52 protein-coding genes and 3 pseudogenes (2 of these 55 running past the window's edge) are annotated in these 56,163 nt (G+C 73.5%); 27 read left to right on the top strand and 28 right to left on the bottom strand.

Features of this window, described 5'->3' with window-relative positions; all coding sequences use genetic code 11:
- A pseudogene (locus tag OG335_RS18445) lies at positions 1 to 211 on the top strand (LLM class flavin-dependent oxidoreductase); its annotated part reaches 26 nt to the left of the window's first position; the annotation flags it as partial.
- Positions 212 to 311: 100 nt separating this feature from the next.
- Here OG335_RS18445 and OG335_RS18440 read toward each other — a convergent pair.
- From OG335_RS18440 to OG335_RS18430, 3 genes are all read right to left on the bottom strand, one after another.
- Positions 312 to 2,315, bottom strand: coding sequence for an N-6 DNA methylase (locus OG335_RS18440; protein ID WP_405012214.1), 2,004 nt, complete (start codon positions 2,313 to 2,315; stop codon positions 312 to 314).
- Complete coding sequence (locus OG335_RS18435; protein ID WP_405012213.1) at positions 2,303 to 2,938, bottom strand: restriction endonuclease subunit S; 636 nt, start codon at positions 2,936 to 2,938, stop codon at positions 2,303 to 2,305. The genes OG335_RS18440 and OG335_RS18435 overlap by 13 nt, the downstream gene beginning before the upstream one ends.
- A gap of 99 nt (positions 2,939 to 3,037) precedes the next feature.
- Positions 3,038 to 3,253: a hypothetical protein gene (locus tag OG335_RS18430; protein ID WP_405012212.1), complete on the bottom strand. Its 216-nt coding sequence runs from the start codon at positions 3,251 to 3,253 to the stop codon at positions 3,038 to 3,040.
- A 313-nt stretch (positions 3,254 to 3,566) separates the two neighbouring features.
- On the opposite strand from OG335_RS18430, the pseudogene OG335_RS18425 reads away from it, so the two are divergent.
- A pseudogene (locus tag OG335_RS18425) lies at positions 3,567 to 3,783 on the top strand (LLM class flavin-dependent oxidoreductase); the annotation flags it as partial.
- A gap of 83 nt (positions 3,784 to 3,866) precedes the next feature.
- Here the strand turns inward: OG335_RS18425 and OG335_RS18420 are convergent.
- Both OG335_RS18420 and OG335_RS18415 read right to left on the bottom strand, forming a co-directional pair.
- The gene (locus OG335_RS18420) at positions 3,867 to 4,196 is read right to left on the bottom strand and encodes a type II toxin-antitoxin system VapC family toxin (RefSeq protein ID WP_405012211.1); all 330 of its coding nucleotides are present in this window, start codon (positions 4,194 to 4,196) and stop codon (positions 3,867 to 3,869) included.
- A 20-nt stretch (positions 4,197 to 4,216) separates the two neighbouring features.
- Positions 4,217 to 4,498, bottom strand: coding sequence for a hypothetical protein (locus OG335_RS18415; RefSeq protein WP_405012210.1), 282 nt, complete (start codon positions 4,496 to 4,498; stop codon positions 4,217 to 4,219).
- A gap of 93 nt (positions 4,499 to 4,591) precedes the next feature.
- Here OG335_RS18415 and OG335_RS18410 point away from each other — a divergent pair.
- Positions 4,592 to 4,813, top strand: a pseudogene (locus OG335_RS18410) (LLM class flavin-dependent oxidoreductase); the annotation flags it as partial.
- A gap of 57 nt (positions 4,814 to 4,870) precedes the next feature.
- Here the strand turns inward: OG335_RS18410 and OG335_RS18405 are convergent.
- The 4 genes from OG335_RS18405 to OG335_RS18390 form a co-directional block, all read right to left on the bottom strand.
- Entirely contained in the window at positions 4,871 to 5,332 is a 462-nt protein-coding gene (locus OG335_RS18405; protein ID WP_405012209.1) for a hypothetical protein, read from the bottom strand.
- Complete coding sequence (locus OG335_RS18400; RefSeq protein ID WP_035847110.1) at positions 5,329 to 5,976, bottom strand: DUF433 domain-containing protein; 648 nt, start codon at positions 5,974 to 5,976, stop codon at positions 5,329 to 5,331. Before OG335_RS18400 ends, OG335_RS18405 begins: the two co-directional genes overlap by 4 nt.
- Before the next feature lie 76 nt (positions 5,977 to 6,052).
- Entirely contained in the window at positions 6,053 to 7,330 is a 1,278-nt protein-coding gene (locus tag OG335_RS18395) for a hypothetical protein (RefSeq protein ID WP_405012208.1), read from the bottom strand.
- Positions 7,327 to 7,641 (bottom strand): hypothetical protein, encoded by a 315-nt coding sequence (locus tag OG335_RS18390; RefSeq protein ID WP_405012207.1) that lies wholly within the window; start codon positions 7,639 to 7,641, stop codon positions 7,327 to 7,329. The genes OG335_RS18395 and OG335_RS18390 overlap by 4 nt, the downstream gene beginning before the upstream one ends.
- Positions 7,642 to 7,721: 80 nt before the next feature.
- Between OG335_RS18390 and OG335_RS18385 the strand changes: the two genes are divergently transcribed.
- The 11 genes from OG335_RS18385 (at position 7,722) to OG335_RS18335 (ending at position 18,642) form a co-directional block, all read left to right on the top strand.
- On the top strand, positions 7,722 to 8,609 hold the full coding sequence (locus tag OG335_RS18385; RefSeq protein WP_405012206.1) for an LLM class flavin-dependent oxidoreductase: 888 nt from the start codon (positions 7,722 to 7,724) through the stop codon (positions 8,607 to 8,609).
- Between the two features lie 148 nt (positions 8,610 to 8,757).
- Positions 8,758 to 9,507 carry a DUF6585 family protein gene (locus OG335_RS18380; RefSeq protein ID WP_405012205.1) on the top strand — a complete coding sequence of 250 codons (750 nt, stop codon included), beginning with the start codon at positions 8,758 to 8,760 and terminating at the stop codon, positions 9,505 to 9,507.
- A gap of 123 nt (positions 9,508 to 9,630) precedes the next feature.
- On the top strand, positions 9,631 to 10,881 hold the full coding sequence (locus OG335_RS18375) for a hypothetical protein (protein WP_405012204.1): 1,251 nt from the start codon (positions 9,631 to 9,633) through the stop codon (positions 10,879 to 10,881).
- Between the two features lie 214 nt (positions 10,882 to 11,095).
- Positions 11,096 to 12,019 (top strand): hypothetical protein, encoded by a 924-nt coding sequence (locus OG335_RS18370; RefSeq protein WP_405012203.1) that lies wholly within the window; start codon positions 11,096 to 11,098, stop codon positions 12,017 to 12,019.
- Between the two features lie 52 nt (positions 12,020 to 12,071).
- The gene (locus OG335_RS18365; RefSeq protein WP_405012202.1) at positions 12,072 to 12,953 is read left to right on the top strand and encodes a hypothetical protein; all 882 of its coding nucleotides are present in this window, start codon (positions 12,072 to 12,074) and stop codon (positions 12,951 to 12,953) included.
- Complete coding sequence (locus OG335_RS18360) at positions 12,950 to 13,897, top strand: hypothetical protein (protein WP_405012201.1); 948 nt, start codon at positions 12,950 to 12,952, stop codon at positions 13,895 to 13,897. Before OG335_RS18365 ends, OG335_RS18360 begins: the two co-directional genes overlap by 4 nt.
- Positions 13,894 to 14,943 carry a hypothetical protein gene (locus tag OG335_RS18355; RefSeq protein WP_405012200.1) on the top strand — a complete coding sequence of 350 codons (1,050 nt, stop codon included), beginning with the start codon at positions 13,894 to 13,896 and terminating at the stop codon, positions 14,941 to 14,943. The genes OG335_RS18360 and OG335_RS18355 overlap by 4 nt, the downstream gene beginning before the upstream one ends.
- A 122-nt stretch (positions 14,944 to 15,065) precedes the next feature.
- Positions 15,066 to 16,070: an ABC transporter ATP-binding protein gene (locus OG335_RS18350; protein ID WP_405012199.1), complete on the top strand. Its 1,005-nt coding sequence runs from the start codon at positions 15,066 to 15,068 to the stop codon at positions 16,068 to 16,070.
- A complete protein-coding gene (locus tag OG335_RS18345) occupies positions 16,054 to 16,959 on the top strand; it encodes an ABC transporter permease (RefSeq protein WP_405012198.1) in 906 nt (301 codons plus the stop codon). Before OG335_RS18350 ends, OG335_RS18345 begins: the two co-directional genes overlap by 17 nt.
- A gap of 9 nt (positions 16,960 to 16,968) precedes the next feature.
- The gene (locus OG335_RS18340) at positions 16,969 to 17,886 is read left to right on the top strand and encodes an ABC transporter ATP-binding protein (protein WP_405012197.1); all 918 of its coding nucleotides are present in this window, start codon (positions 16,969 to 16,971) and stop codon (positions 17,884 to 17,886) included.
- A 39-nt stretch (positions 17,887 to 17,925) separates the two neighbouring features.
- Complete coding sequence (locus tag OG335_RS18335) at positions 17,926 to 18,642, top strand: ABC transporter permease (RefSeq protein ID WP_405012196.1); 717 nt, start codon at positions 17,926 to 17,928, stop codon at positions 18,640 to 18,642.
- A gap of 56 nt (positions 18,643 to 18,698) precedes the next feature.
- Here the strand turns inward: OG335_RS18335 and OG335_RS18330 are convergent, their stop codons facing one another.
- Positions 18,699 to 19,940 (bottom strand): CynX/NimT family MFS transporter, encoded by a 1,242-nt coding sequence (locus OG335_RS18330; RefSeq protein ID WP_405012195.1) that lies wholly within the window; start codon positions 19,938 to 19,940, stop codon positions 18,699 to 18,701.
- 64 nt (positions 19,941 to 20,004) lie between these two features.
- Positions 20,005 to 20,736 (bottom strand): FadR/GntR family transcriptional regulator, encoded by a 732-nt coding sequence (locus OG335_RS18325; protein ID WP_405012194.1) that lies wholly within the window; start codon positions 20,734 to 20,736, stop codon positions 20,005 to 20,007.
- 304 nt (positions 20,737 to 21,040) lie between these two features.
- Here OG335_RS18325 and OG335_RS18320 point away from each other — a divergent pair, with 304 nt between their 5' ends.
- Positions 21,041 to 22,969 carry an LCP family protein gene (locus tag OG335_RS18320; RefSeq protein WP_405012193.1) on the top strand — a complete coding sequence of 643 codons (1,929 nt, stop codon included), beginning with the start codon at positions 21,041 to 21,043 and terminating at the stop codon, positions 22,967 to 22,969.
- A gap of 50 nt (positions 22,970 to 23,019) precedes the next feature.
- Here OG335_RS18320 and OG335_RS18315 read toward each other — a convergent pair whose 3' ends face one another.
- The 8 genes from OG335_RS18315 to OG335_RS18280 form a co-directional block, all read right to left on the bottom strand.
- Entirely contained in the window at positions 23,020 to 23,844 is an 825-nt protein-coding gene (locus OG335_RS18315; RefSeq protein ID WP_405012192.1) for an HAD family hydrolase, read from the bottom strand.
- Complete coding sequence (gene serS, locus OG335_RS18310) at positions 23,841 to 25,118, bottom strand: serine--tRNA ligase (RefSeq protein ID WP_405012191.1); 1,278 nt, start codon at positions 25,116 to 25,118, stop codon at positions 23,841 to 23,843. The genes OG335_RS18315 and serS overlap by 4 nt, the downstream gene beginning before the upstream one ends.
- Positions 25,119 to 25,811: 693 nt before the next feature.
- Positions 25,812 to 26,747: a prephenate dehydratase gene (gene pheA, locus OG335_RS18305; protein ID WP_405015443.1), complete on the bottom strand. Its 936-nt coding sequence runs from the start codon at positions 26,745 to 26,747 to the stop codon at positions 25,812 to 25,814.
- A gap of 141 nt (positions 26,748 to 26,888) precedes the next feature.
- Positions 26,889 to 28,931: a FixH family protein gene (locus OG335_RS18300; protein ID WP_405012190.1), complete on the bottom strand. Its 2,043-nt coding sequence runs from the start codon at positions 28,929 to 28,931 to the stop codon at positions 26,889 to 26,891.
- A 5-nt stretch (positions 28,932 to 28,936) separates the two neighbouring features.
- Entirely contained in the window at positions 28,937 to 29,410 is a 474-nt protein-coding gene (locus OG335_RS18295) for a copper chaperone PCu(A)C (RefSeq protein ID WP_405012189.1), read from the bottom strand.
- The gene (locus OG335_RS18290; protein ID WP_405012188.1) at positions 29,407 to 30,081 is read right to left on the bottom strand and encodes an SCO family protein; all 675 of its coding nucleotides are present in this window, start codon (positions 30,079 to 30,081) and stop codon (positions 29,407 to 29,409) included. The genes OG335_RS18295 and OG335_RS18290 overlap by 4 nt, the downstream gene beginning before the upstream one ends.
- A gap of 84 nt (positions 30,082 to 30,165) precedes the next feature.
- Entirely contained in the window at positions 30,166 to 30,900 is a 735-nt protein-coding gene (locus OG335_RS18285) for a YcnI family protein (protein WP_405012187.1), read from the bottom strand.
- 136 nt (positions 30,901 to 31,036) lie between these two features.
- Positions 31,037 to 31,843, bottom strand: a complete 807-nt coding sequence (locus tag OG335_RS18280; protein ID WP_405012186.1) for a hypothetical protein — start codon at positions 31,841 to 31,843, stop codon at positions 31,037 to 31,039.
- Between the two features lie 228 nt (positions 31,844 to 32,071).
- On the opposite strand from OG335_RS18280, the gene OG335_RS18275 reads away from it, so the two are divergent.
- Positions 32,072 to 32,728, top strand: coding sequence for an ATP-binding protein (locus tag OG335_RS18275; RefSeq protein ID WP_405012185.1), 657 nt, complete (start codon positions 32,072 to 32,074; stop codon positions 32,726 to 32,728).
- A gap of 69 nt (positions 32,729 to 32,797) precedes the next feature.
- Here the strand turns inward: OG335_RS18275 and OG335_RS18270 are convergent, their stop codons facing one another.
- The 5 genes from OG335_RS18270 to OG335_RS18250 all read right to left on the bottom strand — a co-directional run bounded on the left by OG335_RS18270 (position 32,798) and on the right by OG335_RS18250 (position 40,717).
- Complete coding sequence (locus tag OG335_RS18270) at positions 32,798 to 34,615, bottom strand: hypothetical protein (RefSeq protein WP_405012184.1); 1,818 nt, start codon at positions 34,613 to 34,615, stop codon at positions 32,798 to 32,800.
- Between the two features lie 40 nt (positions 34,616 to 34,655).
- Positions 34,656 to 36,707, bottom strand: a complete 2,052-nt coding sequence (locus tag OG335_RS18265; RefSeq protein ID WP_405012183.1) for a vWA domain-containing protein — start codon at positions 36,705 to 36,707, stop codon at positions 34,656 to 34,658.
- Positions 36,704 to 38,011: a hypothetical protein gene (locus tag OG335_RS18260; RefSeq protein WP_405012182.1), complete on the bottom strand. Its 1,308-nt coding sequence runs from the start codon at positions 38,009 to 38,011 to the stop codon at positions 36,704 to 36,706. The genes OG335_RS18265 and OG335_RS18260 overlap by 4 nt, the downstream gene beginning before the upstream one ends.
- On the bottom strand, positions 38,008 to 39,516 hold the full coding sequence (locus tag OG335_RS18255; protein ID WP_405012181.1) for a hypothetical protein: 1,509 nt from the start codon (positions 39,514 to 39,516) through the stop codon (positions 38,008 to 38,010). Before OG335_RS18255 ends, OG335_RS18260 begins: the two co-directional genes overlap by 4 nt.
- Positions 39,517 to 39,619: 103 nt before the next feature.
- Positions 39,620 to 40,717 carry an FHA domain-containing protein gene (locus OG335_RS18250; RefSeq protein ID WP_405012180.1) on the bottom strand — a complete coding sequence of 366 codons (1,098 nt, stop codon included), beginning with the start codon at positions 40,715 to 40,717 and terminating at the stop codon, positions 39,620 to 39,622.
- A 207-nt stretch (positions 40,718 to 40,924) separates the two neighbouring features.
- On the opposite strand from OG335_RS18250, the gene OG335_RS18245 reads away from it, so the two are divergent.
- The 4 genes from OG335_RS18245 to OG335_RS18230 all read left to right on the top strand — a co-directional run bounded on the left by OG335_RS18245 (position 40,925) and on the right by OG335_RS18230 (position 44,158).
- Entirely contained in the window at positions 40,925 to 41,161 is a 237-nt protein-coding gene (locus tag OG335_RS18245; protein WP_405012179.1) for a hypothetical protein, read from the top strand.
- 10 nt (positions 41,162 to 41,171) lie between these two features.
- Positions 41,172 to 42,452: an amidase gene (locus tag OG335_RS18240; protein WP_405012178.1), complete on the top strand. Its 1,281-nt coding sequence runs from the start codon at positions 41,172 to 41,174 to the stop codon at positions 42,450 to 42,452.
- Between the two features lie 42 nt (positions 42,453 to 42,494).
- Positions 42,495 to 43,118 carry a TetR/AcrR family transcriptional regulator gene (locus OG335_RS18235; RefSeq protein ID WP_405012177.1) on the top strand — a complete coding sequence of 208 codons (624 nt, stop codon included), beginning with the start codon at positions 42,495 to 42,497 and terminating at the stop codon, positions 43,116 to 43,118.
- Positions 43,119 to 43,222: 104 nt separating this feature from the next.
- Positions 43,223 to 44,158 (top strand): alpha/beta hydrolase, encoded by a 936-nt coding sequence (locus OG335_RS18230; RefSeq protein ID WP_405012176.1) that lies wholly within the window; start codon positions 43,223 to 43,225, stop codon positions 44,156 to 44,158.
- Positions 44,159 to 44,244: 86 nt separating this feature from the next.
- On the opposite strand, the gene OG335_RS18225 is transcribed toward OG335_RS18230, so the two are convergent.
- Positions 44,245 to 44,481 (bottom strand): DUF5302 domain-containing protein, encoded by a 237-nt coding sequence (locus OG335_RS18225; protein ID WP_405012175.1) that lies wholly within the window; start codon positions 44,479 to 44,481, stop codon positions 44,245 to 44,247.
- A gap of 338 nt (positions 44,482 to 44,819) precedes the next feature.
- Here OG335_RS18225 and OG335_RS18220 point away from each other — a divergent pair, with 338 nt between their 5' ends.
- On the top strand, positions 44,820 to 45,644 hold the full coding sequence (locus OG335_RS18220; RefSeq protein ID WP_405012174.1) for an integrase: 825 nt from the start codon (positions 44,820 to 44,822) through the stop codon (positions 45,642 to 45,644).
- A gap of 19 nt (positions 45,645 to 45,663) precedes the next feature.
- Here the strand turns inward: OG335_RS18220 and OG335_RS18215 are convergent, their stop codons facing one another.
- Together OG335_RS18215 and OG335_RS18210 are read right to left on the bottom strand one after the other, a co-directional pair.
- The gene (locus OG335_RS18215; RefSeq protein ID WP_405012173.1) at positions 45,664 to 46,614 is read right to left on the bottom strand and encodes a pirin family protein; all 951 of its coding nucleotides are present in this window, start codon (positions 46,612 to 46,614) and stop codon (positions 45,664 to 45,666) included.
- A 121-nt stretch (positions 46,615 to 46,735) separates the two neighbouring features.
- Positions 46,736 to 47,227, bottom strand: a complete 492-nt coding sequence (locus tag OG335_RS18210) for an SseB family protein (protein WP_405012172.1) — start codon at positions 47,225 to 47,227, stop codon at positions 46,736 to 46,738.
- A gap of 215 nt (positions 47,228 to 47,442) precedes the next feature.
- On the opposite strand from OG335_RS18210, the gene OG335_RS18205 reads away from it, so the two are divergent.
- Both OG335_RS18205 and OG335_RS18200 read left to right on the top strand, forming a co-directional pair.
- On the top strand, positions 47,443 to 49,272 hold the full coding sequence (locus OG335_RS18205) for an acyl-CoA dehydrogenase (protein ID WP_405012171.1): 1,830 nt from the start codon (positions 47,443 to 47,445) through the stop codon (positions 49,270 to 49,272).
- A 349-nt stretch (positions 49,273 to 49,621) separates the two neighbouring features.
- Entirely contained in the window at positions 49,622 to 50,926 is a 1,305-nt protein-coding gene (locus OG335_RS18200) for a M18 family aminopeptidase (RefSeq protein ID WP_405012170.1), read from the top strand.
- 111 nt (positions 50,927 to 51,037) lie between these two features.
- On the opposite strand, the gene OG335_RS18195 is transcribed toward OG335_RS18200, so the two are convergent.
- On the bottom strand, positions 51,038 to 52,852 hold the full coding sequence (locus OG335_RS18195) for an NHL domain-containing thioredoxin family protein (protein WP_405012169.1): 1,815 nt from the start codon (positions 52,850 to 52,852) through the stop codon (positions 51,038 to 51,040).
- Between the two features lie 168 nt (positions 52,853 to 53,020).
- Here OG335_RS18195 and OG335_RS18190 point away from each other — a divergent pair, with 168 nt between their 5' ends.
- From OG335_RS18190 to OG335_RS18175, 4 genes are all read left to right on the top strand, one after another.
- Positions 53,021 to 54,196 carry a hypothetical protein gene (locus tag OG335_RS18190; protein ID WP_405012168.1) on the top strand — a complete coding sequence of 392 codons (1,176 nt, stop codon included), beginning with the start codon at positions 53,021 to 53,023 and terminating at the stop codon, positions 54,194 to 54,196.
- Positions 54,197 to 54,288: 92 nt separating this feature from the next.
- Positions 54,289 to 54,873 (top strand): cysteine hydrolase family protein, encoded by a 585-nt coding sequence (locus OG335_RS18185; RefSeq protein ID WP_405012167.1) that lies wholly within the window; start codon positions 54,289 to 54,291, stop codon positions 54,871 to 54,873.
- Complete coding sequence (locus tag OG335_RS18180) at positions 54,870 to 55,784, top strand: GlxA family transcriptional regulator (RefSeq protein WP_405012166.1); 915 nt, start codon at positions 54,870 to 54,872, stop codon at positions 55,782 to 55,784. Before OG335_RS18185 ends, OG335_RS18180 begins: the two co-directional genes overlap by 4 nt.
- A 172-nt stretch (positions 55,785 to 55,956) precedes the next feature.
- Positions 55,957 to 56,163, top strand: partial view of an LURP-one-related/scramblase family protein gene (locus OG335_RS18175; protein WP_405012165.1) — the 5' portion only. It continues 279 nt past the right edge of the window; the window shows 207 of its 486 coding nt (coding positions 1-207); it begins with the start codon at positions 55,957 to 55,959; its stop codon lies beyond the right edge, outside the window.

The raw sequence follows: 56,163 nt of genomic DNA, 5'->3' as shown, positions 1-56,163 counted from the left end.
CATCCACCGGTGGAGCGAGGGGCAGAAGATCTGGCGGCGGGCCGAGGACCTCGGCTTCCACGCGGCCTACACCTATGACCACCTGTCCTGGCGGACGTTCCGGGACGCGCCGTGGTTCGGGGCGGTCCCCACGCTGACGGCGGCCGCGACGGCCACCGAGCGGATCCGGCTGGGGACGCTCGTGACGTCGGTCAAGCCTCGTTCACCTATCGGGTTCTGACCAGGGCAGACTCCGAGGCTGGCGAGGGGATTTTTCCACCGTCAGTACGGTTCCCACTGGAATCCATGCGTTGGTATGGCGCGGGACAAGGTTAGGTGTAACCGAGCTCCCTCAGACGGAACCTGAGCCTGGCTGCTGCGGCTTCATTCTGCCTCTCCAGATCAACGAGGGAGGTCGCGTATCGATCGCCCCATGAGCGGTAGAGATCAACCAGCCCCTGTCGTTCTGCAGCCACAAGCTGTTCCACTCGTGAGCGGAGATCCTCACCGAGAACCTCAAGTACTTGTTCGCGCGCCAGAGCATCGGTGAAATCCGAAGCTCCGCCGTCTGCGACGGCCCACCGGTCGATCACGCCGAGAAATCCCCGGTGATCCAAGCTCCTCAGGTCGTCCTGCCTACCGGCCCACCAGGCAGCGAAGATACCGGTCAGCTGATACTGGTCCAAGATCTCCAATGGCAGAAGACGCTCACGGAACGAGGCCATCAGACGGGAGCGGAGCATGAAGAGTCGCCTTGTGCCCGCCAGGTCAGCGATTCGTGCTCCTGCCTCCTCCCACCACCAGTGGCAGTGACCGACAAACCGCTGCTCGCTGGGAGCCGCGAGGTCATGGATGCGCTCGGCAGCCGCCTCGTACCCGTCGGCTGGAAAGCTGAAGTAGTCGAGGTCCTTCTGCACGAAGAGGTCGGCAGGGGCGATCCCGAAAGCACTGAACCTGTGCCCTTCCTCCTCGACCTCCTGTCTGGGGACGCCACCGAACAGGGCGGCACGGACGTCTAGCATCGGCGCAGCAGGCGGAGTGGCATCGACATAGCGTCGGATGCTGAGATTGAAGTCATTGTCCGCGATCTCGTGCCGTGTGACAGCCCGCGAGAAGCCTGGGATGTCCGCCCGTTCCCGGAAGGCACCCACGATCTTCTCGACGTTTTGAGGCTCCAGCCGGTTCTGCGTCCGCCCGGTTACCACTTCGCGCTCGGCGTTGATGAACAGCACGTTGTCGCGCTCATCTGCCGGCGTTTCGCCATCGCCTCGCAGAACCAGGATGCATGCGGGGATGGATGTTCCATAGAAGACATTCGGCCCAATGCCGATCACCGCTTCAAGTCGGCCGTCATCGACGATCCCCCGGCGAATCTCTGCCTCCGCACCTCCCCGGAACAGCACACCATACGGAGTGACCACTGCCCCCATGCCGTCTGGACGCAGCACGGAAAGTACGTGTTGGACAGTCATCAAGTCGGATTTTTTGCCCTGCTCTGGCGTCCAGCCGTACTTCATTCTCTCCGGATGATGCACATCCTTTTTGATGTAGTTCATCGAGAATGGAGGGTTGGCCAGCACGCGGTCGAAGTGTCTGAGCTGCTCGTTGCCCAGAATGTGGAGCGGCTCGGCCAAGGTGTCACCGCGGAGCACCGAGGCGTCCGCGATACCGTGCAGCAGAAGATTCAGGCGGGCAGTGGACCATGTCGCCACGTTCACTTCCTGCCCGAAGAGGCTCAGGTCGGCGCTATCTCCATCGTGCTCCTCGACATACTCTTTGGCCTGGATGAGCATTCCACCCGAGCCCAAGAACGGGTCATATACAGACATGCCTTCTTTGGGGCGTGCCATTTCTACCATCAGTCGAACAACCGACCGAGGCGTGTAGAACTCCGTGCCCTTCTTTCCGGCCTGATCGGCGAACCAGCCCAGGACTTCGTCGTACGCGCGGCCGACCACATCGCTGAACTCAAGATCGTCGTCACCCAGCGGAATTCGATCGAAATGATCGATCAGCGCTTTCAGCTCCGCGCGACCCAGCCTTCTGTCAAAGTCGACGGTCTCAAACACTCCGCCGAGCGCATCTGGATTGTCCCGCTCCAGCTCCCAGAGTGCTTCGTTGAGTGCATGTCCTGGTGCCTTGGTTCCATAATGGATGATGTGCTGCCAACACGCCCGGTCGGATACATGGAGGATACCGGGCTGGTCCGAAACGCGCTTGAGGAGCAGAATTCCGGAGACAATGTCGACGTACTCCGACACGTCCACTCTACGGCGCAGGATGTCGGCTGCCCCGATAAGTTCCTGTGTCAGTCGAGTGACAGTCATGAGCGCCATGTGTCCCCAGTCCCCTGGATCAGTTCTCCGAAGATGGCCGGCCGTAGTGCATCCAGCTGGTCGGCCATCTGCCGCTGGATTTTGATCTGGGCGTCGATATCCCTGAGAACTTCGGCGACCGCGTACTGGCGGTCCAGTGATGGCACAGCGACCAAAAATTCCCTCAGGATCGCCGAGTTGAGCGAGGGTACCGTACCTGGCAGGGCCTGGCTCAGCATGAGTCGTTGCACCGGCGGGTGTGACAGATACGCCACCAGATATGCAGGCGCAATGCGATCACGCATGGGCCTGATGCGCAGGCAGGACGATCCATAGAGCCATCCGGCATGCGCCTTCTCGATGAGCGCTAGGCGCCCGAGGGTCCCTTGGCGAACAATCAGGACATCGCCTTCCCGCAGAGCGAACCGGGCAAGCCTGTGCGCTTCGCTCTGCGGCACCCGCCGCAGCCGGCGGGTGTCCACCGTGTGGTCATCGGCCAGGTCCGGTGGTGAGAGCACCGGCACCCCGTTGGGCCCGTCGTTGAGGCTGTCCAGCAGCGACCCGGAGGGGCCGGCTGTCATCTCGCAGAGACTCCCGAGCGGAATCTGTTCAGCGTGAGCCTGGGATGTGTTATCTACTCGCACAACTCCTCCACCCTTCGCCTCGGCATACCAAGCCTCGCTCTGCTGTGAGTGGGGGGAGCTGTTCGCGTCTAGCTCCCCCCACCTACCATCCCCTGCCGGTCAGGCAGTACGCAGCCAGGCCCGCATCGCGGTCCGCACCAGCTCTTCCGCCGCGACGGTCAGCAGGGCGGTGGCGACGGCAACCAGTGCGGCCGTGCCATGTCCCGTGAACGACGCGCACGCCACCGCCAGCACGATGATCCCAAGGAGAACGAGCACGGTCCTCCTGGCCCGGGGCGGCAGCGACCATGCATGATGGACGTTGATGATCCTCATCGGGTTGTCCTTCCTGTCCCGCGCACTGCGTGGGAACGGTATAGCCGCACCGCCCTGTCGGGCCTGCAAACCATGCGGGGTGGTGCGGCGGTTATTGGTCAGGCGGTCTTGCCTGCGGTACCGGACCGAAGCGACACACCTCTTCAACCCCGCCACCACGCACACAGCCCGAGCACGCCCGAACTTCGATACTCGAATAGTACACATCGAAGGTTCGCGAAGCTAGCTTCGCAATGAGTGTCGCCGCTGAGTAGGCGACACCTGGCGCCTGGGGCGCCGACGTGGCGGTGGAGGGAGCTGGGATCGACGGCATGTGACTGAGCACGGTGGGGTCCTCCCCATCCACCGGTGGGGCGAGGGGCAGAAGTTCCGACGGCGGGCCGATGACCTCGGCTTTCATGCGGTCTGTACCTACGACAACCTGTCCTGGCGGAGCTGCCGGGGCGAGCCCTGACTCGGGGGCGGTCCCCGCGTCGACCGCTGCCGCGACGGCGACCGAGCGGATCCGGCTCGGCACCCTCGTCACCTCGGTCAAGCCTTGTTCAGCCATCACGGCCCGACCTGCGGCAACGTGGTACAGGGCCGAGAGGGACGCGAGGACGCGGGGGACGCGTCAGATCGGCTCGACCGCGATGCGCGGCCGGCACAGTCGGCGCCGGTCGTCGACATCGCTGGTCACGACGGTCACGTCGCCATGTTCCAGGTGGGCGGTGGCGGCGAGCATGGCGTCGACGGCGTACTTGCGGCCGTGAAGTACCTCGGCTGCGAACAACTTGCTCGCAGTGCGTGCGACCTCTTCTGTGATGGGCCGCACCTTGACCAGGGAGACAGCGTGGTGGAACGCCGCTTGTGGCACTTTGGGATCGCGCGCCTCCACCAGCGTGGCCGCGCTCGTCACGATCAGGAGGTCCAGCGTACGGGCGACATCCAGCCACACGGTCATATCGCGATGCCGTGTGCCGCTCACGCGGCGTCGGCCGCAGGCACATCTCCGCGGAGAGCGGTGTGGTGCGCACGGATGCGCTCGGCCCTGACTGCCACTTCGGCCTGATCAACGGGGCTGTGCTCGGCTTCGGCCGCAGCGATGTACTCGTCGACGGCTTCGCGCTGGAGCTGCCTCTGCGCGGCCTCTTCGATGTACGACGAGACCCCCTGCTTGCCAGCGCGGGCGCGGATCGCCTCCAGAGTCTCGGTACGCAGGGAGACGTTGGTGACACGGGTCTTGCCGGGGCGGGGAGCGTCCATGTCACATGTGTAGTACACCCTGTGTGAACAGTAGTGGCCGTCTCCCGCCGCCGTTCCTGGAGCAGCGGGCATCCCTCCCGTAGGGTCGGAGCCATGCGTCTGAGCACGGTGATCCTCCCCATCCACCGGTGGAGCGAGGGGCAGAAGATCTGGCGGCGGGCCGAGGACCTCGGCTTCCACGCGGCCTACACCTACGACCACCTGTCCTGGCGGACGTTCCGGGACGCGCCGTGGTTCGGGGCGGTCCCCACGCTGACGGCGGCCGCGACGGCCACCGAGCGGATCCGGCTGGGGACGCTCGTGACGTCGGTCAATCCTTTTTGACCCATCACGTTCTGACCTGCGATGTTCCGCCGGTTCACCCTGATGCCACTACCCCTGTGAGTCGGTGGGCCAGAACTTGGGCGGGGCGCTGGCAGGATCGACGATCCGCAAGCGGCTCTGCTGGGACGGGTCGACCGCATTCAGCGAGATCAGGCGCTGGCTGTCCGCCTGGCCGAGTTCGGCCAAGGCATGGGGCAGGCCGGCGCACACAGTGGCGGTAGCTGCACCGAGACCCACCAACCCGCCGTGCTTGTGATTCTGGCGGTACTCGATGCGATGCAGGCTCGACTCTGCGATGGCGACTACTTCGAGCGGGCGGCTCAGTTGCTTCGTGTCATTCGTGACAACGATCTGAAAGCCGTCCGCTGCCGCACGCGCATAGAGGTCGACGTCCCTGGTTCCCGCCCAGCCGCTGAGTTCGGCTACGTGCTCGACGACGTGGTGCTTCAGAAGGAGCCGCACGATCCGCGCCATGGGAAGCGGCACATTCTCGTCGAGCAGCAGCTTCAAGACGCCGCCTGCCGGATTTCCGCATCCTCGTAACTGTCGACATAGTCGGCGAAGTCCGCAGCGTCGCGTGCTGCCTCTGCTGTGACGCCCGGGTAGTAGTCGCCGATCTGCTCAGGTGGCACGCCGTCCCGTAGGAGAGCGGCGACCTCTGTCGCCGGGATGCGTGTCCCTTCGACGACGGGCTCGCCGCCTCGCACGGCAGGGTCGATAGACACGTGCGGCCGGGGTTCAAGGAGGTCCGGGATGCGTCGACCCCCACGATAGAAGGGTGCGAGCACGTCCACCATGTCGTGGATGACGACATTGCCCTTGCTCCGCACGAGGTCCACTGCGTGGTCGGGGTCTGCCAGGTAGATCGTGTCACCGCCCGCGACCAGCCGGTAGGCCGAGAGGTGTTCCCGTTCGTCGAGGCCCTCGCGTAGCGTGCTCAGTGCCCGCCTGATCTTCTGGAGAGACGCCTCCTCGCGAAGACGGACACAGGCTCGGAGAGCGACCACGTCGCGAAAGGAGTAGAGGATCGGACGGGACGCCGAGATCTCCGGCACCAGGACAGCGCCGCGCTCGCCGGTGGCCCGCCGCCAGTGCGACAGCTGCCGCAGAGTTGCACCGGACAACGCGGCAGCCAGTTTGGGCTCGTACGACATGCGGCACCTCCTCGGCTCCAGACGACGATCCGACGCTACTTCATCGTCCCGTACGGGCATCAGGCTCGCCAGCATTTCACCCGGATGAGGCCGCCGAGACGCGCCGCGCCCTCGTGAGCTTTCGCCGTCGGTTGCCGGCCGTGAGCTCGCTCAGTCGCTCGCCGATCACGGATACGCCCGGTCGGGGCTCCTGCGCGTAGTACCAGGGCTTGCGCCGGCGCAGCAGTTCCTCACCGTGCTCGGCCCAGGTGAATCCGGGCTTCCGCAGCAGCTTCCGGAACACCGCGTCGACCGTCTCCGGGTAGGCGGCGGCCAGGCGGCGGATCGGCAGCGGCGCGATCGACTCCTCGCGCAGGTATGCGCGCAGCGCGTCCTGGTAATGCCTGCGGCCGGCGAGGGTCGGGTCTGCGAAGAGATCCCGCAGCATCCCGTAGTCAGCGTAGAAGTTGAGTCCGTCGACCTCGTCGTAGATGACGCCGATGGTGTCCGAGTCCGCGAGGGCCTGCGGCAGTTCGAAGGCCGGGAAGGCCAGGCCGGGCAGCTGCCTGCCCCGGGCCCGGTCGGGCCGCTCGGCGGCGGTGGCCTCCTGCCGGTGCCGGTAGTAGGCGTTGAGCCGGTCCTCGGCTTCGGCAGGGTGGAGGACCAGTTCGTCGCTGCCGCAAAACTGGATGAACGCGGCCCGGTCCTCCCGCATCGACTCCCATCCCTGCACGATCTTCTCGGGGTTGCGGAAGACCAGTTCAGGGTGGCTGGTGGCCAGCTGGAGTGCTGCCCGGGCGATCTCGCCGGCGCTGGATTTCGGGTAGGACGACATCGCACCTGAGATCAGCCACGCCCCCTCGGCCGAGTGGACGGGCACCAGGCAGGCGAGGAGAAATCCTCCGGCGGACACTCCGCGAAAGGCCGCCCGCCCGACGTTCGAGTACGTTCGGTACTCCAGGTCGTCGACCAGGTTCAGCAGGACGACGGCGTCCCCGTCCTTGCGCTGGATCTCGAAGATGCCTTCGATGGGGGCACGCCAGCCGAGCAGCATCGCCCGATCGGCTTCGGTCAGGTCCCGCCGCCCGGCGACGAACCGGTCCACCACGGTCGAACCGTCCGGCAAGCGGTACCGCAGGATGAAATGGTCGGTGATCCGGATTGCCTCACCCTCATCCAGCAGCCGCTCAGGGCCCGCGCCCTCCAGCAGGAGGGGAGTCAACCACCGGTCGAAGCGCGCGCTCCGCGCGAAGGCGACGAGTTCGCCCTTCAGCTCGGAACATCGCTCGATCAGGCCTCGCAACGACGCCTCGTCCTCGCTCCGTACAGCAGCAGTCATGCGAGCCCTCTCGGTCTTGAAGGTGCCGACGCTCACTGCGCCCAGTAGTAGCGATATGCCTCGACCCACTCCGCTCCGGCCGGAGCCGGGTCCGGCAGTGGAAGGTCCAGCAGCCCGATCGTCTGCCGGAATCCGTCACGGGTGCACAGGGCGACGATCCTTCCGTCCCGCGACAGGTCGACGCCGCCCACGGTCACCTCGACGCCCAGCACCAAAGTGCCGAACGGCACCGCCAGGTTCTCCTCGACGGCGGTGAACAGAGCCGACACCTGCTCGTGCTCGTCGTAGGTGTCGACCGTCGCCACATCGACCAACGCGGCCAGTTCTCGCCTGCTCAACGTGCCCATGGCGCCACGCTAGCCGACCTGCCCGTGCCGTCTCACGGGCGGTTCGAAGCACCGCCGATTTGCGCGCGTATCGTCGCTGCATGCGCTTGAGTACCGTTATCCTCCCCATCCACCGGTGGAGCGAGGGGCAGAAAGTCTGGCGGCGGGCCGAGGACCTCGGCTTCCACGCCGCCTACACCTACGACCACCTCTCCTGGCGGAGCTTCCGCGAGGAGCCCTGGTTCGGGGCCGTTCCCACGCTGACGGCCGCCGCGACCGCCACCGAGCGGATCCGCCTCGGCACTCTCGTCACCTCGCCGAACTTCCGTCATCCCGTGACGCTCGCGAAGGAGCTCATCACGGTCGACGACGTCTCCGGCGGGCGGCTGACGGTCGGGATCGGCGCGGGCGGGGTCGGGTTCGACGCGACGGCGATGGGCCAGGACGCGTGGTCGCCGAAGGAGCGGGCCGACCGGTTCGGGGAGTTCCTGCCGCTGCTGGACAAGCTGCTGACGCAGGACTCCACCACCGAGCAGGGTGAGCACTACGCGGCGGTCGAGGCGCGGAACGTCCCCGGGTGCGTGCAGCGGCCGCGGGTGCCGTTCTACGTGGCGGCGACCGGGCCGCGCGGGCTGCGGCTGGCGGCCGAGCACGGGCAGGGCTGGGTGACGTACGGCGACCCGCGGGGTCCGGCGGACGTGCCCGTGGAGCAGGCGCCGGCCGTGATCGCGGCGCAGATGGCCAAGCTCACCGCGGCCTGCGAGGCGCAGGGCCGGGACGTGGCCGAGCTGGAGAAGGTGTTGCTGCAGGGTTCGACCGCGGAGCGGCCGCTCTCCTCGCTCGACGCGTTCGTCGACTGGGCCGGGCGGTACCGGGACCTCGGGATCACCGAGGTGGTGATCCACTGGCCCGTGCCGGACTCGGTCTTCGAGAACGACCTCGCCGTCTTCGAGCGGATCGCGACGGAGGGCCTGGCCCAGCTGGGCTGAGCGGCGGCGGGCGGGTGCCGGGTGCCGGGTGCGGGGTGCCGGGTGCCGGTGGTGACCGGTCGGCGTCGGGGCGATCGGCCTGTCATATGATCCGGCAGCCGATCGACCGCCCGCCGGGGGTTCCGGGCCCTGCCGAAAGAGACGAACCATGGCTGCACCTGCCGTTTCCCCTGTCGCCCCGCCCGTTCCGGAGGCCGTCGCGGCCGCCGCAGCGGCCGCACGGCTCGGGGAGCACCGGGAGACGTTCCTGCCCAAGCGGCACGGCGTGGCGCGGATGGCCGGGCTGGTGCTGTTCACCCTGCTCGGCCTGGCGTGCTTCGTCCTCCCCGGCCTGGTCTTCGTCCGGATCCTCCTGCAGACCCCCAACGTCTCGCGCAAGCAGGCGGCCAAGCGACTGCACTACTTCGAGCACGGCATGGTCGTGGCCGACCACACCGGGCCGGTCGGCGTGTTCCGCTGGGACTCGATGGCCGTGCTGCAGGAGATCACCCAGCGCTACGCCAACGGCATCTACGTCGGCACGACGTACGTCTACACGCTCTACAAGCAGGACGGCACCCCCCTCAAGCTGACCGGCTTCTACGCCGAGCCGGAGCGCTGGGGATCGATCCTGCAGCAGGAGATCACGGCGTGGCAGCTGACCGGCGTCGTCGCCGCGCTGCAGCGCGGCGAGACCGTGCGGTTCGGCGACCTCGCGGTCACCGGGGGCGGGATCGCCACCAAGAAGCGCGGCGCGGTCGCGTGGAACGAGATCCAGAGCGTCGAGATCAAGAACGGCACCGTCTTCGTCGGCCGGGCCGGCAAGCTCATGGCCTGGTCGAACACCCCGGTCGCGAAGATCCCCAACTTCTTCCTCTTCCTCGCCACCGTCGACCACATCCGCAGCACACCCCGCTGAGTCACGGACGGCCGGACTCCGATCGCCCACCACCTACCCCCCGGCCACCACCGTCCGCGGCACCCCCTACGCTTCGGTCTTCGCGTCGCGGGTGCCGCGGCGGTCGATGGGGAGGGGCAGCACATGAGCAGCAGCGGAGGCGGGCCGATGCCCGGGTACGGGCCGGGGGCGGGTCCGGTGCCGCCGTGGGCGTACGTGCCGCAGGTGCCCAAGCCCGGGGTGGTGCCCCTGGCGCCGCTGACCGTCGGCAACATCGTCTCCGGGGTGTTCACCGCCCTGCAGCGCTACACCGCCGCGCTGTTCGTGCCGCTGGCGTGGGTGGCCCTGGGATCCGCGGCTGCCCTCAGCGTGTACGCCGCCGTGGCCGTCTCCCTGCTGCACGACGTGGCCGACGACATCGACGCCGGTAGCGGGCTCACCGACGAGCACCGGGTCCTGCTGACCGGTGCGGCGGTCGGCGGAGCCCTGCTGCTGATCGTCGCCCTGACGGCGGCCCACGTGGTCGCCACCGCCACCTCCACCGCGGTGCTGCGTCACGCCGTGATCGGCCGGAAGGCCTCGGCACGGCAGATCTGGGCGGAGTCGCGCCCGGTCATCGGACGGATCGTCGCGTCCGTCTTCCTGGTGAGCGCGATCGTGGCCGGCATCATGCTGGTCTCCGCCCTCCCGGCGCTGCTGCTCGGCATCGCCACCGGCGGCACCCCGCTGACCGTGATCGCGATGCTCCTGATGGTGCCCGGCTGGCTGTTCGCGACGTACGTCCAGGTGCGGCTGGTGCTGGAGGTGCCGGTCGTCGTCCTGGAGGACATGTCGGCGACCGCGGCGCTCCGGCGGGCATGGCGGCTCAACGAGGGCGCCTGGTGGCGGAGCCTCGGTATCCCGTACCTCGTCAATCTGATCGGCTCGGCCGTCGCCCAGTTCGCACTGGTGCCCTTCGTCGTCGTGGGCGTGATCGTGCTGATCTCCTCGTCGCACACGCCCGACACGTACGGGGCGGAGAGCGTCCCGAGCGTGGCCGGGATCGCGGGCTTCGCCGTCTGCATGGCCGTCGGCTCGCTCGTGACGATGATGGTCACGGCGCCGCTGACCCCGCTCACCAACGGCCTGCTGTACATCGACCGCCGTATCCGCCGGGAGAGCCTCGACGTCGCGCTGGCCGCCGCGGCCGGCATCGCGCCGTGGCCGCCCACGGCCGGCCCGCCCGCCGCTGCCGCCACCCCGCCCGCGGACGCTCCGGTGCCCGCGCCGTCGGTCCCCGCGCAGCCGTCCGCCGCACCGTCACCGGACGTGACGTCAGACGCGCCCGCCGATGCCGCGTCGGACCGTCCTGCGGACGCCGATCCCGCGCCCGGCGCCGGACCCGCCGCGGGCTGAGACCGCGGCTGCCCGCGGCGCCGTTGCGGTTCGATCACGACGTGTCCGACTTGGGCGGGCGTCGTGTGGATTGTCCTGAACAACTGTGTTGATGGCCGGAACTGATCGCTCTCATAATTCTCGTACGTGCGATCAGACCTGGATCGACGGCGAGCGGGGGTGACCCGTCCCGGTCCGCACGGACGACATCCGTTCGCCTTCCAGGGGGAGTCACTTGTCCGCGCCCGAGAACGCGCCGCCCGAGTCCGCCGAGGTCGCAGTGCCTGCCGAGCCGTCGGCCGTCGACACCGCCCTCGCGGCGGCGGCCGACCGGCCCGGGACCGCCCCGGACGCGGACGCCGCCCCGGCACCCGTCGCGGCACCCGCCCCGGCACCCGTCGCTGGGCTCCGCGGTCTGCCGCGGGCGCTGCGGGTCACCCTCGTGGCGGTCGGGCTGCTCGCCGTGACCGCGACCAGCGCCACCGTCACCGTGGCGGTCGGCCGGCCGGACGGCACGCCGCAGGCCGCCGCCCCGGCCGTCGCGGGCAGCGCCTCGCCCCTGTCCTCGGCCTCCGCCCCGCCGTCCGCGGCGCCCTCGTCGGCCGCCCCCGTGCCCACGCCGACGCCCACGCCGGCCAGCACCGTGCACGGCACCGTCCACGGCTCCACGCACGGCGGCGACATCCGTTTCTTCCTGCTCCCGATGCCCGGGGGCGCCGAGCCGTACGGCTCCGCCGACGGCACCAAGCTGAGCACCGGCGACGTGGCGGACGAGTTCGGCAACTCCGACGAGATGCCGGAGATCCTCCGCTCGTACGGCTACAAGAACGACGCCGCCGAGCGCCGCTACCGCACCGCCGACGGCAGCCAGGAGGTGCACGTGCGCCTGCTGCGCTTCTCCAGCCGCTCGAACGCGCAGGAGTTCGCATCCGGCATGACCTTCGGGTCGGGCGAATCCTTCCGCATCGCCGGGGACGGCAACGCCCGGGGCATCATGCTCAAGCCCGAGCAGGAGGCCTGGACCGGCGAGATGACCGGCGTCTCCTTCTCCGGCGACATCGAGTACGAGGTCACCGTGCTGGTCAAGGGCACCCCCGACAAGGCGCTGCTGGTCGACGCCATGAAGCGCCAGCGCGAACGGCTGGCCTCCGGTGGCTGAGCCCACGCCGGACCACGAGCCGGCCCCTTCCCTCCCCGACCTGGAGCACCCCGTGACCGCCGTTCCCGAGGAGCCCTCGGCGCCCGTCGAGGCCGCGCCGCCGACGCTGCCCTCCGTGCCACCGGCGCCGTCGGACCCGCCCGCCGCGCCGCCCGTCGGCGACGCGAACGGCACCGGCAGCACTGACGACACCGGCAGCACCGAGCAGGTGCCCGAGGACTCCGTGCAGGCCCCGGCCGTCCGGAAGCCGCGGACGGCGCGGTTGCTCGTCGCCGCCCTGCTGCTGGGGCCGCTGCTGGGCGGCGGCATCGGGTACGCCGTCCAGGCCGCCCGTCCCGCGACCCCGCTGCCGCCGCTCGGCGTCGGCCCGCTGCACTACCCGGCCGAACCGCTCGACGCGGCGGCCGGCGCCGCCGCGCAGGGGAAGCCGATCAACATCGACGGCGACCTGCGCAAGCTGCTGGTCGACCGGCCGGCCGACGCGAAGGCGCTCGACCTCGACGGCGGCACCGGGTGGCTGACCGCGGGCGAGCGAGCGGCGCTGTTCGGCGACTCCGAGAAGGAGTTCAAGAACCTGCTGCGGAACCACTTCCGGCGTGACGCGGTGCTGGACTACCAGCGCGGCGACCTCGAATACCGCATCGAACTGATGCAGTTCGGTGAGGACGACAGCAGCTCGGCCTCCGTCGAATGGTCGCTCGACGCCCGCTCCGACAACGACGCGGGCGGGACGATCGACGGCACGTCACGCGGGGTCTACGTGACGTACAAGCAGCCGCAGCACTACAACGAGAGCACCCAGCAGTACTACTCCGCAAGGGCCAGCGCCATCCGCGGCAACGTCCTCATGCAGATCAAGATCTTCTCGCCGAAGCCGTTCGATGCCAACGAGATCAAGGACCTGTCGAAGCGTCAGTGGGAGCGTCTGAAGTGAGCGACAGCATGATGAAGAAGGCCGAGCCCGGCATGCCGCCCGCTCCTGAGGCGGCGCCCGAGCCCTCCGCCGGTCTCCCCGTCGACCTTCCCGCCGGCTCCGAGCCCGTCGCCCCCGAGCTCACTGCTGCCGCGGAGCTCCCCGCCGGCCCCGACACCGCCCCCGTCGTCGACGGCCCCGTCGTGCCGCGCGCCGCCCGGCCCGGCCCGGCCGCGCGGGCCGCCGCCGCGGTGGTGGCCGCGGCGCTGCTGGGCGTGGGCATCGGGTTCGGCGTCCTCCAGGTGCGCTACGACGACGAGCCCGTGGCCGCGGCCGCTCCCGCCGCGCCGTCCGCCGGTGCGACCGGTGCGACCGGTGCCGGCCCGTCGTACGGCGCGAAGGCGAACGGCACCCACTTCGGGTCGATGCGCGACCTGCTGGTGCCGCTGCCGGCCGGTTACCGGCCCGGCCCGGACTCCGGTGCGTACGGCAACGACACCGAACTGTCGGAGGCCCAGCGCAAGGCGTGGGTCGAGGACGAGGTGCGGGGCCTGCCCTCGAAGCTCCAGGACGCGCTCCGCAAGGACTGGCAGCAGTACCCGCTCAAGGGCGGCGGTGTCCGCAGCTTCACCGCGAACGACTCCGACGCCGTGACGGCGACCGTCTGGCTGCTGCAGTACCACCAGGAGGCGGTGAAGGCCGACGACGCGTGGGTGTCGGCGCTGGGTTCGGACACCGGGCTCTTCCGGCTCGGTCCGCAGGTGCCCGGCCACTCCGAGGCGCACTGCTACCTGCCGGCGCTCGACCCCGGTGCCGAGATCGACAGCATGCACTGCTCCGCCGCCGTCGGCGATCTGCGGGTGGTCTTCAACAGCGAGGGTGTCGTGCCGCTGCCCAAGGACCGCCTCGTCACCCTGTTCGCCCAGCAGCTCGACCGGCTGGCCCTTCCCGGAGCGTCCGCATGACCGACACCACTGGCACCACAGACACCACCGGCACCACCGATTCCACGGCCGCTCCCGCCGCTCCCGCGGTTGCCCCGGCTCCCCCCGCGGCCCCGCCCGTACCGGTGCTGCCGGGCGGACCCGCCGGCGCGGCGTTCCCCGACGTCTGGGCCGTTCCGCCGGAGCTGGTGGAGGCGTCCGCCGGCCGCGGCGATCGCCTCGCGCTGCTGCGCCGGCCGGCCGTGCTGCGCCGCGGCGCGGCGGCGCTCGTCCTGCTGCTGGCGGCCGCGGGAACGGCGCTGGCCGTGACCGCGCCGGACCGCACCGACATCCCGGGGCTGGCCACGCCGGCCGACGGCCGGTACGTGTTCCCGCCGCTGTCGCTGCCCGCCCTGCCGTCCGGCCGTCCGGACCCCGGGCAGGCGGCCTCCTCCGGGCGGCACTACGCCGACCTGCGCGGCCTGCTGCTGCCGGCGCCCGCGGGGGCCTCGGTGGAGCTGACGGCCGGTGCCTCGGCCGCCCCGTCGGCCGTCCCGTCGGCCGCCGCTTCGGCGGCGCCCGCGGCGTCCGCGTCCGCCGCGGCGGGCGGCTCGGCCGTCCCTTCGGCGGCCGCCGCACCGTACGCCGCCGTGCCGTGGGTGCCGTGCACCGACTACTCGGTGGGCAACGGCATCCGTGACAAGCTCGACGCCACGCTGGCGGAGTACGCCTGCCGGGCCGCCACCCGCCGGACGTGGACGGCTGCCGACGGCACCCGCACCGACATCTGGCTGTTCCGGTTCGGTTCGCGGAGCGAGGCGTCCGGCCTGTTCGGCCAGCTCAACTTCTCGGCGCCGAGGGACGTGCCGGCGCTGCGCTACAGCGACATCGACGTCGACGCGTCGCTGAACTCCGGGGTGCTGATCGCGCGGGCCTCGGACACGAAGGCGGGCGGCGAGCCGGTCGCCCGGGCGTCGTACCTGCAGTACGGGGACGTGATCGCCTCCGTCGTGATGACCAACGCGCACGGGGTGCCCGTGCAGGCCTACCGGCAGGTCACCCTGTTGCAGGCCCAGCTGCTCGGCTGACGGACCGGCGGCGGAGGGCGCACCCCCTAGGGGATGCGTCCTCCGCGTCATCCCGAAGGATCAGCACAGGCTCGTCATCCCAGCTCATTCCCGTGGGCGCCCGCCACCACTACGTTGAGGGCGTGTCCACAGTCATCGCAACGGACGGCCTCACGAAGAGGTTCCCGCGGGTCACCGCCCTGGACCAGCTGACCGTAGAGGTGCAGCCCGGGGTGGTCGGCCTGGTGGGCGCCAACGGAGCGGGCAAGTCCACACTGATCAAGATCCTCCTCGGGCTGGCGCCCGCGACCTCCGGCACCGGGCGGGTGCTCGGCCTCGACATCGCGACCCAGGGTGCCGAGATCCGTGAACGGGTCGGCTACATGCCCGAGCACGACTGCCTGCCGCCCGACGTGTCCGCGACGGAGTTCGTGGTGCACATGGCCCGGATGAGCGGCCTGCCGGCCGCCGCCGCCCGTGAGCGCACCGCCGACATCCTGCGCCACGTCGGCCTGTACGAGGAGCGCTACCGCCCGATGGGCGGCTACTCGACGGGCATGAAGCAGCGGGTGAAGCTGGCCCAGGCGCTCGCGCACGACCCGCAGCTGGTGCTGCTGGACGAGCCGACCAACGGCCTCGACCCGGCCGGCCGCGACGAGATGCTCGCCCTGATCCGCCGGATCCACTCGGACTTCGGCATCTCGGTGCTCGTCACCACGCACCTGCTCGGCGAGCTGGAGCGCACCTGCGACCACCTCGTCGTCATCGACGGCGGACGGCTGCTGCGCTCGTCCTCCACCGCCTCCTTCACCGAGGCCACCCGCATGCTCGCGGTCGAGGTCACCGACCATCCGCAGGACGCCGTGCCCGAGCCGGGCGCCGCGGTCGCCGCGCGGCTGACCGCCGCAGGGCTGACGGTGCGTCCCGACGGCTCGCACGTGCTGCTCGTCGAGATCGGCGACGAGGACACGTACGACCTCGTCCGCGACGCCGTGGCCGACCTCGGCCTGGGGCTGGTGCGCCTGGAGCAGCGCCGCCACCGGGTCGCCGAGATCTTCACCGAGCAGGCCGCGGGCGACCGCGCGACGAGCGGCCTGCCGCACCCCACCCAGCCGACGGGAGGTTCCGCCGATGCCGCCGTCTCCTGACGCCCGCACCGACGCCGACACCGGTGTCATCCACAACATCGGCTACCGCGGCTACGAGGGCCCCCGGCTCGGGCGCGCCTACGCGACCCGTTCGCTGTACGTGCAGAGCCTGCGCGCCGCGTTCGGCCTGGGCCGGTCCGGCAAGTCCAAGGTGCTGCCGATGGCGATGTTCGGCCTGCCGGTGGTGATCGCGGCCGTGATGGTCGCCATCCAGATCTTCACCGGCGTGAAGAAGCCGATCGTCGACTACGCCGACTTCATCCAGAACACCGGCACGCTGGTCTGGATCTTCCTGGCGGCGCAGGCGCCGGTGCTGTTCTCGCGGGACCTCCGCCACCACACGGTGCCGCTGTACTTCTCCCGCCCGATCACCCGGGCCGACTACGTGCGGGCGAAGTTCGCCGCGCTGGCCAGTGCACTCTTCATCGTGATGGCCGTGCCGCTGCTGGTCCTCTACCTGGGCGCGCTGCTCGGCCGGCTGCCCTTCGGCCACCACACCGCGCACTTCCTGATCGGGCTGGCCGCCGCGGTGCTGTACGCGGTGCTGGAGGCGGCGATCGCGATGCTGATCGCCGCGAGCACGCCGCGCCGGGGCTTCGGCGTGGCGTCGATCATGGGCGTCCTGGTGGTCAGCAGCATCGTCGCCGGCATCGTGTACGGCATCGCGGGCGGCGAGTTCGAGTCGCCGCCGGAGAGCGCCAACTGGGCCGCGATGCTCGCCCCGGGCATGCTCGTGGCCGGCTTCGTCAACCAGGTGTTCGGCCTGGTCGTGCACCCGAACGTGGTGCACGCCCCCGGCGCCGGGGCGGCGCTGCTGTTCGCCGCCGAGATCGTGCTGCTGACCGTCGCCTGCTACTGGTTCACCGACCGCCGCTACCGGAAGATCTGAGAGCTCGCCATGGCCGTCATCACCATCGACCGGGTCTCCCGCTGGTTCGGCAACGTCGTCGCCGTCAACGACGTCTCCATGCAGATCGGCCCCGGCGTCACCGGCCTGCTCGGCCCGAACGGCGCCGGCAAGTCGACTCTGATCCACATGATGAGCGGCTTCCTGCCGCCCTCCGCCGGCCAGGTCGCGCTGGACGGCGTACCGATCTGGCGCAACCAGGAGGCGTACCGGGCCATCGGCCTGGTGCCCGAGCGGGAGTCGATGTACGACTACCTGACGGGCTGGGAGTTCGTGCTCGCCAACGCCGAGCTGCACGGCCTCGCCGAACCGGCCGCGGCCGCCCGGCGGGCCCTGGCCCTGGTCGAGATGGAGTACGCCCAGGACCGGCGGACCGGTACGTACTCCAAGGGCATGAAGCAGCGGGTCAAGATGGCGTCCGCGCTCGTCCACGACCCGGCCGTGCTGCTGCTCGACGAGCCCTTCAACGGCATGGACCCGCGCCAGCGGCTCCAGCTGATGGAGCTGCTGCGCCGCTTCGGCGCCGAGGGCCGCACGGTGCTCTTCTCCTCGCACATCCTGGAGGAGGTCGAGCAGCTGGCCCGACACATCGAGGTCGTCGTGGCCGGCCGCCACGCGGCGTCCGGCGACTTCCGGCGGATCCGCCGGCTGATGACCAACCGCCCGCACCGCTACCTCGTGCGCTCCAGCGACGACCGCGGCCTCGCCGCCGCGCTGATCGCCGACGGCTCCACGACGGGCATCGAGTTCGACGCCGCGGAGCGCGCGCTGCGCATCCAGGCGGTGGACTTCCAGGGCTTCACCACCCTGCTGCCGCGGGTCGCGAAGGACGCCGGCATCCGGCTGTACACCGTCTCCCCGGCCGACGAGTCGCTGGAGAGCGTCTTCTCCTACCTCGTCGCCTCCTGACCCACCCCCCGAACCACCGCCCGAAGGAAGGCCGAACCCGTGAACGTGACCGTCGCCAGGCTGACCGCGCGCGGCCTGCTGGGGCGCCGCCGCGGCATCCTGCTGCTGGTCGTGCCCGCGCTGCTGCTGCTCATCGCCGTCATCGCCCGGCTGACCGCCGACGACCCGCGGGGGCTGGGCGCCACCGTGATCGGCGGGCTCGGTGCCGGCACGCTGCTGCCGATCCTCGCGCTCGTCGTGGGCACCGGGGTGATCGCCACCGAGATCGAGGACGGCTCGATCGTCTACCTGCTGGCCAAGCCGCTGCCGCGCTGGCAGATCGTCACCACCAAGCTGTCGGTGGCGGTCGCGGCGACCTGGCTGCTCTCGGGTGTGCCGATCCTGCTGGCCGGGCTGATCCTCTACGGCACCGAGGACGGCGTCGCCGTCGGCTACACCGTCGGGGCGCTGGTCGCCGGCGCCGCGTACAGCGCGCTGTTCCTGCTGCTCGGCGTCGTCACCCGGCACGCCGTGGTGGCGGGCCTCGGCTACGCGCTGGTGTGGGAGAGCCTGGTCGGCAACTTCGTGCCCGGTGCCCGCACGCTCAGCGTCCAGCAGTGGGGCCTGTCGGTGGCGAGGTCCCTCGCGGCGGAGGGTGCCGTCACCGCCGACGTCTCGCTCTCGGTCGCCGTACCGCTCCTGCTGGTGGTCGCCGTGGCGGCCACCGCGCTGGCGGCGTTCCGGCTGGGCGGGCTCACGCTCGCCGGCGAGGAGTAGCCGCCACCGCCCGGGCCCGAGGCACACCGCCCGGGCCCCCGGTGCGGCGCGCCGCGTCAGACCGTACGGTCGCGGCCCGCGCCCCAGCCCGCCGCGGCCGCCGCCAGGGCCAGCACCAGCAGCAGGGCGAGCGGGAGGTCCCAGCCGCCGGTCAGCTGGTGCAGTGCCCCGGCGCCCACCGGGCCGGCCGCCGCGAGCAGGTAGCCGACCGACTGCGACATGCCGCTCAGCCGGGCCGCGCCCGCGGGGCTGCCGGTGCGCAGCACGATGAAGGCGAGCGCGAGTCCGAGCGATCCGCCCTGGGCCACGCCGAGGACGGTGGCCGCCGCCCAGGCGCCACCGACCGGGGCGAGCAGCAGCACCGCGATGCCGGTGGCGTTCAGGACGGCCATGGTCGCGGCGAGGGCCCGCTGCCGGCCCATCCGCCCGGCCAGGAGCGGCACGAGGAAGGCGCCGGCCACCTGCACGAGGTTGGAGAACGCGAAGACCAGGCCGGCCTCGCCGCGGTCCATGCCGTGGTCGGCGAGCACCGTGGGCATCCAGGCGACCAGGCTGTAGACCAGCAGCGACGAGATGCCCATGAACGCGCTGATCTGCCACGCCAGCGGGGAGCGCCACGGGCTCCCGCCGGCCGCCGCGCCGGTGGCCCCGTCCGCCGCCGGGACGGCCGGGGGCCGCGGACGCCGGGCGTGCAGCAGTTGCGGCAGCCACGCGAGGGCGGCCACCAGCGTGAGCAGCGACCAGGCGCCCAGCGAGGCCCGCCAGCCGCCGCCGAGCGCGTGCTCCAGCGGCACGGACACGCCCGCCGCGAGGGTGGCGCCGACCAGCATGGTGGTGGAGTACACGCCGGTCATGGTGGCGGCGCGGTCCGGGAACTCCCGCTTGACCAGGGACGGCATGGAGACGTTCAGGACGGCGATCGCCACGCCGATCACCACGCAGCCGGCGTAGAGCGCGGCCGCCGAGGGCAGCACGCGCACCAGCACGCCCGCGCCGAGGGTCAGCACCGCGCCGAGCACCACCCGCTCCGCGCCGAACCGGCGGGTCAGCCTCGGGGTGAGGGGTGCCCCGACGCCCTGGAACAGCACGGGCACGGTGGTGATGAGGCCGCTCGCGGTGGCGGAGAGTCCGAGCGTGCGCTGGATCTCGCCGACGAGCGGGGAGATCGCCGCCAGGCAGGCCCGCATGTTGAGGGCGACCAGCAGGATCCCGGCGAGCATCAGCGCGGGGTGGCCGAGGGAGGTGCGCGTACGGACGGCCGTGACGGCGGGGGACTGCGGGGTGCGGGTGACCGCCATGACGGGAGGGGCTTCTTTCCGGACGGTGCGTGCGGGGAGGGGGGAGGAGCGGGCGGTGCCCGCGTCACTTCCGGGCCGCGACGGCGGCGATCAGCTGCTCGACGGCGGCGGTCGGCCCGGCCAGCAGGGCGCGGCAGGCCGCCTCGGCGCGGTCGGGGTCGCCGCTCTCGACGGCGTCGACCAGGGCTTCGTGGGTCGCGAGGACGACCTCGGGCATGCCGTGGTCGCCGAAGGCGGTGTGCATCGCCTCGCGGACCGAGGCGCCGAAGTAGCGGTACAGCTCGGCGAGCGCCGGGTTGTGGGCGGCCTCGACGACGGCGGTGTGGAACTCCAGGTCGTGTTCGACCGTGGCCTCGCGTCCGGCCCGCTCGGGGTGGGCGGCCATGATCTCGGCCTCGCGGGCGAGCGCCGCCCGCATCCGGGCGATGTCGTGCGGGGTGTGCCGGACGGCGGCGAGCCGCGCGGCCTCCGCCTCCAGGGCGGCGCGGACCTCCAGGACGTCGCGGACGTCGGAGCGCTGCACGCCGCGCAGCACGGCGGCCGGGTCGCTGGTGGAGCGGACGAAGGTGCCCTCGCCCTGGCGGGAGACGAGCATGCCGGCGTGGACGAGCACCCGGATCGCCTCGCGCACGGTGTTGCGTCCCACGTGCAGCCGCTCGGCGAGCTCGTGCTCGGTGGGGATGCGCTCCCCCACCTGCCAGGTGCCGGCGCCGAGCTGTTCGCGCAGCTGGTCGATGGTCTCGTCGACCAGGGAGCGGCGCCCGGCGGCGTGCAGTCCGTCGGTCCGGCCGGCCATGGGCGCTCCCTTCGCGTGCTCGTGGTCCCCTGCGCCGTGACGCGGGTGGCCCGATGGTGGGCTTGCCCGGTCATCCTACAACTACCCTCATCCTACAATGTCCGGACGCGTGAGCCGGTGCCCGTCGGCTCGGCGCGGGAGCGCTCCCGGCCGTCGCCGGAGATTGTCCGATCGTGCAACCAGCGGCCCGGGCCGTGACTCTTCAATGATGCCTTTATATGCTCCGCAGAAGCTCACGCGGCAGGACCCCACCGGGGTGCGTTGCTGAGGCTCGTGTTGGGCTGTGCCGGTGGAAGGTGTACGAATGTCAGGCCAGAGGGCGGGAGCGTCGGATCACGACGCCGGCTGGTGGCAGAACGACGCCTCCTTCCAGGACGGCTACGGCAACGGCGGCCAGGGCTACGGCCGGGACGGCCGGCCGAACGCCGGGCACCGCGCCGACGGCCATGACGCGTACGGCGGCCACGGCCTCCGCCAGGGCCACGGCGGAGGCGGCGGAGGCCGCCGCAACGACGGCTACGCCGAGCCCGCCCGCCGCGACGACGGCTACCGCGACGACGGCTACCGGGACGACGGCTACCGCGGCCGCCGTGGGGACGACGCCTACGCGCCGTACGGCGAGGAAGCCGTGCCGCGCCCCCGCCGCGCCGCCCCGGACGAGTCCGCACTGCCCCGGCAGGGCGGCCGGGCCGACGCCCGCCGCGGCCGTCCCGCCCCGGGCGACGACGACGGCAGCGGTGTCGGCCGCGCCGACGCCCGCCGGGCACGGCAGCGCCCCCGCAGCCGCAAGAAGATCGTCGTGTGGGTGGCCGTCGCCACGCTCGGCCTGATCACCGCGGCCGGCGGCGCGCTCTACCTGAAGCTCGGCGGCAACATCCAGTCCTTCGACGGCGACGGCGTCAGCAAGAACCGCCCGGACGCCGCGACGCCGGACGCCGACGGCCACACCCCGATCAACGTCCTGCTGATCGGCTCCGACACGCGCAGCGGCGACAACAAGAGCCTGGGCGGCGGCGAGGACGGCGGCGCCCGCTCGGACACGACGATCCTGCTGCACGTCTACGCCGACCACAAGCACGCGGTCGGCGTCTCCTTCCCCCGCGACGCGCTGGTCGACGTACCGCCGTGCAAGCTGCCCGACGGCTCGTGGACGAAGAAGAAGACCGACGTCATGTTCAACAGCGCCTTCTCGGTCGGCAACACCGAGACGGGCAACCCGGCCTGTACCCAGAACACCGTGGAGGCGCTGACGAACATACGCGTCGACCACACGATGGTCGTCAACTTCGAGGGCTTCTCCGCGATGACCAGCGCCGTCGGCGGCGTCAACGTCTGCCTGCCGAACGCGATCTACGAGGGCGACCTCAACCCCAACCTGGGCAAGAAGGGCAAGCAGCTCTACCCCAAGGGCGAGCAGAAGGTCGAGGGCAAGGCGGCGCTCGACTACGTACGGCTGCGGCACGGCATCGGCGACGGCTCCGACGTCGGCCGGATGAAACGCCAGCAGGCCTTCATGGCCTCCCTCATCAAGAGCGTCAAGAGCAAGGGCATGGACCCGACCACGCTGCTCCCGCTCGCCGACGCCGCCACGAAGTCGATGATCGTCGACCCGGGGCTAGACTCCCCGACCAAGCTGATCTCCTTCGCCATGCAGATGAAGAACATCGACCTGCACAACATCAAGTTCCTCACGACGCCGTGGAAGTTCGCCGGCTCGCGGATCGACCTCGTCCACCCGGACGTCGACGCCCTCTGGGCGGCCCTCAAGGCCGACCGCACCCTCGACGGCCAGGACGCGAGCGCCGGCGCCGACGCGAGCCCCGGCGCCGCGGCGAGCCCCACCCCGACCGTGCCGGCCACGGTCGACGGCACCGGCATCAAGGTCGGCGTCTACAACGGCACCCTCACCAGCGGCCTGACCACCAAGGCCGCGTCGACCCTCACCGGCTCCGACTTCACCGTCACCGGCCGGGGCAACGCCGCCACGCAGAACCACGCGACCACGCTCGTCCAGTACGGCCCCGGCCAGAAGGCCTCCGCCGAGAAGGTCGCCCAGCTCTTCCCGGGCGCGACCCTCCAGTCCTCCACCAAGGCGGGCATCAGCCTCGTCCTCGGCAAGGACTACGCCTCCGGCAGCACCGCCGCCGCCGTCCCGACCGCCCTGCCGTCCAGCATCGCCGGCGACGCGCGGTCCGCGGACGACGACCCCTGCTCGAACGTCTCCTACGGCTGAGAAGCCGGAGTCCCCGGCCCACCGGGCCGGGGACTCCGGACGGCGGCCGGTCAGACCAGGCCGAAGACCCGCTCCAGCACCAGGGCCACGCCGTCCTCGTCGTTGCCCGCCGTCACCTCGTCGGCGACGGCGCGGAGCCGCTCGTGGGCGCCCGCCATCGCGACGCCGTACGCGGCCCAGGCGAACATCGGGAGGTCGTTCGGCATGTCGCCGAACGCGATCGCCTCGGTGCGCTTGACCCCGAGCCGCAGCGACGCCACCGCGAGGCCGGTCGCCTTGGACAGCCCGGGCGGCAGCAGCTCGACGACGCCGGGCCCCGCCATCACGACACCGACCAGGTCGCCGGCCGCGCGCAGTGCGGCGTCCGCCAGCTCGTCGTCGGTCAGCACCGGGTGCTGGACGTACAGCTTCGCGAGCGGGCCGGACAGCAGCTCGTCCGCGCCGACCCGGACGATCGGCAGCTCGCTGCCGATCTGCAGGCGGAAACCCGGCCCGGCCAGCACCCGGCCGTCCAGCCCGTCCTGGTTGGCGGCCACGGCCAGCGGGCCGGTCTCGGCCTCGATCTTGGCCAGCGCCGTCGCGGCGACCCGCCGGTCGAGCGTGAGCGAGGTCAGCAGCCGGTGCGCACCGGCGTCGTACACCTGCGCGCCCTGGCCGCAGACCGCTATGCCGGTGTAGCCGATCTCGTCGAAGACCGGGCGCGCCCAGGCGGCCGACCGCCCGGTGACGACGATGTGCTGCGCCCCGGCGGCGACCACCCCGGCGAGGGCCGCACGGGTGCGGTCGGAGACCGTCTCGGCCGAGGTCAGCAGGGTGCCGTCGAGGTCGGTGGCGACCAGCCGGAACGGCAGGCCGCCACCGGGGGAGGCGCTCACTTGGCGACGGGCTCGATCACCGAGCGGCCGCCGAGGAACGGGCGCAGCGCCTGCGGCACCACGACGGAGCCGTCCGCCTGCTGGTGGTTCTCCAGGATCGCCACGATGGTGCGCGGTACGGCGACCAGGGTGCCGTTCAGCGTCGCCAGCGGGCGCACCTTGCCCTCCTCGCGGACCCGGATGGAGAGCCGGCGCGACTGGTACTCGGTGGTGTTGGAGGTCGACGTGACCTCGCGGTACTTGCCCTGGGTGGGGATCCACGCCTCGATGTCGAACTTGCGCGCGGCCGAGGAGCCGAGGTCGCCGGAGGCGACGTCGATGACCCGGTACGGCAGCTCCAGCGCGTTGAGGAAGTCCTTCTCCCACTGGAGCAGGCGGCGGTGCTCGGCCTCGGCCTCCTCCGGCGTGGTGAAGACGAACATCTCCACCTTCTCGAACTGGTGCACCCGGATGATGCCGCGGGTGTCCTTGCCGTAGGTGCCCGCCTCGCGGCGGAAGCAGGAGGAGAAGCCCGCGTAGCGCAGCGGCAGCTGGTCGCCGTCGAGGATCTCGTCCATGTGGTACGCCGCCAGCGGCACCTCGCTGGTGCCGACGAGGTAGCGCTCCTCCTCGGCGAGGTAGTACACGTTCTCGGCGGCCTGGCCGAGGAAGCCGGTGCCGTCCATGGCGGCCGGGCGGACGAGGGCCGGGGTGATCATCGCGGTGAAGCCGGCCGCGGTGGCCTGCGCCATCGCCATGTTGACGAGGGCGAGCTCCAGCAGCGCGCCGACGCCGGTCAGGTAGTAGGAGCGGGCGCCGGCGACCTTGGCGCCGCGCTCGGTGTCGATCGCGCCGAGGATGCGGCCGAGCTCGACGTGGTCGCGGGGCTCGAAGCCCTCCGCGGCGAAGTCGCGCGGGGTGCCGATCTCCTCCAGCGTGACGAAGTCCTCCTCGCCGCCGACCGGTGCGGCCGGGTCGATGAGGTTGGCGAGCGAGCGCAGCAGCCGGTCGGCCTCGTCCTTGGCCTCGCTCTGCGCGGCGTCGGCGGCCTTCACCTCGGCGGCGAGCTCCTTGGTGCGCAGGAGCAGGGCGGCCTTCTCGTCGCCCTGGGCCTTGGCGACCTGCTTGCCGAGGGTCCTCTGTTCGTTGCGGAGCTCGTCGAAGCGACTGCCCGAGGACCGGCGCCGTTCGTCGGCGGAGAGGAGGGCGTCGACGAGGTCGACGTCCTCACCACGGACGCGCTGCGAGGCGCGCACTCGGTCGGGGTCCTCACGGAGCAGGCGAAGGTCAATCACGGGGCCAGCCTACCGGGGAGCGGGGCCCGGACCGGAACCGGATTCCCCTGGATTCGGCAGCGGATCCGGCGGGGGGATCCGCGGGGGCCGGACTGACGGTCCGTCGTTTTCCATCCGGTATTCACCGCATTGAGACCGGGCGGCAAGATCGGACGGTTATGGAACTTCTTGTCCGGTAGTGTCCGATAGTGTCCGGGATCGACGGGTGCGGGCGGCGCGGAAGCCGTGCTGCGGCCCGTCGGGGAGCCTTCCCGGCCCGGGCCGCCGCACGGTGCGGCGGGCCGGAGAGACCCTGGGGATAACCCCGCCCCCGCCTGTGGATAACCCCGGGGGAAAAGGGCGCCCGTCCTGCTTGTCCACAGGCATCGCCCGGATCCTGTGGACGACCGGAAAGCGAAGAGCGGTGAGGCGAATCGCAAGAGAATTGAGGTTTTAAACCCGGATGGGCCTTCCCGGGTGAGGGAATTCGCTCACTCGCACAGGTGATTCGATGGCAGAAGGGTGACTCTGGTCCGATTAGTCACCTCTGTGGGTGAGTGCGATGATCCGACCCGTCTTGCCAGTGGCTATACCGCTTTGTCGACTCGGGCCGCTCCTTGTGGATAACCTCCGCGGCACCGAAGCCTGTGGACGAAGCCCCGGCCCTGTGGATGAACGGGCGGCCCCACGGCCGCCCGTCCCCACCGGAAGCGGTCAGATCTCCCCGCGGCCGTCCAGGCAGCGGGACAGCCAGTCCGCCGCCTCCGAGAAGTCCGCATCGGTCGTGCCGGGCCGCACCGACCGCTGCGGTCCGGCGTCCGCCCGCGGGTACGAGCCGAGGAATCGCACCTGCGGGCAGATCCGCTTCAGGCCCATCAGCGCCTCGCTCACCCGGCGCTCGCTGAGGTGCCCCTCGCAGTCGATCAGGAAGCAGTAGTTGCCCATGCCCTCGCCGGTCGGCCGCGACTCGATGCGCATCAGGTTGATGCCGCGCACCGCGAACTCCTGCAGCAGCTCCAGCAGCGCACCCGGGTGGTCGTCCGGCAGCCAGACCACCATCGAGGTCTTGTCCAGCCCGGTCGGCGACGACACCCGGCCCGGCCGGCCGACCAGCAGGAAGCGGGTCGTGGCGTTCGCGGCGTCGTGGATGTCGAGCACCAGCGGCTCCAGCCCGTACAGCGGCGCCGCGAACTCGCCCGCGAACGCGCCGTCGAACCGGCCCTCCTGCACGAGCCGGGCGCCGTCCGCGTTGGACGCCGCCGCCTCCCACTGGGCCTCCGGGAGGTTGGCCGCCAGCCACCGGCGCACCTGCGGCTGGGCCACCGGGTGGCTCGTCACGGTCTTCACGTCCGCCAGCGTGGTGCCGGGACGCACCAGCAGCGCGAAGGTGATCGGCAGCAGCACCTCGCGGTAGACCATCAGCGGCGCGCCGGAGGCCAGCTCGTCGCTGGTCGCCGTGACCGCGCCCTCCACCGAGTTCTCCACCGGCACGAACGCGCCCGCGGCCTCGCCGGCCCGCACCGCGTCCAGCGCCGCCGGCACGGACGCCAGCGGCACGAGCTCGCGGGTCGCCGCCTCCGGCAGGGTGCGCAGGGCGGCCTCGGTGAACGTGCCTTCCGGCCCGAGATAGGTGTAGCGGGTCGCCGACATGCCGCCTCCGTACGCAAGGGTGGTGCTGAGCAGGACTCGGCCTGCCACGATAGTCACTCCCGGCGCCCGGCCGGGCGCCGTCCCGCCTGCTGGTCCTCCGCCCCCGGCCCGCCGCCCGCGCACCGGGCCGGGGGAGCGGGGTCAGCCGACCTTCAGCTGCTCCGTCGCCGTGGACTGGTCGATGTCGGAGGAGCGCACCGTCACCGACACCACCCAGTCTCCGGCCAATGGGAGTTGCGCGGTACCCGTCCAGCGTCCCGGGCCCTGCGCGGCGAGCGTCACCGGCAGCGGGCCGAGGTCGCGGTCGGGCAGGGTGAAGGCGAGCTGCACCTCCGGCACCGTCGCCGGTGCACCCGTGCTGTCGTCGAGCTTCAGCGTCACCTGGTTGGGGCCGGTGGCGACCGGGTTGACCGTCACCGTCGCGGTGCCCTTGGCGTTGGGGGTGCTGCCGCCGGTGTCGTAGGGCAGCTTCAGTTCCGCGGTGCGGCCCGGCACGGTGCTCGCCCCGGGCGCGGCCGGTGTCCGCGCGGTGGCGGCGACGGCCTCCGCGACCCGCCCGGGCGGCGCGTTGGTCAGCATCGTGGTGACGACCAGCACGGCGACCGCCACCACGCTCTCCACCAGCACGGTGCGGCGCAGCCCGGCCCGTGCCGGACCGCCGTCCCGCCCGCGCCGCTCGCCGGCGGCGGCCCGGGCGGCCTGCTGCCGCCGGAGCTGCGCGCGCCGCACGGGGTCGTCCCCGGCCCCGTCGCCGCCGGAGCCCTTCGCGGAGCCCTTCGCAGAGCCCTTCGCGGAGACCGCCGTGGAGCCGTTCGCGGCGGTCTCCGCCGCCGTTTCCGCCGCCGTTTCCGCGACGGCGTCCGCAGTGGTCCCCGCCGGGGCGGCCCGGAGCCGGGCGACCCACGCACGGGAGATCCACGCCAGCCCGACCATCGCGGCCACGCAGCCGACCTTGATCAGCAGCAGCCGCCCGTACTCGGTGTCGACCAGGGCGCTCCAGCTGCCGAGGCCGCGCCAGGCCTGGTAGACGCCGGTGGCGGTGAGCACCGTGACGGCGGCCAGCGCCAGCTTGGAGAACCGCTCGACGGCCGCCGTCGGCACCCCGTGCCGCAGCCCCACGAGCAGGGTGGCCAGGCCGCCGAGCCAGACCGCCGTCGCCAGCAGGTGCAGGGCGGCGGTCGGCAGGGCCAGCGGCACCTGGATGCCCACCGAGGAGTGGTCGGCGCCGACCCAGGTCGCGGTCAGGGCGACGGCCAGCACCCCTCCGGCGACCCCCAGTCCGATGCGGGCGTCACGCAGCGGGCGTTCGGCGGCGCGGCGCTCCAGCGCGCGCAGCTCGTCCTCCTCGCCGCCCGCGGGGGCGGTGCCCGCTCCGGTGTCCGCCGGGTCCTCCTCGGGCTCCTCCTGGCCGAGCCGGCCGACCAGCAGCGACAGGAAGACGCCGCCCGCGGCGAGGAGCAGCAGCCGGGCGGCGAGCGCGGTGCCGATCCGCTCGTCGAGGGTGGCGCGCACCAGCGTCAGGTCGAAGGCCTGCCCGAGGCCGGTGCCCCGCTCGTACGGGCCGCGCAGCAGCAGCACCGCCACGGTGGAGACCAGCAGGGCGATCCAGCCGGTCATCAGCAGCCGCTGCACGGTGTGCACGGCCGCGCCCCGTGGCCAGCAGGCCAGCACGAAGACGGCGGAGCCGACCAGCAGCGCGAACGCGGCGTACGCGACCGTGCGGGCGGTGCCGTACGCCGCGGCGACCACGGCGTCGGGCTCGGCACCCTGCACGGCGGAGGCGGAGACGCTGGTGGCGGAGGGGGCGCCGACGGAGAAGGTGAACGCGCCGCCGACGGGGTGGGAGTCCTCCGAGACGGCCCGCCAGGCGACGGTGTAGGTGCCGTTGCCCAGACCGGCGCGGAGGGTGACCCGGGCGGTGGCGTCCTTGCCGTCGGCGTGGGCGGCGTCGCCGTTGTCCACCGGCTGCCCGGCGGGGTCGAGCACCCGCACCGAGTCGGTGGTGAGCGAGACGCCCTCGCTGAAGGTGAGGGTGACGGCGGCGGGAGCGGTGGCGGTCACCGCGCCCTGGGCCGGGTCGGTGGCGACCAGGGCGGCGTGCGCGGCGGCGGTGCTGGCACCGCCCAGCAGCACGGCCGCGGCCGCGGCGAGGACGGCGAGCAGCGCGGCGGCTCTCCTCAGCATGGGTGTCAGCTCCCGGGCCGGTAGGTGAGCGGCTTGACCGGCACGGTGACCGTGATGGTGCCGCTCCTGGCGAAGGTGAGGTCGAGTTCGAGTACGTCGCCGACGGCGGGCTGCTTCTGCCATCCCATGATCATGAGGTGGTTGCCGCCGCGGGCCAGTTCCAGCTCGCCGTGCGCGGGCACCGGCAGGCTCTCGACCGAGGTCATGGTGGTGGTGCCGGAGGTGTGCATGGTGACCGAGCCGGCGTTCGGGCTGGTCACGGCGACGAGCCGGTCGCCCGACCCGCCGTCGTTGCGGACGGTCAGGTAGCCCGCCCCCATGCCGCCCGGCAGGGCGGGTAGCGGGACGTAGCTGTCGCTGACGCGCAGCACCGCGTCGTCCCCGGAGCCGGACCCGCAGGAGACGAGTATCAGGCCGCCGGTCAGCGCGGTGGCCAGCCCGGCGCCGACCAGGGCGGAGCGGCGGAACCCGAGGCTCACGCCGCCACCCCCCGGGCGAGCAGCGGCAGGTCGTGGGTGTACGTCGCGACGGAGCTGTCTCCGAGGTAGAGCACGTGCGCCTTGTCGTCGGAGGGCAGGAAGGCCAGCACCTGGGCGCCGTGCGCGGAGGTGACCGTGCCGTCCGCGTTGACGACCGGGTCCTGCACGGCGACGCCCACGCCGAGCGCGGCGGTCTTCACCCTGGCGAGGTCGCCGGTGAGGCCGATGAAGCCGGTGCCCATGGAGTCGAGCCAGGTGCGGAGCACCTTGGGGGTGTCGCGCTCGGGGTCGGTGGAGACGAAGACGACGTCGATCTTCTTCTGCTCCTCGGCCGGGAGCTTGGCCATGGCCACCCCGATGTCGCCCATGGTGGTCGGGCAGACGTCCGGGCAGCTGGTGTAGCCGAAGAAGAGGAGCACGGAGCGGCCCGCGGTCCGCTTGCGCAGGTCGAAGGGCTGCCCGGAGGTGTCGGTCAGCACGAGGTCGGGCTTGGCGAAGTGCTTGCTCAGCACGCTGCCCTGGTAGACGGAGCTGCCGCCCTCCTTGTGCACCGTGGCGGCGCCGCCGCCGCTGCTGCCGCCGGACGAGCAGGAGGTGAGCGCGAGCGAGCCGGCCAGGGCCAGGGCGGCCACGGCGAGCAGCCGCGTCATCGGACGGGGGGTGTGGGACATGGTGACGGTGTTCCGATCGTGCGCGGGGCGGGCGGGCCGGCCCGGCGGGCCGCACCGCGGAGGTGCGGCCCGCCGGGCCACGGGTCAGGAGGCGGAACCGCTGCGGCGGCGGAGACCGACGGCGCCGAGGGCGGCGCCGACCACGCCGACGACGATGCCGACGACGCCGAGCGTGCGCGCCGTGGAGTCGTCACCCGCGCTGCCGGCGGAGGCCGTCGCGGTGTCCTGCGAGGCGTGGTGGTCGGCGGCCGGGGCGGCGGACGCGGACGCCGCGGCGGCCTTGGTCAGGGTGAGCACGGGCGCGGGCTTCTCGGGTTCGGCCTGGCCCTCCTTGGCCTCCTCGATCCAGCGGACGACCTCGCCGTTGTCGTACGTCTGCAGGGCCTTGAAGGTCAGCGTGTCGGTGTCGGTCGGCAGGGCGCCGAGCGACACGCGGAACTCCTGGAACTGGCCGGGCGCGATCTTGGCGGTCGCGTCGGCGGTCCAGGTGATCTTCGTGACGGCCTCGGTGATGTCCTTGCCGTGCGACTTCAGCGGCGTGGCGAGCTTGGACTTCTCCAGGACGGCCGTCCAGCCGGTCAGGGGCTGCACCCGCACCGAGGCCATCGGGTGGTCGGCGGGCAGGCTGACCTCCAGCTTCACGGTGGACGCGGTGTCGCTCTCGTCCGGCACCCGGAACGCCACGACGCTGTAGCCGCCCTGCGGGACGCTGCCCGGCTGCACGGTCACGTGGGCCGCGGCGGGCCCGGCCAGCGTGAGGAGGGCGGCGCCGGCCACGGCGGCGGCGAGGGCGGTCCGGCGGGCGGGAGTGGAACGCATGATGGGGTCTCCAAGGGGAGAGGGGGCGCACGGCGGCTCGCGGCCGCAGGCGTGCACCGGGGCTGTGGTGGGGCAGGTGCGGGCCGTCCGCTCACGCGCGCACGGCCGGTCGCGCACGCCACGGGCCCTCGGCCCGTCAGCGCGCGAACGCCCCCGCCGGCGGCCCCCGCCGGACCACGCTGTGCCGCAGGACGGCCGCCACCGGCAGCCGCCAGTCCTCCGCCCGCCCGCCGTACGGCCGCACCGGGCGCGCCGGCACGGGGCCGCCGGTGAGCAGTGCGGCCAGCAGCCCCAAAAGCGTGTGCAGCGGCGGTGCCAGCTCCCGGGCCGCGGCCGCGGTCAGCCGCAGCAGCCGCCAGAGCGCGGCCTCGCCGCGGCGCAGCCACCAGCCCGCGGCGACGGCCGCGACGAGGTGGCCGAGCAGCATCGCGGGGCTCGTGCCGAGCAGGCCGCCGGCATGGCCGGCGCCCGCGGCGGCGTACGCGTGCGGGTCCAGGCCCGCCGCGCTGATGAGCTGTTCGGGGCTGGTGCCCGCGGGCAGGGCGGTCACGCCGTTGCCCGCGACGTCGTCGCAGAGCAGCCGCCCGGCGGCCTCCGGCATCGACATGCCGGCCATGTGGTGGCCGCCGGTGGCCGGGGTGACGGTGTGGAACACGACGTGCAGGGCGAGTTGACCCGCCGCCAGGGCCCCGGTGATCGCGCCGAGCGACCGCTCCCGGCCGCCCAGCGACGCCGCGAGCAGCAGCACGGCGGTGAAACCCGCCGCCAGCGCGGGCAGGGCGACGTCCCCGCCGCCGACCCACGCGTGCCCGGCCGCCGCGATCAGCGTGCACACCAGTGCGAACGGTACGGCCCGCGCCACCCTGAAGTCCCAGGCCGCGGCCGGCACCCCGTCGGTGGGTGCGGCGGCGCCTGCGAACGGGGCGACGGGACGGTCGGTCATGGCCGGGCCATCATCTCACCGTTCACACCGCCGACCGGGGCAGGGTGGCAAATATGACGGATGACCCTTTCGGCCCCGGCGCGGACGCCCCGCCGTGCGCCGCGCGGCACACACTTCCGCGTCAGTCCATCCCCCGAACGGGCGGTCCGTGGCCGCGGCGACGGTTCATCGCGGAAACGCCCGGAGATACCTAGTTGTATGTGGAGCCGCAGCCAGGAGGGACCTCCCGTGGACATCTGGTGGACTCTGCACCTCAAGCGCGACCCGGCCAGCGTGCCGCTCGCACGCCGCATCCTGCTCGGCGCCATGGACTCCGCCGGGGTCGACCCGCAGATCGCGTACGACCTCGGGGTCGCCCTCACCGAGGCCTGCGCGAACGCCGTCGAGCACGCCGTCACGGCCCGCCCCGACGAGGGCTTCCAGGTCACCGCGTCCATCGCCGGCGACCGGCTGCGCATCGAGGTGATCGACTCGGGGCCCGGCCTGCCGCCCGTCGGCGTGCCGCTGCCCGCCGCCGTCCCGCCGCTGCGCCGCACCGGGCCGCCCTCCCCCGCGCAGGCCCGCCCGGCCGGCCGCCGCTGCCGCACCCGCCGCGGCCGCGCCACCCTGCCCGCCCCGCTGCTCGTCGGTCACCGCCCGCGCCGCACCGACGGGCCCGCGCCCTACGACACCCACGTGCTGCCCGTCGGCCGGCCCGCCACCGTCCGCGCACCCGACCCGGACGTGCTGCCCGACCTCGGCGCGGAGTCCGGCCGCGGACTCTTCCTCATCCACGCCCTCACCGACCACGTCCAGCTGCGCAACCACCCCCTGCGGGGAGCGATCGTCAGCTTCGACAAGATCCTCAAGTGGCAGGACGACGCCCTGCTGCGCGCCGCCTCCTGACGGTGCCCCGACCGCCGCCTCCCGACCGCCGCCTCCCGGCCGCCGCCTCACGGCCGGCCACCGCCCCGCTCAGAACCCGCCGCCCGCGGACACCCGGAGCTCCTCCAGCTCCTGCTCCCACCAGGCGCCGTCCCAGTCCTCCGCCCACAGCGCGGGCCGCCCGCCCGCCAGGGCCGCGACGCGGAGCCGCCGGTCGGCACCCAGCTCGACCGCCACCCGGACGGCCTGCGGCACCCCCAGCACCGTCACCGCGGGGTGCCCGCCGTCCGGCGACGACAGCTCCGCCGCCGCACCGGCGGGCCCGGCGGTCACGACGGCCGGTCCGCCGCGCAGCCCGGCCATCGCGACGTCCGCGCCGGACCCGGTTCCGGACGCCGTACGGTCCGCCAGCCACTCCCCGGAGAAGTGCTGCCGGAACGCCCGCACCCCGCCGTCCGCGGACACCGCCCGCACCTCCGTCTCCCCGGCCCGTCCCACGGCCAGCGCCGCCCGCACCACCACGCCCTCCAGCACGGTCTCGCGCTCCGACGGACCCCCGCCGCCCTGCGGCCAGGTCACGCTCAGCAGGCGGTCCGGCTCCGCGACCAGCACCACCGGCACGCCCATCTCCGGCCCCCAGGCCGCGGCCAGCACCCGCGCCTGCCGGAAACCCGGCTGCACCGACTCCTCCGTGCCGCCGCCGGGCGACCACCGGGTCAGCCGCAGGCCGGTGTCCCGGCCCGTCCACACCAGCACCCCGCCGCCCGGGGAGGCCAGCACCGCCAGCCCGGCCGCACCCTCACCCGCCCGCACCCACCCGGCGCCGTCGCCCAGCCAGAGCGTCGCCGCGCCGTCCACCGCGGCCACCAGCGGCTCGCCCAGGCCGCCGCGGACCGCCGCGACCTCCCGGACGTCCCGGGGGGCCCCGGCGGCCGGCGCGAGCCCCGCCGCGGTGTCCGGCTCCGGCCCGTACCAGGACACCCCGCGGCGCCCGCCGGTGACCACGAGACTCGGCGAACGGCCGTCGGCCAGCACCGCCACGCACACGTGCTCCGCGCGCCGCGCCGTCTCGGCGAGCGACCGCCGCAGCTGCTCCGCCCACGGTTCCAGCGGCGCGGGCCGGCGGTCCGGCCGGGCGTCCAGGGCCTGCACCAGCAGCGCCGCGACGTCCGCGGAGTACCCCGCCCGCAGCAGCTGCTGCTCCGTCACGCGCGCCGCGTCGAAATCCGGGAGCCGCGGGGCGTCCGGCATCAGCAGCATCCGGGCCAGCGCGCCCACCGCGAAGCGGTCCTTCGCCTCGCTGGGCCGGCCGCCGTGCGACTCCTCCTCGACGATCGCGAAGCCGGGCGTCGCGACGACCGCCGTCAGCGGCCGGTCGAGCGGCGCCAGGAACGCGAGGTCGATGAGCTTCGGCGCCCCCGCCGCGTCCACGAGCACGTTGCCGGGGGAGATGTCGCGGTGCACCCACCCGCAGCGGTGCAGGTCGTCGACGACGCGGCAGAGCCGCACCAGCAGGTCGGCCCGCTCGGCGTCGCCCGCCGACCGCCGCGCCCACTCGCCGACCGGCGCCGCCTCCAGCCACGGCGACACCAGGTACGGGACGCCCTGCCGCCCCGCCGCGGCCGGCAGGTGCGGTTCGGCGCCCACGAAGCACGCCACCGGCACCACCAGGTCGGGCAGCTGGAGCCGCGCCGCGCGGTGGATGCTGTCCTCCCACCGGCTCAGCCAGTGCCGGCGGCCCTCCGCGGTGTCGTGCGGCGGCAGCAGGGTGAGGATCTTCACCGCGCAGGTGTGGGCCCAGCCGTCACGGTCGATCCGCTCGGCCTGCCACAGCTCGCCCTCCAGCCCGCTGTGCCGGTGCGCGATCAGCCGGTACTGGTCGGGGTCGTGCGACGGGCCCAGCCGCATGCCCGCCGTCCACCGCGAGCCCGACGTCACCCGGAGCCCCTCACTCGTCGCCCCGGTAGCGCAGCCCGAACCCGCCGCCCGTTGTCGACACCGCGGACACCGGCACCGGTGCGGCGGTCGGTGCCGCAGCGGCCGGGGCGAGGTCCGTCGCCGCCGGGCCGGTCCCGGCGGCGACCGGGCCCGTCTCGGTCGCGGCCGCGCCGCCCTGCGGCACGCCGTACGCCGTGTCCGGGGCGGTCGCGGGCGCCGTCGGCGGCACGGCGGGGCGCACCGCGGGCGGGGGCGGCACCGGGGCCGCGGCGGCCGAGTCGGCGAGCCGCCCGGCCAGTTCGTCCAGCGCGTCGGCGAGGCGGCCCAGCCACTCGAGCCGCCAGGCGTCGTCCTCCGGCCGGGCACCCGGCTCCCGCAGCCGGTCGAGCAGACCCTCCACGGCGGTGATCCGCCGCCCGGGCAGGTCCGGTGTCCGGGCGGGACGGCGCGGGCGGAACGCCGCCGCCACGTCCCGCACGAAGGCGCGGGCGTCCGGCCGGGCGGCACCGGTGCGGACCGACCGCGAGACGGCCGTCCGGACGTGGTCCGCGGTGAACAGGCCCGCCCCGCAGACCCGCCGGGCCTCGCGGTTGCAGAGCCCGGCGGCGTCCAGCAGCCGGTCGGCGAGGACGTCCCACGCGGCGGCCGCCCCCGGCGCGCCGGCCGGGCCGACCCGGTCCTGCTGCACCCGCAGCGCCTGCAGGGTCGCCACGCTCGCGGGCGGCAGCGGCCCGTGCTGCGCCGACGGGTGACGCAGCTGCACCCGCTGGGCGATCCCCGCGCCCAGGCCCGTGAAGTACTCGGCGAGTACGTCGAAGCCGCCCACCGCCGCCGCGCCGCCGCCGCCCACCCGCACGAGCTGTTCCAGCAGTGTGTGGTTGGGTTCGAGGCCGAAGCCGTCCTGGCCGCCGCGGTGCAGCCACTGCCGGTAGAGCTGCGGGGTGCTGATGCCGAGCGCGTGGAGGCGCACCCCGGTGTCCCGGTGCAGGTGCTCCATGAGGCTGACCGGTTCCTGCGCGGCGTACACGACCTCGCCGAGGCCCTGGTCGCCGCGGGGGGCCCAGTGCGCGCCGTCGCTGACGAGCACGATCAGCTTCTCGTTGCCGGGCCTGCCGTGCCGGTAGAGCAGGTTGGCGGCCTCGTGCAGCGCGTTGCCGATGTCGGTGCCGGCGTTCTCGGGCCGCAGCAGCGACACCGCCATCCGGAACTCGTCGGCCGTGGCGACGCTGCCCGCGTCGAGCTCCGCCATGCCGCCGCCCCGCGGGAAGACCTGGCGGGTGGTGTGCGTGAACGCGACGAGGGCCAGCCGGGAGACCCGCCCGCTGATCTGCAACCGCATCGCCAGCAGGTGCTGGAGGGCGTCGCGGAGCGCGGCGTCCCGCCGCTGCACGGGCGCCCGCGCACCGCGGCCGAAGAGCCCGCGCAGCCCGCCGGTCTCGCCGGCCGCCGGGATGTCGTCGACGCCCATCGAGCCGCTGCAGTCGGCGAGCACGACGATGTCGACGCCGGTCCGGGCACCCGGGGCGAACAGCTCCGCCTCCGTGCCGGTACCGATCTCGGCGAGCACCGGGCCCCCGGTCCCGGTGTCCAACTGCTGGATCCGGTAGGGCAGCCCGCCGACGTCCAGCCAGAGGTCCCCGGCACCGCCCGGCGGCACCCAGACGAGGCGGCCGGGCAGACCCGCGTCGGAGACGTCCCGCAGCGCCGTCTCCAGCGGCGCCTCGGTCGGCGCCTCCAGGCGGATCCGGGCGGCCGGCACGACCGGCACGGCGTCCAGCCGCCACGGCGGCTCCGGGCCGTCCCCGGTGAGGTCGAGCTCGGCGGCCAGCGCCGCGTTGACGGCCAGCACACCGGGCGGCACCTCCGCGACCGGCACCAGCCGGACGGCCGCCTGGAAGCTCTCGCCGGCCCCGGCCAGCCCGAGCAGGGCCGGCAGGCCGTCCGGGCCGGTGCCCGGCGGGAGCCCGGCCGGGGCCACGCCGATCCGCTGGCCGTACAGCGGCCCGCCGACCGGCACCGTCCGCAGGCGGTGGCTGTGCGACGTCATCAGCGCCTCGCTCACCGCCGGCCTCCCCGGTTGCCGCCCTCGATCCTCACGTCCATGCCCAACTGCTGCCGGTAGGCGGCCACCCGCGAGCCCTGCGGGCCGATGAACGGCCCGCGCAGCTCCGGCGGCAGGTGCACCCACAGCACGGCGGGCCGTTCGCCGCCGGGGCCGCCGGTGCGGGCCGGCTTGTACTCGGCGAGCCGCAGCGCGGCGGCGATCGCCTCGCCCCAGCGCGCGTCCTGCTCGCGGACCAGCGCCCGGAGCTCGGCGACCAGCTGCTCGCCGTGGTCGCTGTGGCCGCGCAGCCGGGTCAGTTCCTTGTCCCAGTCGGCGCCGGCCCGCTCCACCGGCCTGACGAACCGCTGCGGACCGCTGCGCCGCAGGTGCCCGTCGAGGCCGGTCAGCGCGGCCCGCACCGCCCGGTGGTCCAGGGCGAGTTCGCGGTGGTCGCAGTTGCGCAGGTTGTGGCTGAAGGCCGCGAGCGACGGCATCCGCACACCGGTCCGCCGGGCCGCGCCGCAGCAGATCTGGAAGAGCAGCGACTCCACCGGGGCCCCCTTGACCCGGCTGTGCGCCCGGCACAGGCCGAGGCCGACGCGTTCGGCGCCGAAGACCTGCCAGCGGTGGGCGTGCCGCCCGCAGGCCTGCCGGCCGCAGGGCGTGCCGGCGAGGTCGAGCCAGTCGCACACGACGGTGCCGCTGGCCGTGCAGCCGGGCTCCTCGCACACCGGGAAGGCCAGCCGGTGGCAGGGCGGGCAGTAGTCGGTGTCCGGATCCTGCGGGTGCCGCCGCCGGTGCTGCTCGCACCAGGCCTTGCCCGAACGGCAGTTCTGCCCGCCGCACCAGAACGACGCGGGTGCGCCGCAGTCCGTGCAGGCGGGGTGGTGCCGGCCGCAGGACGGCGTCAGCGCGCCGTCCAGCAGCACCGCGTGCTCGACGCAGACCCGCTCCGGCCGGCCCTCGTCGGCGCACCAGCGGCACCGGAAGCAGCCGTACCCCTCGCGGCCGAGGGCGTCGCAGTCGGCGCAGCGGTGGACGATCCGGGGACGCTCGCGGACGGCGACGAGGTCGAAGAGCGTCTCCGGGCCCGCGGTGGTGATCCCGGGGGCCACCCGCACGATCTCCAGCACGATCGTGCCGTGGGCGGCGTCCCAGGAGTGCACGGAGCCGCCGTGCAGCGGCCGTCCGTGCAGGGCGGGTTCCAACTCGTTCCAGAGGGCGAGGAGGTCGTCGCGTCCGCCGCCGCCGGGGGCCCAGCCGCGCAGGTCGAGGACGGCTTCCACCTGCCCGGCGGGGTGGCGGGGCTGCTGGTCGTTCACGTGTCGCCCTCCCGCGGGGGCCGGGCGCTGCGCCGGTCCCCCTGCCGTGGCCCGTCGCCGCCGGGGTGGCGTTCGCCGCGCGGCCGGCCGCCGCCCTGCCGGCCTGACCGTTCCGGCCCGTCGGCGCGCTGCCCGCCGCTGCCGCCCTGCCCGTTGCCGCCCTGCCCGCCGTCCCGGGACCGTCGCCCGCGTGCCCGGTCGCTGCCCGCCCGGTCGCTGCCCGTTCGGCCGTCGCGGGGCCGGCCGTCGCGGGGCCGGTCGTCGCGGGGCCGGGTGGCCTGCGGCGCGGCCGCGGTCCCGGCCGCCCGGGGGGAGACGCCCTCGGTGAGGGCGGCCTGCCAGGTGTCCAGCAGCAGGTCGACCCGGCCGGGGGACCCCTCCCGGACGGACCGGAGCAGCAGTCCGCCGGGCCGGGGGTCGGTGAGGTGCCGGCCGATCACGTCGACGAGCGCCGCACGGCCGTCCCGGGCGGCCCGCACCAGCAGGTCCTGGGAGCGCTGCGGGGGCAGTCCGAGGCCGGGCAGCTCCAGCGGGGCCAGCAGCGGGAAGAGCTCCTCGGCGGTGGCGTCGAGGAGGGAGAGCTCGGGCAGCAGGTCGTCGAGGAGCCGGCGGGCGGCCTCGCGGGCGGGTACGGGCTCGCCGGTGCGGCCGCGGGTGCCGCCGGAGGGGACGAAGCGGGCGCGGAGACCGTGGATGACCGCGCGGGCGCGGTTCTCCTCGACGAGCCGCTGCGGGGTGCTGCCCTCGCGGCTGCCGTTCCTGACCATCCGCCGGGCGTGCAGTGCGAGGGCGGCGAGGAGCAGGGCGTGGGCGCGGAGGTCGGCGAGCGAGGGCTGGGAGTCGAGGCAGCGGACGAGCACGCGAGGGGTGGTGCCGTCGGTGTCGCCGACGGGGGCTATGTCCATCCGGGTGAGGTCGGCGATGCCGTCGCGGCGGCGGATCTCGGCCCGTACCCGGTGCAGGTGGCGGGGGTCCGCGGAGGCGAGGTGGCGGGCCGCCAGGTGTTCGCGGGAGTCGGCGAGGCGGCGGGAGCCCACCCGGTCGGGGCCGCCGCCGATGAGTCCGTGGCCGCCGAGTGCGATGAGCACCGGGCTGTGCCGGCGCAGCAGGTTGGCGAGCACCTCCTGCTCGACGGTGTCGAGGGTGAGGAGTTCGTGGGTGTCGCCGCCGAGGGGTGGCTGCAGGTCGGGTGCGATCCGGGTGCCGGGCGGGTGCAGGACGCCGCCGAGCGCGTGGGCGCCGTGGGCGAGTGCGGCGAACACCGTGCCGAGGTGGGGGAAGAGTTCGTCGCGGGCGGCGGGGGTGCCGAGCCAGGCGGCGTCGACCGAGACGCCGAGCAGGCCGGGGGTCCGTTCGTCCGCCGCGATCCGGGCCGCGGGCAGGTGCGGCGGTGGCGCGGGCAGGGCGACGGACCCGAGGACGTGGTGCACGTCGGCACCGGTGACCGCGAGCGTCTTGGTGAGGGACTGCCGCGAGGCCCCCACTCTGGTCAGACTCACCAACACGCCGCCAGCCTAGCCCGTCCACCTGCCCGGTCCGACGGGAATGACTGATCATCACATGGGCTTTTCGGGAGTGGACTTGCGGCCCGGTGCGGAGTCCCGCAGGTCAGGTGAACAGCCGGGTCGGTTCGGCCCCGTCGGTCTGGGCGAGCACCGGCAGGGCGAGGTCCTCGTCGGCGAACCAGCGGCGCCCGGAGACCCGGACGGTCACCGCGTCGCCCAGGCGCAGGGCGTCGCGCTCGCCCAGCACGACCTCGCCGCCGGGTTCGAGGGCGCGTGGCACGGCGCCCTGCTCCCCGCGCTCGACGACGGTGCCGTTGCCGGAGCCGAGGTCGACCGCGGTGATGCGGGGCCCGCCCGGTGCGGCGGTGAGGTTCAGCATCAGGTGGCGCCGGCTGACCCGGCCGATCGCGGGCGACTGCCGCAGCTCCGGGGCCTCCAGGTTGATGCCGTGCGCCAGCCGGCCGCGGCCGAGCAGCACGGGGGTGTCCTGGCACAGCGGGAAGCGGACGAGCTCGGTGCCGCTCGCCGCGTCCGAGACGACCAGCGAGCGTACGGCGCCGCGCGGGCCGGCCTCGGTGAGCGGGCTGTTGCAGGCCGGGCAGAGCACGGCGCCCTGCGCGGTCAGCGTGGGCCAGTCCAGCAGGTGGTCGGGCCAGAGCAGGGCCCGCAGGCAGCGGGGGCCGCTGCAGCGCCAGTGGCTGCGCAGCACCCGCAGGTGGGCGGGGTCGCGGACGTCGATCCGGTGCGGCCACTTGAGGCTCTTGGCCTCCACGGCGCGGGAGATCTGCTGGTCGGGGACCTCGCGGATGCCGCTGGGTCGCAGGACGAGCCGGCCGCCGCGGAGGTCCCAGCCGAGGAACCGTTCGGCCGCGCCGGGGATCCAGGGGTGGTCCCGGCGCAGGTCGAGGAACTGGTCGCCGCTGACGACGTACCACCGCCGGTCCCGGGCGAGGCGCAGCAGTTCGGGGTCGGCGGTCGGGGCGAGGGTCATCGCGCCGGAGGCGAGCAGGGCGTCGAAGCGGGACCGTTCGGCCCGGCCGATCTGGTGCCGGAGCGAGCGGTCGGCGATGACGGTCAGCGGCGCGTGGGGGCCGAAGCGGCGCCGCCACGCGTCCTGCACGGCGTCGAGCCGGGCGAGCCGGGGGATCCCGGCGCCGAGCGGCGGGATCCGCGCGGACCAGCACACGTTCGAGAGGTCCACGGCGCCGCCGGCCGGGACGCCTTCCGGCGTGCGGGCAGGTGCATCTGACGCTTCGTCCACCGCTCCCCCTGGCCTTCGGTGCCGGTCTCGCATGCTAGCCGCCGTCCCGGGCGGGCGGGAAGGTCCAGGTCCGGTCACCGGCGGTCACCGCCGTCCGGATTGCCGGGTGTGCGGGCTCGGCGGAGCATGGGCGGCATGATGCACCGGATGCTTGCGGAGTACGGCCCCTCCGGCCCTGCCGGCGGGGTGAAGACCTGGCACATCGTCCGCGAGGGCGCTGCGGTCGGCCTGTGCGGGCGCGAACTCGACATGTCCGCACCGCAGCGCGACCCGGGCCTCTGGGACCGCACGCCGAGCCTCAACTGCCACACGTGCGGGGCGGTCTTCCTGCGGGAGGCGCCGTACGTGCCGGGCGAGCACGAAGAGGGGTGGCCCGCGTCGTAGCGTGGGCGGCATGGAGCCGATGACGCCGCTCGTGCCCGCAGCCGCCCGTCTGCGGGCGGGCGATCCGCCGCTCGACGAGCACGTCGAGCGGCTCTGCACCCGTATCGACCGGGTCGATCCCGGGGTCCGTGCGTTCGTGCCGGAGCCGGGGCGCCACGACCGGCTCACGGCGGACGCCCGGGCACTGGCGGCCCGCCACCCGGTGGCGGCGGGGCGCCCGCCGCTGTACGGCGTCGCGGTGGGCGTGAAGGACGTGGTGCACGTCGACGGCCTGCCCACGCACGCCGGGTCGGCGCTGCCGCCCGGGGCGCTGGCGGGCCCGGAGGGTGCGCTGATGGCTCGGCTGCGGGCGGCGGGCGCCCTGGTGGCGGGCAAGACGGTGACGGCGGAGTTCGCGGTGCTCGCGCCCGGTCAGACCCGCAACCCGCACGACCTGGCGCACTCCCCGGGCGGTTCGAGCAGCGGTTCGGCGGCGGCCGTCGCGGCCGGCCTGGTGCCGCTGGCGATCGGCACCCAGACGGTGGGGTCGATGATCCGGCCCGCCGCGTACTGCGGGGTGGTGGGGTTCCGTCCGACGTACGGGCGGATGCCGGTGGACGGGGTGATCGCGCACGCGCCGACGCTCGACACGACGGGCTGCTACGCCTCGGACGTCGCGGGGGTGGTGCTCGCCGCCTCCGTGCTGTGCGACGACTGGCGTCCGGCCGGTGCGCCGGGTGCCCCGGTGCTGGGCGTGCCGGTCGGCCCGTACCTCGCGGAGGTCCGGCCGGAGGCGCTGGCGGCCTTCGAGCGCACCGTCGCGGGGCTCGGCCTGCCGGTGCGCCGGGTCGATCCGTTCGGCGACTTCGAGGCCGTCCGCCACCACCTGCTCACGATCATCCGGTACGAGCTGGCGCAGGGGCACGCCGATCTCTTCGCCCGGTTCGGCGGCCTGTACCGGCCGGAGACGGTGGCGGCGATCCGGCAGGGCCGCGGGATCGACCGCGCCGACCACGCGGCGGCGCTCGCGGCCCGTGCCGACTTCCGCCGCAGGCTGGCCGGGGTCACCGCGGCCCGGGGCGTCGACGTGTGGGTCACCCCGGCGGCGACCGGCCCGGCCCCGCGCGGTCTGGACTCCACCGGCAGTGCGGTGATGTCGCTGCCGTGGAGCCTTGCCGGGCTGCCGGCGGTGTCGCTGCCCGCCGGGCGGCTGGAGGGTCTGCCGCTGGGCCTGCAGTGCGTCGGCGCGGAGGGCGGCGACGAGCGGCTGCTCGCCCACGCGGCCGTGATCGAGGGGTGCCTGGCGGCGTAGGCTGGCCGCCGACGGCGAGGCGGACAGGGACCGGAGGACGCGGTGACGGCGACCACGGACGGGCGGGTCCAGCGGGGCAACGAGACCCGCCGCGCGGTGCTGCTGCGGGCGGTGGAGGTGGCCTCGGTGGAGGGCCTCGACGCGCTGTCGATCGGGCGGCTGGCGGGCGATCTGGGGCTGAGCAAGAGTGGCGTGTTCGCGAGCTTCGGTTCCAAGGAGGAGCTGCAGCTGGCGGCCGTCCGGGCGGCGCAGCGGATCTTCCACGACGCGGTGATCGCCCCGGTGGACGCCGTGGCACCAGCTCCGGGCCTGGCCCGGCTGCACGCGCTCTGCGACTCCTGGCTGACGTACTCGCGCGGCCGGGTCTTCCCGGGGGGCTGCTTCTTCTACGCGGTGTCGGCCGAGTACGACGCCCGGCCGGGTCAGCTGCGGGACGCCCTGGCGGCGTCCGGGCGGGCCTGGGAGGAGCACCTGCGGGACATGGTGCGGGCGGCGCGCGCGGCGGGTGACCTGTCGGCGGGGACCGACGCGGAGCTGCTGGTCTTCGGCCTGATCGGGTTGCTGGAGGCGGCGAACGCGCAGGCGCTGCTGTACGGCGACGACACGCGGTACGACCTCGCGGCGGCCGGTGTGGCGGCACTGCTGCGCGGGGCCGCCGCGGCCTGACGCCCCCGGGCCTCCGGGCGGGCCTTCGGCGCCTGGCCGTGAAACTGCACGAACGGTCGTGCTAAATTTTGCTCCACGGGTCCGCCACGTTCCGGGGAGTCACCATGGACCGCTCCACCGCCCTGCTCGGCAGGGCTCTCAACGGCACCGCCCTGATCGCCCCGCCCCTCGCCGGCCGGGCCGCCTTCGAACTCTTCCGGCACCCGATCCGGCGCAGCCGCGTCCGCAGCACGGAACGCGAGGTCCACGACCGGGCCCGGCTGTCCGTGCTCGGCGTCGGCGGCAGCCCGGTCACGGTCTACCGGTGGGGCGACGGCACCCGGCCCGTCCTGCTCGTGCACGGGTGGCGGTCCCGCGCCTCGCGTTTCGCCGGCTTCGTCCCGCGGCTGCTCGACCTCGGCCTCAGCCCGGTCGCCTTCGACGCCCCCGGCCACGGCGACTCCGGCGGCCGGGCCACGACGATCCTGGAGTACCGCGAGATCATCGCCCGCCTGCACGCGGGCCACGGGCCCTTCGAAGCCGTCGTCGCGCACTCCTTCGGCGTCAGCGCCGCCTTCCTCGCGCTGCGCGAGGGAGTGCCGGCGGGCCGTCTGGTGGCGATCTCCGGCGTCGCCGAGTTCCGCTTCCTGGTCGACGGCTTCCGGCAGCAGCTGGGCCTCGGCGACCGCCTGGAGCGCGAACTCACCCGCCGGATCGAGCGCGTGCTGTTCCCCGCGGAGGAGGCGCTGTGGGAGCGGTTCGACGCCACCCACCGCCCGGCGGAGATCACCCCGCGCATCCTGGTCGTGCACGACGAGGACGACGACGTCGTGCCGATCGGCCAGGCGCACCGGCTGAAGGCCGCGTACGGCGACCGGCTGGACCTGCTCACCACCCGCGGGCTAGGCCACCGCCGGATCCTCACCGAGCCCGGCGTGCTCGACAACGCCTTGGGCTTCCTCGCCGAGCCGCCGCCGGGCCCCGCGCAGGTGCTGCTGCCCGCCGCCGCGGCCGCGCCGCACCGGCTGCCCGCCGGGCCGCCGGCCCCTCCGGCCGCCTGACCGCCCTGTCGCCGGACAGGGCGACGGACGCACGGCGGCGGGCAGGCCCCGGGGGGGAGCCTGCCCGCCGCCGTGCGAACGTGCTGTCAGCCGCCGCTCTTGCGACGGAAGGTGCGCTTGCCGCCCGCGGCGCCGTGCGTCCCGTGGATCTTGGACTCCCCGCCCGGCCCGCCGCCGGCGTTGCCGCCGCCGCCGTGCTTGCGCTCCAGCGCTGCGAGGAACTTCGCCTTGACGTCGTCGGGCGCCGCCTCGGCCGCCGGTGCGTCGACCTGGGCGGCCTCGGACTCCGGCTGCTCGGCGGTTGGGGCTGCTTCCTTGCTCATGACGCGACCTCCGGTACGGGGCCCCGGGAGCGGAGCCGTGTGCAGTGCACACCCTGCCATGCCGGGAGGCACCCGAGGTCACTCATTTCCGTTCGTCGGGGAACCGCGGCCCGCCGATCAGGTAGAGCAGGGCCAGCGTCGGGAAGAAGAACGACGCGATCACGAGGACGAAGAACTGCCAGACCATCACGGCACTCCAGGGAACGGGACCGGCTGATCCCCCGACGGTATGCCCGGCCCCGGGCGGTCGCCACCGCGCGCCGGGGCGCACGCCGGTCCGACCGCGAAGGCCGGTCCGACCCCTGTTCGGGGCGGGCTGCCGACCGCAGACTGGGCGGATGCAGGTACAGCTCGCCGGAGAACCGTACGGGCCGGGCCGCGAGAGCGAGGACTTCGCCGCCGCCTCTGCCGAAGCCATGGTGCTGCTGGACGGGTCCAGCATGCCGGAGACCCTGGAGTCCGGGTGCCGCCACGGCACCGCCTGGTACGCCAGAAGGCTCGGTGTGCACCTCCTCGCCCGGCTCACCGACCGCGCCGACCGGACGATCGCGCAGTGCCTGGCCGACGCCATCGCCGAGACGGCCGCCCTGCACGGCGGCCGCTGCGACCTCGCCAACCCCAACACCCCGGCGGCGATGGTCGTCGCCGCCCGCCTGTCCGGCGGCTCGCTCGAATACCTCGTGCTCGGCGACTCGCTGCTCGTGCTGCACCCGCGCAACGGCGGCGCACCGCGGGTCATCGGAGACAACCAGCGCTTCCCCGGCGGCGAACTGCTGCGTCGGCAGATCTGGACGACCGTCCCCGGCAGCGCGGAGCGGGCCGCCCTGTACCTCGCGTACGCGCAGGCCGTGCGGGCCGCCCGCAACTCCGGCCACGGCCCGTGGATCGCGGCCGCCGCACCGCAGGCCGCCGCGCACGCCGAGACCGGCTTCGTGGCGCTGGACGAGCTGCGGGGCGTGGCGGCGCTGACCGACGGCGCCGCCCGCTACACGGAGCGGTTCGGCCTCGGCAGCTGGTCGGACGTGCTGCGGCTGCTCGCGGAGTCGGGGCCGGCCGAGCTGATCGCCCAGGTGCGGGCGGTCGAGGCGGCCGACGCCGACTGCACGCGCTGGCCGCGGGGCAAGCGCTCGGACGACGCGTTCGCCGTGTACGCCCGGCTCTGACCCCGCGGCCGGTGCCCGGTCAGGCGATCGGGTGCCCGAACGAGCCGGACTGGAAGTCCTTCATGGCCTGCTCCAGCTCGCGGTGGCTGTTCATCACGAACGGGCCGTACCAGGCGACGGGCTCCCGGATGGGCTGCCCGCCCAGGACGATCACGTCCAGGTTGGGGTGGCGCGAGTCCTGCACGGCGTCGGCGGAGAGGGTGAGGGTGTCGCCCTCGCCGAAGACGGCGGCCTGGCCGGTGTGCACCGGGCGGCGCTCGGCGCCGACGGTGCCGTCGCCGTTGAGCACGTAGACCAGCGCGTTGAAGTCGGGCCGCCACGGGATGGTGATCTCGGCACCGGGGGTGAGGCTGGCGTGCAGCAGGGTGATCGGGGTGTGCGTCGCGCCGGGGCCCTGGTGGCCGTCGAGCTCGCCGGCGATCAGCCGCAGGATCGCGCCGCCGTCCGGGCTGGAGAGGAGCTTGACGTGGCCGCCGTGGATGTCCTGGTAGCGGGGCCGGGTCATCTTGTCGCTGGCCGGCAGGTTGACCCACAGCTGGATGCCGTGGAACAGGCCGCCGCTGAGCACCAGCGACTCCGGCGGGGTCTCGATGTGGAGGATGCCGGAGCCGGCGGTCATCCACTGGGTGTCGCCGCCGCCGAGGTGGCCGCCGCCGCCGTGCGAGTCCTTGTGGATGAACTCGCCGTCGATCAGGTAGGTGACGGTCTCGAAGCCGCGGTGCGGATGCCACGGGGTGCCCTTGGGCTCCCCGGCGGCGTACTCCACCTCGCCCATCTGGTCCATCATGATGAACGGGTCGAGGAACTTCGTGTTGATCTTGGCGAAGGCGCGGCGGACGGGGAATCCCTCGCCCTCGAAGCCCTCGGGCGCGGTGACGACCGTCAGCACCGGCCGACCCGCCGTGGTGGCGGGGTCGGGGGTGGCGACGCGCGGGAGGGTCAGCGGGTTCTCGACGGTCACGGCGGGCATGTCGGCCTCCTTCGGGGTTTCTGGCCTACGTCCTGAAGATTAGTTCAATCCTCAACCACATGCAAGTTGAATATTGAACTATGTGGTGAGGGGTCGGGGCGGCCGCCCTCCGGGGCGTCGGTCAGCCGTACATCCGGCGCATGGTGAAGTCGACCATCTGTTCGACGGCCTTCGCGTCGAAGACCATCCGGTGCTCGCCCTCCATGTCGAGGGCGAAGCCGTAGCCGGTCGGCAGCAGGTCTAGCACCTCGGCGCCGGTGACGCTGAAGTGCTTGGACTCCTTGCCGGCGTACCGCCGCAGCTCCTTGAGCGAGCTGAACATCGGGATCACCGGCGTCGGGGTGTTGTGCAGCGCGAGGAAGCCGGGGCGCTCGCCGCGCGGGCAGTGCACCTTGGAGGTGATGAAGATCGCCTGGAAGTCCTCGACCGGCATCGATCCGGTGGTGAACGCCCGGACCGCGTCCGCGAGCGACGGCGGCGAGGGCTCGGGGTAGAGCGACTGCTGGGCGCCGGCCTGCTGGGGGTCGCCGTACGGGCCGGGGCCGGGCATGCCGTTCATCCCCGCCTGCTGCTGGTAGGGGTCCTGGTATGCGGTCTGCTCGTAGCCGTACACGGGTCAAGGCTAGCGGGCGGGACGGCCTCGCAGGGGAGGCGTATCGCACAATCCGGGTGCCGCTGCGGTTGTGGGACGTGACCACCTTCATAAGGCTTTGCCGTGAGAGGGCTTGAACAAAGTTACCGCCGGGTAGCATCATGGTGCGTACTGGTGGGTAAGTGGGGCGCTCGAACGGCGGGCCCACGGCAAGCAGACGAACCGGAGAAACGGTCATGGGTCACTACAAGTCCAACCTGCGGGACGTGGAGTTCAACCTGTTCGAGGTGTTCGGCCGCGACCAGGTGTACGGCACCGGTCCGTTCGCCGACATGGACGTCGACACCGCGAAGAACATCCTCAGCGAGATCTCGCGCCTCGCGGAGAACGACCTCGCCGCGTCGTTCACCGAGACGGACCGCACCCCGCCGGTCTTCGACCCGGAGACCAACACGGCACCGGTCCCCGCCGCGTTCCGGAAGAGCTACCAGACCTTCATGGACGCCGAGTGGTGGCGCCTGGGCATCCCGGAGGGCATCGGCGGCCAGGTCACCCCGTCCTCCCTCGTCTGGGCCTACGCCGAGCAGGTGCTGGGCTCCAACCCGGCGATCTGGATGTACTCCTCCGGCCCGGCCTTCGCCGGCGTCGTCTACGACGAGGGCACCGAGGAGCAGCAGAAGGTCGCCCAGCGCATGGTCGAGGGCCTCTGGGGCGCCACCATGGTGCTGACCGAGCCCGACGCGGGCTCGGACGTCGGCGCCGGCCGCACCAAGGCGATCAAGCAGGAGGACGGCTCCTGGCACATCGAGGGCGTGAAGCGCTTCATCACCTCCGGTGAGCACGACATGTCCGACAACATCATCCACCTGGTGCTCGCCCGCCCCGAGGGCGGCAAGCCGGGCACCAAGGGCCTCGGCCTCTACATCGTGCCGAAGTACGACTTCGACTGGGAGACCGGCGAGCTCGGCGAGCGCAACGGCGCCTACGCCACCAACGTCGAGCACAAGATGGGCCTCAAGGCCTCGAACACCTGCGAGATGACCTTCGGCGCCAAGCACCCCGCCAAGGGCTGGCTGCTCGGCGAGACCGTCGACGGCATCCGCCAGATGTTCAAGATCATCGAGTTCGCCCGCATGATGGTCGGCACGAAGGCCATCGCCACCCTCTCCACCGGCTACCTCAACGCCCTGGAGTACGCCAAGGAGCGCGTGCAGGGCGCGGACATCTCCAACTTCATGGACAAGACCGCCCCCCGCGTCACCATCACCAACCACCCCGACGTCCGCCGCTCGCTGCTCCAGCAGAAGGCGTACGCCGAGGGCATGCGCGCCCTGGTGCTCTACACCGCCTCCGTCCAGGACGACCTGCTCGCCGCCCGCCTGCGCGGCGAGGAGGACAAGGCCGCCGAGGGCCTCAACGACCTGCTCCTGCCGATCGTCAAGGGCTACGGCTCCGAGAAGTCCTACGAGCAGCTCGCGCAGTCCCTGCAGATCTTCGGCGGCTCCGGCTACCTGCAGGAGTACCCGATCGAGCAGTACATCCGGGACGCCAAGATCGACACCCTCTACGAGGGCACCACGGCCATCCAGGGCCAGGACTTCTTCTTCCGCAAGATCGTCAAGGACGGCGGCCAGGCCCTCACGGCCGTCTCCGAGCAGATCCAGAAGTTCATCGCCGGCGGCGAGGGCGGCGACGCCCTGGCGGCCGAGCGCGCCCTGCTCGGCACCTCCGCCGGCGACCTGGAGGCCATCGTCGGCAAGCTGCTCGCCGACCTCACCTCCGTGCAGGAGGACACCAAGAACATGTACAAGGTGGGTCTCAACACCACCCGCCTGCTCATGGTCTCCGGCGACGTCGTGATCGGCTGGCTGCTGCTCCGCCAGGCCGCCGTCGCGCTCGCCAAGCTGGAGGCCGGCGCCTCGGAGAAGGACATCCCCTTCTACCAGGGCAAGGTCGCCGCGGCCCGCTTCTTCGCCCGCAACATCCTCCCCACCACCGCCCCGCAGCGACTCATCGCCGAGGCCGTGGACAACGGGATCATGGAGCTCGCGGAGGAGGCCTTCTGAGGCCCCTGAAGTCCACCTGACACACCCTCGGCGAAGCGGGGTCCGGCACTGCCGGGCCCCGCTTCGCCATGCTCCGGGACCGGTCGGACCCGCCCCGCCGGCCTCCCGTCCCGGCCACCGCCTTCACGGCAACACCCTTCGCACCCGGCCGAGTTCACGCACCAACGGCCGGTCGGCGGCCCTCACCCGGGCAGGTCGGCGAGCGGACCGTACGGTTCCCGTCCTGGTGTCCTCACCATTGGGTCACCGTTTTTGAGTTCCCCGTGTCATGTCCGTGTACGGGCATATGCTCAGAGGCGGAGCCGGGACCCCCATCCGGCGTCCCGACCTCCCTCAACCCAGGAGCAGCATGTCGACCGCCGCCCGCCCGGCCTACTTCGACCGGACGCACACCGACGATCTGATCGCCTACCTCAGCGCCGCGCCGTCGCCGTACCACGCCGTCGCCGCGTCCGCCGAGCGGCTGGAGAAGGCGGGCTTTCGGCAGGTCAGGGAGACCGACGCCTGGGGGGCGGAGGCCGGCGGCCGCTACGTCGTCCGGGGCGGCGCGCTGATCGCCTGGTACGTCCCCGCGGGGGCGGGGCCCGAGACGCCGTTCCGCGTGGTCGGCACCCACACCGACTCGCCGAACCTCCGCGTCAAGCCCATCCCCGACACCGGCGCGGCCGGCTGGCGGCAGGTCGCCGTCGAGATCTACGGCGGCGTGCCCCTCAACACCTGGCTCGACCGCGACCTCGGCATCTCCGGCCGCCTCGCCCTGCGCGACGGCACCGCCCGCCTCGTCCTGATCGACGAGGCCCTGCTGCGCGTCCCGCAGCTCGCCATCCACCTCGACCGCGCGGTCAACGAGGGCCTCAAACTCGACAAGCAGCGCCACCTCACCCCGATCTGGGGGATCGGCGAGGTCACCGAGGGATCCCTCGTCGCGTACGTCGCCGAGCGGGCGGGCGTCCCGGCCGAGGACGTCGTCGGCTGGGACCTCATGACGCACGACGTGCAGCCGCCCTGCTACCTCGGCAAGGACCGCGAGCTGCTCGCCGGTCCGCGCCTCGACAACCTGCTCTCCGTGCACGCGGGCACCGCCGCGCTCGCCGCCGTCGCCACCGAGGGCGGCGCCGGACTGCCCCACATCCCGGTGCTGGCCGCCTTCGACCACGAGGAGACCGGCAGCGAGTCCGACACCGGCGCGCAGAGCCCGCTGCTCGGCAACGTGCTGGAGCGCAGCGTCTACGCGCGTGGCGGCACCGTCGAGGACCGCGCCCGGGCGCTCGCCGGCACCGTCTGCCTCTCCTCCGACATGGGCCACGCCGTCCACCCCAACTACAGCGAGCGGCACGAACCGGGCCACCGCCCGATGCCCAACGGCGGCCCGATCCTCAAGGTCAACGTCAACAACCGCTACGCCACCGACGGCCTCGGCCGGGCCGTCTTCGCCGCCGCCTGCGAGAAGGCCGGCGTGCCGTGGCAGACCTTCGTCTCCAACAACGCCATGCCCTGCGGCACCACCATCGGCCCGATCACGGCCGCCCGGCTCGGCATCACCACCGTCGACTGCGGTATCGCCGCCCTCTCCATGCACTCCGCGCGCGAGCTCTGCGGCGCGGACGACCCGTACCTCCTCGCCGGCGCCCTCAAGGCGTTCATGGAGGGCTGACCCGCGGTCCGCACGGGCAGGAGAGGGCCGCAGGCCGAGGCTCCGGCACGACGAGGGGGCCGCCCGGCCGGGCGGCCCCCTCGTCGTGCGTCCGTGCTCAGCCGGCGCCGGTCACTCCATGCCCGCCAGCACCAGCGGCAGACGGCTCGCGCCGCCGACCGTCAGCCGCACCGGCACGCCCCAGTCCTGCTGGTGGACGTGGCACGCCGGGTACTCGATCGCCGGGTCGTCGTCGCAGGACGCCGCCATCGCCGAGACGTGCAGCACGCCCTCGGCGACCGCCTCGTTCAGCACGAGCTCCCGAGAGAGGTCGGTGTCGGGGCCCGCACCGGAGAGCAGCAGCTCCGGCGGGGTCGCGCTCACCAGCAGCCGCGTCGACGGGCCGTAGCGCTCGTCCAGCTTCTGCCCGGACGGGGCCTGGAACACCACGTCCAGCTGCAGGGCGCCGGGTGCGACCTCCGTCGCCGCCCGCTGCGTCCGGTGCGCCACCGACTCGACCTGCACGGCCTCCTCGGGCAGCCGCAGCCGCGTCAGCCGGTGCCGGGCCGACTCCACCACCACGATGTCGTCGCCCACCAGCACCGCTCCGGACGGCTCCCGCAGGTCGGTCGCCAGGGTGGAGACCTCGCCGGTGGCCGGGTCGAACCGGCGCAGCGCGTGGTTGTAGGTGTCGGAGATCGCCACCGAGCCGTCCGGCAGCGCGGTCACCCCGAGCGGGTGCTGCAGCAGCGCCTGCCCGGCGGCGCCGTCGCGGTGCCCGAAGTCGAAGAGACCGGTGCCCACGGCGGTGTGCACGCTCCGCGTTTCACGTGAAACCCAGCGCACCGCCGAGGTCTCCGAGTCCGCGACCCAGAGCCGCTCGCCGTCCGCCGAGACGGCCAGCCCCGACGGCTGCGCGAACCACGCCTCCGCCGGCGGCCCGTCGACCAGGCCCTCGTTCGTGGTGCCCGCCGCCACGCCGACCGTGCCGGCCGCCGGGTCGTACGCCCACAGCTGGTGCACACCGGCCATCGCGATCCACACCCGGCCGTCGAACCACGCGACGTCCCACGGCGAGGAGAGGTCCACCTCGCGCGCCGCGCCGTCGGTCGGCGAGCCCTGCCACCACTGCCGGCCGGTGCCGGCCAGCGTCGTGACACCGCCGTCCGACAGCCGCACACCGCGCAGCGCGTGGTTCACGGTGTCGGCCACCACCACGTCGAAGCCCAGGCCCTCCGGCACCAGCGCGAGGCCCTGCGGCTCGCTGAACCGCGGCGCGGTGCCGTCGACCAGCCCGCGCTCGCCGTCGCCGATCCGGCGCACCACCGTCTCGCCGTCCTCGGCCAGCTCCACCAGCGAGTGGTGCCCGGAGTCCGCGACCAGGAAGTGGCCGTCGGGCAGCCGCACCGCCTTGCCGGGGAACTTCAGGTCGCCGGCCTGCGGCTCCGGCGCCACGTACGGGCCGTCACCGCGCCGCAGCGTGCCCTTCGCGGCGTGCTCCGCCTCCAGCTCCTCGACCAGCGCGGCGATCGCGTGTGCGTGTCCCTCGCCGGCGTGCTGCCCGACGACGTACCCCTCCGGGTCGATCACCACCAGCGTCGGCCAGGCCCGCACCGCGTACTGCTTCCACGTCGCGAGCTCCGGGTCGTCGAGCACCGGATGGTGCACCTCGTACCGGGCGACCGCGTCCACCACGGCCTGGTGGTCGGCCTCGTGGACGAACTTCGGCGAGTGCACGCCGATGATCACCACGGTGTCGCGGTGCTTCTCCTCCAGCTCCCGGAGTTCGTCCAGGACGTGGAGGCAGTTGATGCAGCAGAAGGTCCAGAAGTCGGCAATGACGATCTTGCCGCGGAGGTCCGCCAGCGACAGGTCCTTGCCGCCGGTGTTGAGCCATCCGCCCTTGCCCGCCAGTTCGGGGGCGCGTACGCGTGCACGAGAAGCCATAACCCCATCAAACCGCACCACGGGCATCCGCATTCCGGACCGGCGGCACGGGACGGCGGGACGCGGTCGGCGCCGGTGGTCGGCCGGTGTGGGCAGTGGGCGGGCCGCGACCCGGGCCCGCCCACCCCGGCGGGGGCGTCGGGAGGCCGTCCTGGGATGATCCCGGGCATGGCTGTCGGATCCCGCTCCTACGTACCGGTCATCCCCCGCGTCCTGGTGGGCGCGGTCGCCGGGACTGCGTACATGATCGTCCTGATCCAGGGCCCGCCGACGCTGCCGCGGATGGCCGCGGCGGCGGGAGGCGCCTTCGTCGGGCTGGCGTCGGCCCTGTGGGCGTGGTCCCTCATGGTGCTGCTGCTGGGACCGTGGTGCGGACTGATGGCCCGGATCGTCCTGATCGGGGCGGGGCCCGCGCTGCGGACCTCGATCGGCACCGGCCGGATCGTCGTCGTGCGGCGGGTGCCCGTTCCCGTCGTCGACGTCCTGCCGGGGGTGGGCCCGGGCCCGGTCGTCCGGTGGAAGGTGGTGGTCGGCGCGATCGTGGCCCTGGCCGTCCAGGTGCTCGCAGGATGGGCGCTCCTCCAGATGGGCCCGGCGTTCGGCACGGTGGCCGGTGTGACCTGCATGGGGGCGGCCGTGATCCGGCTCGGTGCGACCGTGCACGCCTCCGTCCGGGTGGGCACCGCCGGGGCGGGTGCCGGCGATGCTGCGGTGACCCGGGTGATGGCGGCCGTCCAGAAGGACGTGGCGGAGGCCCGACGGCTCATCGGGACATGGTCGGACCAGGCGCTGCTGGAGTCGGTCGGCGGCAGGACGGCCGAACTGCTGGTGCTCGTCGGCGAGGGCCGCTACCGCGAGACGGTCGCCCTGGCGGAGCTGCTCGCCCGCGACCCGGGCCTGCCGGCGGAGCAGCGGGCGAGCATCGAGCTGACGTGCGCCCGGGCGCTGGTGTACGCCATGGAACGGGAGGATCCCGAGCCGGGCGCGCGTGAACGCTTCCTCGCCCTGTACGGCAGGCTGCGCCGGGCCCCGGCGCCGCTGACCTCCGGGAGCGACCTGAAGGCGCTCCACCATCTCGTCGAGGGCGATGTGGGGCGGGCGGTCGACGAGGCCCGGTCCGCCGCCCGGGTGGGCAGTGCGCCGCTCCGCCGCTCGATGACGTACTGCACCCTGGCCCTGGCCCTCGACCGCGTTGGGCGTGCGGCGGAGGCCCGCAAGGCACTGGCCGCGGCCAGGTCGGTGGGGCCGCACAGTGCCCGCATCGACTTCGTCGCCCGGCGTCTCGCGGAGGGCGGGCAGGGCGGGCAGGGCACCCAGCGCACGCAGGACGTGCGGACCGGGTAGGACGGGCAGCCCGCTCCGGATGACCGGATCGGTCCGGTGCCGGTCGGGATCATGCCTGGGCGGGCGGCGGGGGCCGGGGCCAGCATGGAGGCATGCAGACCGCACTCGTCGTCATCGACGTCCAGGAGTCCTTCCGTCGCCGCCCCAACTGGGCGTCCGTCTCGAACCCGCAGATCGTGAAGCAGGTGGGCCGGCTGGTGGACGCCGCCCGGGAGAAGGGGCAGCTCGTCGTCTGGGTGCTCCACAGCGAGCCCGGGTCGGGCACGGTCTTCGACCCGGCGCTCGGGTTCGTGCACCCGATCGAGGGGCTGGAGCCCGCCGAGGGCGAGCCCGTCGTCACCAAGACCTCGCACAACGCCTTCACCACCACCAACCTGCAGCAGCTGCTCACCCGGCACGGGGTGGGGGAGCTCGTGATCAGCGGCATCCGTACCGAGCAGTGCTGCGAGACGACGGCACGGGTCGGCTCCGACCTCGGGTACGACGTCGTCTTCGTCACCGACGCCACCGCGACCCACCCCATCGAGCACTGGGAGGCCCCGGCCGGCCGCAGCCAGGAGGAGATCCTCGCCGACCCGCGTACGCTGTCGACGCGGGAGATCACCGCCCGTACCGAGTACGTGCTCGCGGGCCGTTTCGCCCGGATCGCCAGCGTCGAGGAGCTGACCGGATCGTGACCAGGGTGGTCTTTCTGCTCGCGCCGCGGGTGCACCTGCTGGACCTGGCCGGTCCGGCGCAGGTCTTCTCGTCGGCCGCCGACATCGGCCACCGCTACGAGACGGTGTACGTGGGCGAGCAGGAGGACATCCCCACGGCGCAGGGGATCGGCCTGCGGGCCGGGACGTCCTGGCCCGCGCCCTCCGCGGACGATCTGGTGGTCGTGCCGGGCTGGCGCTCCCCGGTGCTGCCCCGCGGTCCGGTGTTCGGCCGCGCGACGCTGGAGCGCCTGGTCGCGCACCGGGAGGCCGGCGGCACGGTGGCGAGCGTCTGCTCCGGGGCCGACGCGCTGGGCCGGGCCGGGCTGCTCGACGGGCGGCGCTGCACGACCCACCACGACCTGCAGGACGAGCTGGCGCTCCGCTATCCGCGGGCGGCCGTCGTGCCGGACGTGCTGTTCGTGGAGGACCGCGGCGTGGTCACGTCCGCGGGCATCGCCAGCGGCATCGACCTGGCGCTGCACCTGCTGGCGGTGCGCCACGGGCCGTACGCCGCGGCGCGGGTGGCGCGCACGATGGTGGTGCACACCCGCCGCAACGGCGACCAGCGGCAGGAGAGCGCGATGCTGCGGCACCGCGCGCACCTGAGCGACGTGGTGCACCGGGTGCAGGACGTCATCGACGCCCGGTTCACCGACCCGCTGCTGCTGGCCGGGCTCGCGGAGGCGGCGGGGGTGAGCGAGCGGACCCTCACCCGGCGGTTCGTGCGGGCCACCGGCTGCACGCCGTTGCGCTACCAGCAGGAGCTGCGGCTGGAGCACGCGGAGCACCTGATCGGGCAGGGGTCGACGGTCGAGTCGGCGGCCCGCGCGGTGGGGTTCCTGGACGCCCGGATGCTGCGGCGCCTGCGCGCCCGCCCGTCCGCGGCCTGACCGCCCGGCCCCGGGGCCCCGCCCCCGACACCCCGGCCGCCGACGCCCCGGCCGCCGTCCCGTGGCCCGTGCCCGGGGAGACCCGCGGCCCGTCGGCGGACCTCGCGGGGAGGATGTCCGGCACGATGTGCTCGGCAGGATTCCATCCGACTCGACGGAAAACGGGTGCGGCATGAAGTACGTGGTCAAGGAGCGGCTGTTCGCGGTCGGCGACGACTACTGGATCGAGGACGGCGACGGCGAGAAGGCGTTCCTGGTGGACGGCAAGGTGCTGCGGCTGCGCGACACCTTCGAGCTGCAGGACACCACGGGTGCGGTGGTCGCGGTGATCAAGGAGAAGGTGCTCACCGTCCGGGACGCGATGAGGATCGAGAACGCC

The sequence above is a fragment of the Kitasatospora sp. NBC_01539 genome, assembly GCF_045040525.1.
In the GTDB taxonomy this organism is placed as follows: domain Bacteria; phylum Actinomycetota; class Actinomycetes; order Streptomycetales; family Streptomycetaceae; genus Kitasatospora.
The sequence above is the reverse complement of the archived record's forward strand: the minus strand, read 5'-3'. Positions and strand labels throughout refer to the sequence as shown.

Coding starts and splice junctions, on each gene's coding strand:
- OG335_RS18200 (WP_405012170.1), top strand. CDS start 49,622: ATGTCGACCGCCGCCCGCCCGGCCTACTTCGACCGGACGCACACCGAC.
- OG335_RS18420 (WP_405012211.1), bottom strand. CDS start 4,196: ATGACCGTGTGGCTGGATGTCGCCCGTACGCTGGACCTCCTGATCGTG.
- OG335_RS18345 (WP_405012198.1), top strand. CDS start 16,054: ATGCCGCCGTCTCCTGACGCCCGCACCGACGCCGACACCGGTGTCATC.
- OG335_RS18285 (WP_405012187.1), bottom strand. CDS start 30,900: ATGCGTTCCACTCCCGCCCGCCGGACCGCCCTCGCCGCCGCCGTGGCC.
- pheA (WP_405015443.1), bottom strand. CDS start 26,747: ATGTCGGCGACCCGCTACACCTATCTCGGGCCGGAAGGCACGTTCACC.
- OG335_RS18400 (WP_035847110.1), bottom strand. CDS start 5,976: ATGTCGTACGAGCCCAAACTGGCTGCCGCGTTGTCCGGTGCAACTCTG.
- OG335_RS18245 (WP_405012179.1), top strand. CDS start 40,925: ATGCTTGCGGAGTACGGCCCCTCCGGCCCTGCCGGCGGGGTGAAGACC.
- OG335_RS18280 (WP_405012186.1), bottom strand. CDS start 31,843: ATGACCGACCGTCCCGTCGCCCCGTTCGCAGGCGCCGCCGCACCCACC.
- OG335_RS18225 (WP_405012175.1), bottom strand. CDS start 44,481: ATGAGCAAGGAAGCAGCCCCAACCGCCGAGCAGCCGGAGTCCGAGGCC.
- OG335_RS18375 (WP_405012204.1), top strand. CDS start 9,631: ATGAGCAGCAGCGGAGGCGGGCCGATGCCCGGGTACGGGCCGGGGGCG.
- OG335_RS18355 (WP_405012200.1), top strand. CDS start 13,894: ATGACCGACACCACTGGCACCACAGACACCACCGGCACCACCGATTCC.
- OG335_RS18390 (WP_405012207.1), bottom strand. CDS start 7,641: ATGGGCACGTTGAGCAGGCGAGAACTGGCCGCGTTGGTCGATGTGGCG.
- OG335_RS18215 (WP_405012173.1), bottom strand. CDS start 46,614: ATGCCCGCCGTGACCGTCGAGAACCCGCTGACCCTCCCGCGCGTCGCC.
- OG335_RS18320 (WP_405012193.1), top strand. CDS start 21,041: ATGTCAGGCCAGAGGGCGGGAGCGTCGGATCACGACGCCGGCTGGTGG.
- OG335_RS18380 (WP_405012205.1), top strand. CDS start 8,758: ATGGCTGCACCTGCCGTTTCCCCTGTCGCCCCGCCCGTTCCGGAGGCC.
- OG335_RS18430 (WP_405012212.1), bottom strand. CDS start 3,253: ATGAGGATCATCAACGTCCATCATGCATGGTCGCTGCCGCCCCGGGCC.
- OG335_RS18270 (WP_405012184.1), bottom strand. CDS start 34,615: ATGCGGCTGGGCCCGTCGCACGACCCCGACCAGTACCGGCTGATCGCG.
- OG335_RS18230 (WP_405012176.1), top strand. CDS start 43,223: ATGGACCGCTCCACCGCCCTGCTCGGCAGGGCTCTCAACGGCACCGCC.
- OG335_RS18290 (WP_405012188.1), bottom strand. CDS start 30,081: ATGTCCCACACCCCCCGTCCGATGACGCGGCTGCTCGCCGTGGCCGCC.
- OG335_RS18240 (WP_405012178.1), top strand. CDS start 41,172: ATGGAGCCGATGACGCCGCTCGTGCCCGCAGCCGCCCGTCTGCGGGCG.
- OG335_RS18325 (WP_405012194.1), bottom strand. CDS start 20,736: ATGGCCGGCCGGACCGACGGACTGCACGCCGCCGGGCGCCGCTCCCTG.
- OG335_RS18185 (WP_405012167.1), top strand. CDS start 54,289: ATGCAGACCGCACTCGTCGTCATCGACGTCCAGGAGTCCTTCCGTCGC.
- OG335_RS18220 (WP_405012174.1), top strand. CDS start 44,820: ATGCAGGTACAGCTCGCCGGAGAACCGTACGGGCCGGGCCGCGAGAGC.
- OG335_RS18330 (WP_405012195.1), bottom strand. CDS start 19,940: ATGGCGGTCACCCGCACCCCGCAGTCCCCCGCCGTCACGGCCGTCCGT.
- OG335_RS18300 (WP_405012190.1), bottom strand. CDS start 28,931: ATGCTGAGGAGAGCCGCCGCGCTGCTCGCCGTCCTCGCCGCGGCCGCG.
- OG335_RS18385 (WP_405012206.1), top strand. CDS start 7,722: ATGCGCTTGAGTACCGTTATCCTCCCCATCCACCGGTGGAGCGAGGGG.
- OG335_RS18415 (WP_405012210.1), bottom strand. CDS start 4,498: ATGGACGCTCCCCGCCCCGGCAAGACCCGTGTCACCAACGTCTCCCTG.
- OG335_RS18205 (WP_405012171.1), top strand. CDS start 47,443: ATGGGTCACTACAAGTCCAACCTGCGGGACGTGGAGTTCAACCTGTTC.
- OG335_RS18340 (WP_405012197.1), top strand. CDS start 16,969: ATGGCCGTCATCACCATCGACCGGGTCTCCCGCTGGTTCGGCAACGTC.
- OG335_RS18195 (WP_405012169.1), bottom strand. CDS start 52,852: ATGGCTTCTCGTGCACGCGTACGCGCCCCCGAACTGGCGGGCAAGGGC.
- OG335_RS18440 (WP_405012214.1), bottom strand. CDS start 2,315: ATGGCGCTCATGACTGTCACTCGACTGACACAGGAACTTATCGGGGCA.
- OG335_RS18190 (WP_405012168.1), top strand. CDS start 53,021: ATGGCTGTCGGATCCCGCTCCTACGTACCGGTCATCCCCCGCGTCCTG.